This window comes from Actinorugispora endophytica, assembly GCF_004363075.1.
In the GTDB taxonomy this organism is placed as follows: domain Bacteria; phylum Actinomycetota; class Actinomycetes; order Streptosporangiales; family Streptosporangiaceae; genus Actinorugispora; species Actinorugispora endophytica.
Map to the genome: position 1 here is coordinate 1 of NZ_SNYN01000011.1, position 57,671 is coordinate 57,671.

Annotated in this window: 46 protein-coding genes and 1 pseudogene (1 of these 47 running past the window's edge); 13 read left to right on the forward strand and 34 right to left on the reverse strand. The window is 73.3% G+C overall.

Annotated features, from left to right (window positions below; translation table 11 throughout):
• Positions 1-559: 559 nt before the first annotated feature.
• Positions 560-2,857 carry a DNA helicase PcrA gene (gene pcrA, locus EV190_RS14375; RefSeq protein WP_133742072.1) on the reverse strand — a complete coding sequence of 766 codons (2,298 nt, stop codon included), beginning with the start codon at positions 2,855-2,857 and terminating at the stop codon, positions 560-562.
• A 113-nt stretch (positions 2,858-2,970) separates the two neighbouring features.
• Here pcrA and EV190_RS14380 point away from each other — a divergent pair, with 113 nt between their 5' ends.
• Positions 2,971-3,900: a nucleoside hydrolase gene (locus EV190_RS14380; protein WP_133742073.1), complete on the forward strand. Its 930-nt coding sequence runs from the start codon at positions 2,971-2,973 to the stop codon at positions 3,898-3,900.
• Positions 3,901-3,951: 51 nt separating this feature from the next.
• Here the strand turns inward: EV190_RS14380 and EV190_RS14385 are convergent, their stop codons facing one another.
• Both EV190_RS14385 and EV190_RS14390 read right to left on the reverse strand, forming a co-directional pair.
• Positions 3,952-4,617: a response regulator gene (locus EV190_RS14385; protein WP_133742074.1), complete on the reverse strand. Its 666-nt coding sequence runs from the start codon at positions 4,615-4,617 to the stop codon at positions 3,952-3,954.
• A gap of 69 nt (positions 4,618-4,686) precedes the next feature.
• Positions 4,687-5,886 (reverse strand): ATP-binding protein, encoded by a 1,200-nt coding sequence (locus tag EV190_RS14390; protein ID WP_133742175.1) that lies wholly within the window; start codon positions 5,884-5,886, stop codon positions 4,687-4,689.
• A gap of 202 nt (positions 5,887-6,088) precedes the next feature.
• On the opposite strand from EV190_RS14390, the gene EV190_RS14395 reads away from it, so the two are divergent.
• The 3 genes from EV190_RS14395 (at position 6,089) to EV190_RS14405 (ending at position 8,891) form a co-directional block, all read left to right on the forward strand.
• A complete protein-coding gene (locus EV190_RS14395) occupies positions 6,089-7,534 on the forward strand; it encodes a PspC domain-containing protein (RefSeq protein ID WP_133742075.1) in 1,446 nt (481 codons plus the stop codon).
• Entirely contained in the window at positions 7,521-7,724 is a 204-nt protein-coding gene (locus EV190_RS14400) for a hypothetical protein (RefSeq protein WP_133742076.1), read from the forward strand. Before EV190_RS14395 ends, EV190_RS14400 begins: the two co-directional genes overlap by 14 nt.
• 222 nt (positions 7,725-7,946) lie before the next feature.
• Positions 7,947-8,891, forward strand: coding sequence for a hypothetical protein (locus EV190_RS14405; RefSeq protein ID WP_133742077.1), 945 nt, complete (start codon positions 7,947-7,949; stop codon positions 8,889-8,891).
• Between the two features lie 73 nt (positions 8,892-8,964).
• On the opposite strand, the gene guaA is transcribed toward EV190_RS14405, so the two are convergent.
• From guaA to EV190_RS14425, 4 genes are all read right to left on the reverse strand, one after another.
• Positions 8,965-10,551 (reverse strand): glutamine-hydrolyzing GMP synthase, encoded by a 1,587-nt coding sequence (guaA, locus tag EV190_RS14410; RefSeq protein ID WP_133742078.1) that lies wholly within the window; start codon positions 10,549-10,551, stop codon positions 8,965-8,967.
• 536 nt (positions 10,552-11,087) lie between these two features.
• On the reverse strand, positions 11,088-12,215 hold the full coding sequence (locus EV190_RS14415) for a PP2C family protein-serine/threonine phosphatase (RefSeq protein WP_133742079.1): 1,128 nt from the start codon (positions 12,213-12,215) through the stop codon (positions 11,088-11,090).
• On the reverse strand, positions 12,209-12,799 hold the full coding sequence (locus EV190_RS14420) for a methanogen output domain 1-containing protein (protein ID WP_208113176.1): 591 nt from the start codon (positions 12,797-12,799) through the stop codon (positions 12,209-12,211). Before EV190_RS14420 ends, EV190_RS14415 begins: the two co-directional genes overlap by 7 nt.
• 198 nt (positions 12,800-12,997) lie before the next feature.
• On the reverse strand, positions 12,998-14,575 hold the full coding sequence (locus tag EV190_RS14425; RefSeq protein ID WP_133742080.1) for a succinic semialdehyde dehydrogenase: 1,578 nt from the start codon (positions 14,573-14,575) through the stop codon (positions 12,998-13,000).
• 144 nt (positions 14,576-14,719) lie between these two features.
• Between EV190_RS14425 and EV190_RS14430 the strand changes: the two genes are divergently transcribed.
• A complete protein-coding gene (locus tag EV190_RS14430) occupies positions 14,720-15,961 on the forward strand; it encodes an FAD-dependent oxidoreductase (protein ID WP_133742081.1) in 1,242 nt (413 codons plus the stop codon).
• Positions 15,962-16,063: 102 nt separating this feature from the next.
• On the opposite strand, the gene galE is transcribed toward EV190_RS14430, so the two are convergent.
• The 4 genes from galE to EV190_RS14450 all read right to left on the reverse strand — a co-directional run bounded on the left by galE (position 16,064) and on the right by EV190_RS14450 (position 22,261).
• Entirely contained in the window at positions 16,064-17,083 is a 1,020-nt protein-coding gene (gene galE, locus EV190_RS14435; protein ID WP_133742082.1) for a UDP-glucose 4-epimerase GalE, read from the reverse strand.
• A gap of 121 nt (positions 17,084-17,204) precedes the next feature.
• Entirely contained in the window at positions 17,205-18,149 is a 945-nt protein-coding gene (locus EV190_RS14440; protein ID WP_133742083.1) for a DUF4097 family beta strand repeat-containing protein, read from the reverse strand.
• A 150-nt stretch (positions 18,150-18,299) separates the two neighbouring features.
• A complete protein-coding gene (locus EV190_RS14445) occupies positions 18,300-20,879 on the reverse strand; it encodes a polynucleotide kinase-phosphatase (RefSeq protein WP_133742084.1) in 2,580 nt (859 codons plus the stop codon).
• Entirely contained in the window at positions 20,876-22,261 is a 1,386-nt protein-coding gene (locus EV190_RS14450; protein WP_133742085.1) for a 3' terminal RNA ribose 2'-O-methyltransferase Hen1, read from the reverse strand. Before EV190_RS14450 ends, EV190_RS14445 begins: the two co-directional genes overlap by 4 nt.
• 320 nt (positions 22,262-22,581) lie before the next feature.
• Here EV190_RS14450 and EV190_RS14455 point away from each other — a divergent pair, with 320 nt between their 5' ends.
• Positions 22,582-24,342: a stealth family protein gene (locus EV190_RS14455; protein WP_133742086.1), complete on the forward strand. Its 1,761-nt coding sequence runs from the start codon at positions 22,582-22,584 to the stop codon at positions 24,340-24,342.
• 13 nt (positions 24,343-24,355) lie between these two features.
• On the opposite strand, the gene EV190_RS14460 is transcribed toward EV190_RS14455, so the two are convergent.
• The 7 genes from EV190_RS14460 to groES form a co-directional block, all read right to left on the reverse strand.
• Positions 24,356-26,080: a glycerol-3-phosphate dehydrogenase/oxidase gene (locus EV190_RS14460; RefSeq protein WP_133742087.1), complete on the reverse strand. Its 1,725-nt coding sequence runs from the start codon at positions 26,078-26,080 to the stop codon at positions 24,356-24,358.
• Positions 26,081-26,212: 132 nt separating this feature from the next.
• Positions 26,213-27,085 (reverse strand): lytic transglycosylase domain-containing protein, encoded by an 873-nt coding sequence (locus tag EV190_RS14465; protein ID WP_243742581.1) that lies wholly within the window; start codon positions 27,083-27,085, stop codon positions 26,213-26,215.
• Between the two features lie 187 nt (positions 27,086-27,272).
• The gene (locus EV190_RS14470; RefSeq protein WP_133742088.1) at positions 27,273-28,385 is read right to left on the reverse strand and encodes a GuaB3 family IMP dehydrogenase-related protein; all 1,113 of its coding nucleotides are present in this window, start codon (positions 28,383-28,385) and stop codon (positions 27,273-27,275) included.
• 232 nt (positions 28,386-28,617) lie between these two features.
• Complete coding sequence (gene guaB, locus EV190_RS14475) at positions 28,618-30,120, reverse strand: IMP dehydrogenase (protein WP_133742089.1); 1,503 nt, start codon at positions 30,118-30,120, stop codon at positions 28,618-28,620.
• Positions 30,121-30,338: 218 nt separating this feature from the next.
• Positions 30,339-30,962 (reverse strand): sigma-70 family RNA polymerase sigma factor, encoded by a 624-nt coding sequence (locus EV190_RS14480; protein WP_133742090.1) that lies wholly within the window; start codon positions 30,960-30,962, stop codon positions 30,339-30,341.
• Between the two features lie 167 nt (positions 30,963-31,129).
• On the reverse strand, positions 31,130-32,749 hold the full coding sequence (gene groL, locus EV190_RS14485) for a chaperonin GroEL (RefSeq protein WP_133742091.1): 1,620 nt from the start codon (positions 32,747-32,749) through the stop codon (positions 31,130-31,132).
• A 205-nt stretch (positions 32,750-32,954) separates the two neighbouring features.
• Positions 32,955-33,266, reverse strand: coding sequence for a co-chaperone GroES (gene groES, locus EV190_RS14490; RefSeq protein WP_133742092.1), 312 nt, complete (start codon positions 33,264-33,266; stop codon positions 32,955-32,957).
• A 193-nt stretch (positions 33,267-33,459) separates the two neighbouring features.
• Between groES and EV190_RS14495 the strand changes: the two genes are divergently transcribed.
• Positions 33,460-34,746, forward strand: coding sequence for a class I SAM-dependent methyltransferase (locus EV190_RS14495; protein ID WP_133742093.1), 1,287 nt, complete (start codon positions 33,460-33,462; stop codon positions 34,744-34,746).
• A gap of 400 nt (positions 34,747-35,146) precedes the next feature.
• Positions 35,147-37,429: an apolipoprotein A1/A4/E domain-containing protein gene (locus tag EV190_RS14500; RefSeq protein ID WP_133742094.1), complete on the forward strand. Its 2,283-nt coding sequence runs from the start codon at positions 35,147-35,149 to the stop codon at positions 37,427-37,429.
• Positions 37,430-37,535: 106 nt separating this feature from the next.
• Here EV190_RS14500 and EV190_RS14505 read toward each other — a convergent pair whose 3' ends face one another.
• The 12 genes from EV190_RS14505 to EV190_RS14560 all read right to left on the reverse strand — a co-directional run bounded on the left by EV190_RS14505 (position 37,536) and on the right by EV190_RS14560 (position 48,031).
• Positions 37,536-37,877 carry a hypothetical protein gene (locus tag EV190_RS14505; protein ID WP_133742095.1) on the reverse strand — a complete coding sequence of 114 codons (342 nt, stop codon included), beginning with the start codon at positions 37,875-37,877 and terminating at the stop codon, positions 37,536-37,538.
• Between the two features lie 2 nt (positions 37,878-37,879).
• Positions 37,880-38,152 (reverse strand): BrnT family toxin, encoded by a 273-nt coding sequence (locus EV190_RS14510; RefSeq protein ID WP_133742096.1) that lies wholly within the window; start codon positions 38,150-38,152, stop codon positions 37,880-37,882.
• A gap of 54 nt (positions 38,153-38,206) precedes the next feature.
• A complete protein-coding gene (tsaD, locus tag EV190_RS14515) occupies positions 38,207-39,247 on the reverse strand; it encodes a tRNA (adenosine(37)-N6)-threonylcarbamoyltransferase complex transferase subunit TsaD (RefSeq protein ID WP_133742097.1) in 1,041 nt (346 codons plus the stop codon).
• Positions 39,248-39,256: 9 nt separating this feature from the next.
• On the reverse strand, positions 39,257-39,721 hold the full coding sequence (gene rimI / locus EV190_RS14520; RefSeq protein ID WP_133742098.1) for a ribosomal protein S18-alanine N-acetyltransferase: 465 nt from the start codon (positions 39,719-39,721) through the stop codon (positions 39,257-39,259).
• Positions 39,721-40,416 carry a tRNA (adenosine(37)-N6)-threonylcarbamoyltransferase complex dimerization subunit type 1 TsaB gene (gene tsaB / locus EV190_RS14525; protein ID WP_133742099.1) on the reverse strand — a complete coding sequence of 232 codons (696 nt, stop codon included), beginning with the start codon at positions 40,414-40,416 and terminating at the stop codon, positions 39,721-39,723. Before tsaB ends, rimI begins: the two co-directional genes overlap by 1 nt.
• Positions 40,417-40,427: 11 nt before the next feature.
• Positions 40,428-40,922, reverse strand: coding sequence for a tRNA (adenosine(37)-N6)-threonylcarbamoyltransferase complex ATPase subunit type 1 TsaE (tsaE, locus tag EV190_RS14530; protein WP_133742100.1), 495 nt, complete (start codon positions 40,920-40,922; stop codon positions 40,428-40,430).
• Positions 40,923-40,962: 40 nt separating this feature from the next.
• Complete coding sequence (locus EV190_RS14535) at positions 40,963-42,051, reverse strand: alpha/beta fold hydrolase (protein WP_243742582.1); 1,089 nt, start codon at positions 42,049-42,051, stop codon at positions 40,963-40,965.
• The gene (gene alr / locus EV190_RS14540) at positions 42,048-43,172 is read right to left on the reverse strand and encodes an alanine racemase (protein WP_133742101.1); all 1,125 of its coding nucleotides are present in this window, start codon (positions 43,170-43,172) and stop codon (positions 42,048-42,050) included. The genes EV190_RS14535 and alr overlap by 4 nt, the downstream gene beginning before the upstream one ends.
• Before the next feature lie 89 nt (positions 43,173-43,261).
• Complete coding sequence (locus tag EV190_RS14545; RefSeq protein WP_133742102.1) at positions 43,262-45,421, reverse strand: PrsW family glutamic-type intramembrane protease; 2,160 nt, start codon at positions 45,419-45,421, stop codon at positions 43,262-43,264.
• Between the two features lie 286 nt (positions 45,422-45,707).
• On the reverse strand, positions 45,708-46,718 hold the full coding sequence (locus tag EV190_RS14550; protein ID WP_133742103.1) for an endonuclease/exonuclease/phosphatase family protein: 1,011 nt from the start codon (positions 46,716-46,718) through the stop codon (positions 45,708-45,710).
• 128 nt (positions 46,719-46,846) lie between these two features.
• Positions 46,847-47,341: an NUDIX hydrolase gene (locus EV190_RS14555; RefSeq protein ID WP_208113177.1), complete on the reverse strand. Its 495-nt coding sequence runs from the start codon at positions 47,339-47,341 to the stop codon at positions 46,847-46,849.
• A 39-nt stretch (positions 47,342-47,380) separates the two neighbouring features.
• Positions 47,381-48,031 (reverse strand): TetR/AcrR family transcriptional regulator, encoded by a 651-nt coding sequence (locus EV190_RS14560; protein ID WP_133742104.1) that lies wholly within the window; start codon positions 48,029-48,031, stop codon positions 47,381-47,383.
• A 117-nt stretch (positions 48,032-48,148) separates the two neighbouring features.
• Here EV190_RS14560 and EV190_RS14565 point away from each other — a divergent pair, with 117 nt between their 5' ends.
• Entirely contained in the window at positions 48,149-49,144 is a 996-nt protein-coding gene (locus EV190_RS14565) for a hypothetical protein (protein ID WP_243742583.1), read from the forward strand.
• Positions 49,141-50,631, forward strand: coding sequence for a methyltransferase (locus EV190_RS14570; protein WP_243742584.1), 1,491 nt, complete (start codon positions 49,141-49,143; stop codon positions 50,629-50,631). The genes EV190_RS14565 and EV190_RS14570 overlap by 4 nt, the downstream gene beginning before the upstream one ends.
• A gap of 1,199 nt (positions 50,632-51,830) precedes the next feature.
• Here EV190_RS14570 and EV190_RS24110 read toward each other — a convergent pair.
• From EV190_RS24110 to EV190_RS14585, 3 genes and pseudogenes are all read right to left on the reverse strand, one after another.
• Positions 51,831-52,640 (reverse strand): annotated as a pseudogene (locus EV190_RS24110) (serine/threonine-protein kinase); the annotation flags it as partial.
• Between the two features lie 137 nt (positions 52,641-52,777).
• Positions 52,778-54,247 (reverse strand): NAD(P)H-hydrate dehydratase, encoded by a 1,470-nt coding sequence (locus tag EV190_RS14580; protein WP_133742106.1) that lies wholly within the window; start codon positions 54,245-54,247, stop codon positions 52,778-52,780.
• 60 nt (positions 54,248-54,307) lie between these two features.
• A complete protein-coding gene (locus tag EV190_RS14585) occupies positions 54,308-54,679 on the reverse strand; it encodes a VOC family protein (RefSeq protein WP_133742107.1) in 372 nt (123 codons plus the stop codon).
• A 203-nt stretch (positions 54,680-54,882) separates the two neighbouring features.
• Here EV190_RS14585 and EV190_RS14590 point away from each other — a divergent pair, with 203 nt between their 5' ends.
• Positions 54,883-55,380, forward strand: coding sequence for a DUF4913 domain-containing protein (locus EV190_RS14590; protein ID WP_133742108.1), 498 nt, complete (start codon positions 54,883-54,885; stop codon positions 55,378-55,380).
• Between the two features lie 90 nt (positions 55,381-55,470).
• Here EV190_RS14590 and coaA read toward each other — a convergent pair whose 3' ends face one another.
• Positions 55,471-56,376: a type I pantothenate kinase gene (coaA, locus tag EV190_RS14595; RefSeq protein WP_243742587.1), complete on the reverse strand. Its 906-nt coding sequence runs from the start codon at positions 56,374-56,376 to the stop codon at positions 55,471-55,473.
• 265 nt (positions 56,377-56,641) lie between these two features.
• Between coaA and EV190_RS14600 the strand changes: the two genes are divergently transcribed.
• Both EV190_RS14600 and glmS read left to right on the forward strand, forming a co-directional pair.
• Positions 56,642-57,199, forward strand: coding sequence for a hypothetical protein (locus EV190_RS14600; protein WP_133742110.1), 558 nt, complete (start codon positions 56,642-56,644; stop codon positions 57,197-57,199).
• 204 nt (positions 57,200-57,403) lie between these two features.
• Positions 57,404-57,671: the 5' portion of a glutamine--fructose-6-phosphate transaminase (isomerizing) gene (glmS, locus tag EV190_RS14605; protein ID WP_133742111.1), read on the forward strand. 1,586 nt of this gene lie beyond the right edge of the window; only the first 268 of its 1,854 coding nucleotides appear in the window; the start codon lies at positions 57,404-57,406; its stop codon lies beyond the right edge, outside the window.

Here is a 57,671-nt window from a genome sequence, read left to right on the forward strand (position 1 = left end):
AACAAACACGCGCTGTTGAGTTCTCAAGAAACAACCGCTGCTCCGTCCACAAGCCCCGGATGGGGCTCTTCGACCGGTGCGGCATTCTCCGCTTTTCTTCGGAGTTTTCCCTCCGAGACTCTATCAGAAGAATCTCTTTCAGGCCAACTCTTCAAGCTTACTCAGAAACCGTTTCCTGTCAATTACCAGGTCGTCTTCCGGAGTGTTCCCACCCTAGCGCCTGTCCGAGAGTGATCGGACCGGAGTTTCGGAGTGGAGGTGAACCGGCCCGCCCGCGACCTGATCGGTCGTGTTCGTCTCGCTCGGCTCTTGGTCCAGAGTACCCGTCCTCAGCAGTGCTTCGCACGTTCCTCCGAACCTCGTCCCCGTCGCGCCGGACCTGGCCTTTCGGGCCGTGTCCCGCGTTCCTGGCGACGTCGTTGACTCTAGCGGAGGTTTGGCGCGTTGACGAACCGGAGAGAATCAGAAGCCGGGACGGACCAGTGCGTCCGTCCCGGCGGTTCCGCGTCGCGGCAGGTCGGAGGCCCTGGAGCTTCCACCACGACCGACGTGCTTCTCGTCAGAGCTTCTCGATCGGCGCGAACTTGACCATGAAGTCCTTCTCGCCGATGTCCGCGCCGAAGTCGATGCGCGCCTTGGTGCGGTCCCCGGCCCCCTCGACGATCACGACCGTGCCCATGCCGAACGCGTCGTGGGTCACCTTGTCCCCCGGACTGAGCGTCGGCACCTCGCGGCCCGGCGCCCCGCGGGCCGGCCTCCGCGACGGCGAGGAGACCCGTTGCGCGGACGGCGGCCGCAGCGAACCGATCGAGGACTCGGCCCGGCGCCAGGTCAGCAGTTCGGACGGGACCTCGTCCAGGAACCGCGACGCCGGGTTGTAGGAGGGCGTCCCCCACGCGCTGCGCACCGCGGAACGGCTCAGGTAGAGCCGCTCCTGCGCCCGGGTGATCCCCACGTAGGCCAGCCGCCGTTCCTCCTCCAGGGCCGCCTTGTCTCCGAGTGTGCGCGTGTGCGGGAAGACGCCGTCCTCCAGGCCGGTCAGGAAGACGACGGGGAACTCCAGCCCCTTGGCCGCGTGCAGTGTCATGAGCGTGACCACCCCGCCGTGCTCGTCCGCGTCGGGGATCTGGTCGGCGTCGGCGACGAGGGAGACCTGCTCCAGGAAGTCCACGAGCGTGGCCTCCACGGGAGCGACGGCGCCCTCTCCCTCCCCCGCATCGACGGCCTCCTCGCCGTCCGGGGGCGGGCCGGTGAAGGCTCCCTCGAACTCGCGGGCGACCTCGACGAACTCCTCAAGGTTCTCCAGCCGGCTCTCGTCCTGGAGGTCCTTGGAGTTGGCGAGCTCGCTCAGGTACCCGGTGCGCTGCAGCACGGCCTCGACGATCTCGGTGGGGGTGCTCGTGGGGACCAGCCCTTCGAGCTCCTCCAGGAGCGCGACGAAATCCCTGATCGCCTTGAGCGAGCGGGTCGCGATGCCGGGCGCCTCGTCCGCGCGGCGCAGCGCCCGGGAGAAGGAGATCCGCTCGCGGGCGGCGAACAGCTCGACGACCGCCTCGGCCCGGTCCCCGATGCCCCTCTTGGGCACGTTCAGGATCCGGCGCAGGCTCACCGTGTCCTCGGGATTGGCGAGGACCCGCAGGTAGGCGAGGATGTCCCGGATCTCTTTGCGCTCGTAGAAGCGCACCCCGCCGACGATCTTGTACGGCAGCCCCGTCCGGATGAACACGTCCTCGAACACCCGGGACTGGGCGTTGGTCCGGTAGAACACCGCGACCTCGCCGGGCGCGCAGACACCGTCGTCGGTGAGGGTGTCGATCTCCCCGACGACGAACGCCGCCTCGTCGTGCTCGTTGTCGGCGACGTAGCCGATGATGGGCGGCCCGTCGCCCCGGGCGGACCAGAGGTTCTTGGGGCGCCGTTCGGAGTTGCGCGCGATGACGGAGTTGGCCGCGGTCAGGATGTTCTGGCTGGACCGGTAGTTCTGCTCGAGCAGGATGGTCGTGGCCTCGGGATAGTCGCGCTCGAACTCCAGGATGTTGCGGATGGTCGCGCCGCGGAAGGCGTAGATGGACTGGTCCGCGTCGCCCACCACGCACAGCTCCGCGGGCGGCACCGCGGCGTCCGGGGCCGCGGTGCCCACGAGCGCGCGCACCAGCTCGTACTGGGCCCGGTTGGTGTCCTGGTACTCGTCCACGAGCAGGTGCCGGAACCGGCGCCGGTAGTGCTCGGCGACGTCCGGGAAGATCTGGAGCAGGTTGACGGTGACCATGATCAGGTCGTCGAAGTCCATCGCGCCGGCCTCGTGCAGGCGCTGCTGGTAGAGCCGGTACGCCTCGGCGAGCTTCTTCTCCTGCTCGCTCTGCGCCTGGTCGGCGAACGTGTCGTAGTCCACCAGCTCGTTCTTCAGGTTCGACACCTGCGCGGAGAACGACCGGGGCGGGAAGCGCTTGGGATCCAGGTCGAGTTCGCGGCAGACCAGTTGCATGAGGCGCTGGGAGTCCGCGGAGTCGTAGATGGTGAAGCTGCTCGGGTACCCCAGCCGCCCGGCCTCGCGCCGCAGGACGCGCACGCACGCGGAGTGGAAGGTCATCACCCACATCGTGTTGGCCGCGCGCGAGCCCAGGAGCCTCTCGATGCGCTCCTTCATCTCGGCCGCGGCCTTGTTCGTGAAGGTGATCGCGAGCACCTCGCCCGGGCGCACACCGCGCTCGGCCAGCAGGTGGGCGATGCGGTGCGTGAGGACACGGGTCTTGCCCGAGCCCGCGCCCGCGACGATCAGCAGCGGGCTGCCGGAGTGCGTGACGGCGGCGCGCTGGTGCTCGTTCAGACCTTCGAGAAGCTGCTCTTGGGAGGACACCCCATCAGGGTAAGGGTGGTCGGGGACGGGCGCGGGCCTGTCCCGGAGGTCCTCCGCCGGGACACGCCCTACCCTTGAGAGGTTGTGTCGGGAAGGATGTCTGGAGGGTTCAATTGCGGGTCTTCGTTGACTGCGACCCCGGGATCGACGACGCGCTGGCGCTGGCCTACCTGGCGGCCCGCGCGGACGTCGAGCTCGTCGGCGTCGGCACGGTGTACGGGAACAACTCCGTTGACGCCACCACGGAGAACGCGCTGCGGCTGATGGAGCTGTACGGGCGTCCCGGGGTCCCGGTCGCGGCCGGGGCGGCGCGGCCGCTCGTGCAGCCGCCGCAGCTGGCCGAGAGCGTGCACGGCGACAACGGACTGGGCGGCGTCGATGTTCCCGAGTCCAAGGCGCGCGCGGTCGCCGAGTCGGCCGCCGAGCTGCTGGTGCGCCTGGCCCGTTCGGCCCCCGGGGAGATCGACGTCCTCGCCGTCGGCCCGCTGACCAACCTGGCCCTGGCCCTGGCGCTGGAGCCGCGGCTGCCCGAACTGGTGGGCCGCGTCGTGGTCATGGGCGGCGCGGTGCGGGTCCCGGGCAACGTCACCCCGTGGGCCGAGGCCAACGTCCACAACGACCCCGAGGCCGCCGACGTGGTGCTCGGCGCCGGGTTCGACCTGACACTGGTGGCGCTGGACGTCACCATGCGGACCCTGGCGAGGGGACCGTGGCTGGACGAGCTGGCGGCGGTGGCGGGCGAGCGCGCGGCGTACGCGCACAGGTTCCTCGACTTCTACGTGGGCTGGTACACGCCGGTGCTCGGAGAGCGGGCGTGCGCGATGCACGACCCCCTGGCGGCGGCGGTCCTGCTCGACCCCGCCCTCATGACGGAGTCCGCGCGCGTCCCGGTCCGGGTGGAGCTGCGGGGCGAGCACACGCGCGGCCTGACCATCGCGGACCTGCGCTCGAACGCGGCCGAGGACGAGCGGCCCCCGGTGACCCTGGCCACCGGGGTCGACGTGGACGGGTTCCTCGGGCGGATGCTGGACGCGCTGCGCTGACGCGCGGAAGCCGCCGCCCGCGCGTCGCGGGCCGCGGCTTCCGAGGCGGGCTCAGACGAGTTTGCGCGCGGTCGCCCAGCGGCTGAGTTCGTGGCGGTTGGACAGCTGGAGCTTGCGCAGCACCGAGGACACGTGGGTCTCGACGGTCTTGACCGAGATGAACAGCTCCTTGGCGACTTCCTTGTAGGCGTAGCCCCGGGCGATCAGGCGCAGCACCTCGCGTTCGCGCTGGGTGAGGCGGTCCAGTTCGGGATCGACCGGCGGCGCGTCGGTCGCGGCGAAGGCGTCCAGGACGAAGCCCGCCAGGCGCGGGGAGAACACCGCGTCGCCGTCGGCGACGCGCACGATCGCGTTGGCGAGCTCCTTGCCCGAGATGGTCTTGGTGACGTAGCCGCGGGCCCCGCCGCGCACCACGCCGATGACGTCCTCGGCCGCGTCCGAGACCGACAGCGCGAGAAAGCGGATCTCGGGGCGCCTGGCCAGGACCCTCCGCAGCACCTCCACGCCGCCCCCGCCGGGCAGATGGACGTCGAGAAGCACCAGGTCGGGCTGCTGCTCGCTGATCACGTGCACCGCGCTGTCGACGTCACCGGCCTCGCCGACGACCTCGACGGCGTCGCCGATCTCACCGCGCACACCGCTGCGGAACAGCCGGTGGTCGTCCACGATGACGACGCGCGGAACGCGACCGCCTGCAAAAGTGATTTCGTCTCCCACGCCGTGGACTTTACCCCCCGTGCGCGTCTCCCGGGAGTGGGGCGCCGCACCCGGCCGGTTTTCGCGGCGTCACCTGGTCTCGGGGCCGCGGGGCATGGTCAGCTGCACCTCGGTGCCCTCACCCGGGGCGGTGCGGATACGGGCGCCGCCGCCGTGGCGCTCCATCCGGCCGATGATGGAGCCGCGCACGCCCATCCGGTCCGCGGGAACGGCGTCCAGGTCGAAGCCCGCTCCGCGGTCGCGGACGAAGACGAGCACCTCGTCGGGTTCGACCTCGCCGAACACCGAGACCGCGTCCACTCCGGCGTACTTCGAGGCGTTCACCATGGCCTCGCGGGCGGCCTGGAGGGTGGCCCGGATCCCGTCATCGATGGGGCAGTCGCCGACGCAGACCACTTCGATGGGCACGCCGTGCGCCTCCTCCACCTCGGCGGCGACACGTTCGAGAGCGGGTGAGACGGTGGTCTCCGCGTCGGCGGGGCGCTGGTAGAGCCAGCTGCGCAGCGCCCGTTCCTGCACGCGCGCCAGCCGCTGGACCTCTCGGGGGTCCTCCGCTCGGCGCTGGATGAGGGTGAGCGTGTGCAGCACCGAGTCGTGGATGTGCGCGGCGAGTTCGGCGCGCTCCTGGTTGCGGATGCGCTCGCGGCGCTCCTTGTCGCGTTCGCGCACGAGGCCGATGATCCACGGCGCCGCGATCAGCGCGATGCCGGACAGCAGCGCGATCGCGAAGGTGAGGCCGGCCCTGGCCTCGTGCAGCTGCTGCTGGAAGGCGAGGAAGCCGATGACGCCGATGATGACGAGCAGGACCCCCGCGCCGGTGCGCACCCAGCCCTTGCGGCCGCGGAAGACCGGTGCGGTGACCCACTCGTCCCGCTGCGCGACGTTGGCCTGCTGCCACAGGATGGTGCCGCCGAGCGCGCCGAAGACGAGGAACCACAGCAGCGGGTCGAAGACCCCGCCGAAGAGCAGGAACAGCACTCCCAGCCCCGCGGCCAGCGCGACGTAGGCGAGCAGCTGGCTGAGGTCGCGCCCCTTCCTGCGGGCGCGCGTCCTACCGTCGGCGGCCTGGTCGCCGGCTGCCGCGGCCTCGTCGCGGGCCTCCGGTTCGACCGGGACGACGAGCGCCAGGGTGAGGTAGACGGCGATGCCGATCCCGCCGATGGAGAGCGCGAGCAGCGCCAGGCGCGCCACGACCGGATCGATTCCGAGATGGCGGGCCAGCCCGGAGCCGACTCCGGCGAACAGCCGGTCGTCCCGGCCGCGGTACATCCGCGGGGTCTCGCTTCGCGTTGCCGTCACCCGTCTCCTCGCATTCTGGGCATTCTGCCGGTCCGCTACCCCAAAGCATGCCGCCGTCCGCGGGGTGGACGCATCAGGGGGCCACCCTCTCCTTCCCCGAAACCGGGTTCAGGGTGAGGTCAGGGTGGTCCCCGATGGGCAGTGGGACACCGGACGGACGACCATTGGGAGCATGGTGGAGAGTGAGCCGGTGAACGGCGCGAGCGGGTCGAGCCCTCTTGGGCCTCCTGCGCCGGGGGCGGGTCCACCGGTCGGCTCCGACGAGGAGCGCGCGCTGTGCAGGGACGACGTCGACAGCGTGATCACCGGCGTGGCCGCGGGGCTGGGCCGGTACACCGGTGTCGACCCGGTGGTGTGGCGTGCCGCGTTCGCGGTGACCGCCCTCGCGGGCGGCACCGGGCTGTGGCTGTACGTCGCCGCGTGGCTGCTGACACGCGACCCGCGGGGCGGCCCCGCGATGCTCGAGCAGCTGCTGAACCGCCGCCTGACCGGTTCGGCCGTGCCGGCGCTGCTCGGCGTGGGCCTGGCGACCGGGGTCGCGTTGAGCCTGGTCGGCGGCTTCGGATGGGGGACCCTGGTCCTGGCGGTCCCGCTGATCCTGGGCGGACTGGTCGCGCACAACCGGGGGGTGGACCTGGCCCAGGTGGCGCGGGACCTGCCCGGCTGGCTGAAGACCGGGGAGCCGCCGCCGACGGGGCCACACCCCGAACCGGTCCCCGCCTACTACAACCCGGCGCAGCCCTGGGCGGCGGCGCCGCACGGCCCGATCGACCTGGCGATCGTGGGACGGCAGGCCGCCGGAGGGTCCGCGTCCGAGCCCTACGGGGACGACGAGAAGCCTCCTCCTCCCGCCCCTCCCGGCGGTGAAGGCCTGTGCGGCGTCCCGAAACGGCGCGGCCGGGCCGACGGCGGCACCGGGGGCCGCGCCGCCAGCCCGGCGCGCCGACAGCGCGGGGTGCGCCTGTTCACCTTCGTGTTCTGGGCGGTGGCCGCGCTCACCGGCGCGACGCTCGCTCTGACCGAGGAGGGTCCGTTGGCGACGCTGGTGGGCCCCGAGACGGGACCGCTGTACCTGGGCGGGGTCGTCTCCCTGTTCGGCGCGGCGCTCGTCATCGGCACGTGGGTCGGCAGCACGCGCGGCCTGTCCGTGTTCGCGACGCTGGCGACGCTGCTGGCCGTGGCCGCGGTGACGGTGAACCTGACGGCGCTGCGGTTCGGCGACGTGACGTGGCGCCCGGCGACGGCCGCCGAGGCGGGGGAGCCGTTCGACCTGACGGCCGGGCACGCCTCGCTGGACCTGACCGCGTTGGACCTGGAGCCGGGCCAGGAGGTGAACGTGGACGCGCGGGTCGGTTTCGGCGGTATGGACGTGCGGGTGCCCGACACGGCCCGGGTCGTCGTGCACGGCACGGCCGTGGCCGGCGGGATCCGGCTGGACGACGTCCTCCACCGGACGGGGACGCGTCTGGACCTGCGGGAGGTCCTTGAACCGGTGCCCGCGGCCGCGGTCGGGGCCGACCGGCAGGAGGCCCCGGAGGACGCCGCGGCACCTCCGGTGCTCACCGTCAACCTGTCCACCCACTCGGGGGCTTTGGAGGTGCGTCGTGTCGCGTCCTAGAGCGGACTGGGCCTCGTTTGTCGCGGGCCTGCTGTTCGTACTGCTGGGGTTGGCCTTCGTCGTGTACGGGGCCACCGACTGGCGGTTCAACATGCTGTGGGCCCTGCCGATCCTCGCCATCGGCCTGGGAACGGTCGGCGTGGTCCGGTCCCTGGCCCGTTCCCGTGACCACCGGGACGGGCGGCCCTGACCGCCGTCCCGCCGTCCCGCCGTCCCGTCCCGCCCCGCCGTGCCCGTCCGGCGGGGCGCCGACGTCCCGGCCGCCGGAAGGCCCCCGTACCCCGGCTTTCCGGGCCCGGACCCGGGCAGCGGTTCCACCGGACTTCTTCCGGGGAACAGGAATCCTCGAGAGCGACGCCGTTTTCGCGACCGACGTGAGATCCGTCCCCCGTCTGGATCTTGGAGCCGCCGAGTGGACCCGCAGCAGAACCCCCCGTACGGGACCGGACCCTGGTACGGTCCGCCTCCCGGTCAGTACCAGCCTCCGAGCGGCCCCTATCCGAGCGGCCCCCGACCACTCCCGCCGCAGTACCAGGCCCCGGGGCCGTGGCCGCCCCCTCCCCCGCCCTACGCGTCCAGGCGCCGCACGGGGCTGGTTGTCGGGTTCGCCGCGGGCGGCGCCGCGCTCGCCCTCCTGACCGCGGTGGTGCTGGTCGTGGCGCTGGGCTCGCGTCCGGCCGGGGTCAGCGACCTCGCCGCGCTGCACGAGCCGATCGTCTCGGAGTTCGACGAGGACCCGTACATGGGGATCGCCGACTTCGACGGAGAGCACACCGTCTACGTCAACCTGTACCTCTACGAGGTCTACGGCTCCGAGGAGCTCCGCGACGGCGCCCGGCGCACGTTCCGGATCGTCTGGGCCAACCTGCCCGGATCGTTCGACCAGGTGTCCGTCTCACTCGTGGGCTCCGACGGCTCCCCGACCGTGGAGCTGATGACCTCGGCGGAGCTGGAGGACGCGTTCGGTCCCCGGCCCGACGGCCTGGCCTCGGCCCCGGTGGAGACGGACGGCCGGGCCCCCGCCCTGAACCGGCCGGGCGAGTGCTCCTGGGAGCACGGGTACTGCGACGAGCTGTCGGAGACCCTGGCGTCGGAGCAGACCAGGATCCTGATCCGGCGCGGCTGCCCCGAGGTCGACCTGCGCGAGTTCCCCGAGCGCCCCGCGTCGATCCACATCCACGAGGAGTACGACTTCCACTCGTCGATGACCTTTCTGCTCAACAGCCCGACCAGCGGCGACTACCTCACGGTCTCGGTCTCGGACGACTCCGCGGAGTTCGCGCAGGTGTCCTGCAGCGTCGGCGGGGAGTGGTTCGACCAGGTGTACAGCCGAGCCGAGTACGACCAGGCGGTGTGACCGGCCGCCCCGGCCCCCGGCGGGCCGGGACACGTGAAGGGGGCCGCCCCTGCGGCCCCCTTCACGTGTACGGCTACTCCCACTCGATGGTGCCCGGTGGCTTGCTGGTCACGTCGAGGGTGACGCGGTTGATCTCACGGACCTCGTTGGTGATCCGGTTGGAGATCGTCGCGAGCACGTCGTAGGGGACCCGGGACCAGTCGGCGGTCATGGCGTCCTCGCTGCTGACCGGGCGCAGGACGACCGGGTGCCCGTAGGTGCGTCCGTCACCCTGCACGCCCACCGAGCGCACGTCCGCCAGCAGCACCACCGGGCACTGCCAGATGTCGCGGTCGAGCCCGGCGCGGGACAGCTCCTCCCGGGCGATGGCGTCGGCCTCGCGCAGGACGGCCAGGCGTTCGGCGGTGACCTCGCCGATGATGCGGATGCCCAGGCCGGGGCCGGGGAACGGCTGGCGCCACACCATCTCGGCGGGCAGGCCCAGCTCCTCGCCGACGCGGCGGACCTCGTCCTTGAACAGCTCGCGCAGCGGCTCCACCAGGGTGAACTGGAGGTCGTCGGGCAGGCCGCCGACGTTGTGGTGCGACTTGATGTTGGCGGTTCCGGTGCCACCGCCGGACTCCACCACGTCCGGGTACAGGGTGCCCTGCACCAGGAACTCGACCTCCTCGTCGTCCGCTCCCGCCTCGGCGACGATCTCGCGGGCCGCCTGCTCGAAGACGCGGATGAACTCGCGGCCGATGATCTTGCGCTTCTCCTCGGGGTCGGTGACCCCGGAGAGCGCGGTGAGGAAGCGCTCCTGGGCGTCCACGACCTTGAGGGTGGTGCCGGTGGCGGCGACGTAGTCCTTCTCGACCTGCTCGGCCTCGCCCTTGCGCAGCAGCCCGTGGTCGACGAACACGCAGGTCAGCTGGTCCCCGACGGCTCGCTGGACGAGGGCTCCGGCCACGGCGGAGTCGACGCCGCCGCTCAGGCCGCAGATGACCCGCTTGGTGCCGACCTCGGCGCGGATGCGCTCGACCTGCTCCTCGACGATGTTGACCATGGTCCAGGTGGGACGGCAGCCCGCGCCCTCGTACAGGAAGTGCCGCAGGACGTCCTGGCCGTGCTCGCTGTGCAGGACCTCGGGATGGAACTGGACGCCGAAGAGGCCGCGGCCGGTGTCCTCCATCGCGGCCACGGGGGCTCCCCCGGTGCTGCCGACGACCCGGAAGCCCTCCGGGGCCTCGGACACGGCGTCGCCGTGCGACATCCACACCGACTGGCTGGTGGGCAGCGTGTGGAACAGGACGCTGTCGGCGGCGGTCTCGATCCCGGTGCGGCCGAACTCCGACCGGCCGGTCCTGGCGACGGTGCCGCCGAGCGAGCGCGCCATGACCTGGAAGCCGTAGCAGATTCCGAAGGTGGGCACACCGGTCTCGAACAGCCCCTCGGGCGCCTGCGGGGCGCCGTCGGCGTAGACCGAGGAGGGGCCACCGGACAGGATGATGGCCTTGGGGTTCTTGGCGAGCATCTCCCCGACCGGCATGGTCGAGGGAACGATCTCGCTGTAGACATGGCATTCGCGCACCCGTCGCGCGATCAGCTGCGCGTACTGCGCACCGAAGTCCACGACGAGAACGGTGTCGAACGTGCTGTCGGGAGCACCGGCAACGGACACGTAACGGCCTTCCAGCAGGTGGATATGACTTTGGGATCACTGCCAGTCTAGTGCGGCCCCGGAGGGGTTCGCCGATGCGGGCGCGGCGTCCGCCCTTCTCACCGATCGTGGCCTTCTCGGGGGCTCAACCGTCTCCGAGACCCCGAGAAGGCCACGATCAGCGAGGAGGCCACCGCCGCCTCGTCGTCACGCCGGGTACTAGGGAGGCTCCGGCGCGAGGGTGTTTGGCGTGCTGGTGCTCCGGGTGGGTCTTTCGGCCTCACGCCACGCGGATCGCGGGGTCACGGCGGGCGGGGGCCGGGGCCGCGCTCATGATGTCCGTTTCGCATGGTTTCCGTTGGTGATCTTGCTGTTTCCCCCCGAGAACCTTGGTTTCGGGGGGAAACAGCAAGATCACCGGACATTCGAGGGCCGGTCCCGCCCCCATCCGGAATGATCATGGGCTTTCCGCCCTTCCAGACCCCGAAACGGGCAGAAAGCCCACGACCGTCAACGGAACCACCGGTGCCCGAATCCACCCCCGCGCCGGAGGTTCCCTAGAACCGCGCCGCCAGGACCGCTCGGTCGTCGGGGTGGTCGCCCGGCGGGGGGACCGCCATGACGGCCGCGCACACCGACTCGGGGGTCGGATCGACCTGGTCGGCGACGAGCCGGCCCAACCGGTCGATGCCGATGTCGATGGCCTCGTCCCGGCGCTCCACCACGCCGTCCGTGTAGAGCACCAGCAGGTCGCCTGGCCCCACGGGGACCTCGCGGCGGTGGTGGGCCTCCCCCAGCGCGCAGCCCAGCGGCGGATCGGGCGGGGCGTCCAGCACCTCGACACCACCGCCGCGCCTCAGCAGGATCGGCGGCACGTGGCCGGCGTTGCTGTAGGCGATGGTCCGCCGCGTCGGGTCGTGCACGACGTAGCACATGGTGGCCATGCTGGTCGGCAGGTAGGTGCCGATGTAGCCGTCCAGGCGGGCGGCCGCTCGGTCCGGGCGGACGTCCCCGTCCAGCGCGGTGGCGCGCAGGACGCTGCGCAGCTGCGACATGACGGCCGCCTCGGGCAGTCCGTGCCCGGCCACGTCCCCGATGACCAGGGCGGTGCGGTCGGTCCCGGCGGGGCCGGGCACGGGGAAGACGTCGTACCAGTCGCCGCCGACCTCCGCCCCGCGCGTGGTGGGCACGTAGCCCACGGCGACCCGCAGCGGGGTGCCGTCCACGCGTTCGGGCAGCAGGCTGCGTTGGAGTCCGACCGCGATCTCGTGCTCGCGGTCGATCCGGCCGCGCAGCCGGAACTCGCTCTCCCTGGCCTCGGTCAACCGCCTGAAGTGGTCGCGCCGGGCCGACGGGACCAGCCTGACCTGCACCGCGGGCTCGTCGTCCTCGACCCAGGCCGCGCGTCCGCCGAAGCAGTGGCAGCGCGTCGCGGCGCCGTCGGCCGCCCGGAGCACGAGCGAACCGGCCACCGGGGCCGCCGAGCGGGCCCATCCGCGCAGGGCGCCGGCGATCCGGGCCGGCTCGTCCAGCACGAGGTCGTACAGGTTCGCCCCGATCCCGGCGTCGGGGCAGAGGCGGTGCATGGCGGTGTTCCGCCCGAGGAGCCTCCCCGAGAGCGACAGCAGCAGCATCGGCTCGCCGACGGCCCGGGTGATCTCGGCGAAGAGTGTGCCGATCAGCACGTCGGTCCGGGGACCGGGACCGCGTCGGGCGGGGAGCCGTCGGCCGACGGCGCGTTCCCGGCCGGGGACGCGGCCTCGCCGAAGTACTCGTCGCCCCTGGCCTGCTCGGCGGTGCTGTCGCGGCGCAGGTGGATGACGACCCGGCAGGCCGGATGCCGGCGGGCGATCGTCTCGACCAGTTCGACCTTGGCGTACCCCAGGTGGCGGGCCGTGATGTTGCCCAGCAGGCTGGAGGTCATCGTGCACAGCGACTCGACTCCGCGGACCCCGTCCCCGAACGGGCAGCACCGGTTGCCCAGGACGATGCGCTCCTCGTCCTCGGAGACCAGGTGGAAGTCGCCCTGAATCCGTCGTTCGAAGTCGATCAGGACGTCGACGACCTGGCCGCGGTCCAGGCGCTCCAGACCGGTCTCCTCCAGGTAGCGGTCGCTGACGTCGTCTCCGATCCGCTGCCCGACCAGGCCGATGTACCCGGCTGCCTCCTCCAATCCGACGACCTCTTCCAGCGCGGCGGCGAGCTCCCGCAGGAGGCGTCGCCTGAAGGCGTCACCCTCGAACGGGACCGCCGCGTCCGCAACTCGCATAGTCCCTCCCAAGACCGCGCGGGAGCCGTCGGCCTCTGAGGGGTTCGGGGAGTGTGACGCGGCGACGGCTCCGTGGGGAGTACGGTACGCCGCCGGTTCGCGCCTCGCAGGCGTTTTCCGGTTTTTCCCCAGATCGGAAGCGGCGGTCGGTTTTTCGGGGCGCGGTCGGTTTCCATCCGCCCCGCCGCCCCCGCCGGGTCAGCGCAGGCGCAGGCGCTTCATCAGGCGGGCGCTCTCGGTCAGCACCCTGGACAGGGTCTCGGCACCCATGCCGGGGGGACCGCCCAGGCCGACGAAGTGCTGGCTGGCGACGGTCTGCGGCTCGGTGTAGCACAGCAGGCCCTCCGCTCCGTGCCGTCGCCCCAGGCCGGAGCGCTTCATCCCGCCCTGGGGCGCCCCCTGGCTGGCGAACGCGGCGGCGTAGCCCTCGTTGATGTTGACGGTTCCGGCCCGGACCCGCTCGGCGATGCGGCGCCCCCGCGCCACGTCGCGGGTCCACACGCTGGCGTTGAGGCCGTAGTCGGTGTCGTTGGCCCGCTCGACCGCCTCGTCCTCGCGGCTGAACCGGTAGACGGAGACGACCGGGCCGAAGGTCTCGTCCGCGTACAGCGACATGGACGGGTCCACGTCGGCGAGCACGGTCGGCTCGTAGAACAACGGTCCGAGGTCGGGGCGGGGGCGCCCCCCGGCCAGCACGGTCGCCCCCTTCGCGCGGGCCTCCTCCACGTGCTCGACGACCCGGTCCAGCTGGCGCCGGTGGGTGAGAGACCCCATGTCCGCGGAGTAGTCCATGTCCGCTCCGATCCGCATCGCGCGGACCGCGGCGGTGAACTCCCCGACGAAGGCGTCGTACACGGAGTCGTGCGCGTAGACGCGCTCCGTACCGACGCACAGCTGCCCGCTGCTGCCGAAGCAGGCGCGCACCGCGCCCTCGACGGTCCGGGCCAGGTCCGCGTCCTCACACACGATCATCGGGTTCTTGCCGCCGAGTTCGGCGGAGCAGCCGACGAGCCGGGACGCGGCGCGCCGGGCGATCCGGGCCCCGGTCGCCGAGGAGCCGGTGAAGGCCACGTGGTCTGCCTCGTCCACCAGCGGGTCGCCGATCTCGGCGGGGTCGCCCAGGACCGGGACCCACAACCCCTCGGGCAGTCCGGCCTCGACCATGAGGTCGATGGCCCACAGGGCGCTGAGCGCGGTCTGGGTGTCGGGCTTGGCGACGACGGCGTTGCCCGCGAGCAGTGCGGGCACGGCGTCGCCGACGGCGAGCGCCAGCGGGTAGTTCCAGGGTGTGATGACGCTTACGACGCCCTTGGCCTGGTAGTTCACGAAGGTTCGGGTGATGACCGGGGCCGCTCCGGCGGTGCGTCTGCGGCGCAGCAGGCGCGGGGCGCGGCGGCCGTGGTGGAGGGCGAGCGAGGCGGCGTAGTAGACCTCCTCGAAAGCGTGCCGCCGGGCCTTCCCGGTCTCCAGTTGGAGGATGTCCAGGATCTCGGTCTGGCGGTCCAGGAGCAGGTCGTGGAAGCGCAGGAAGGGTTCGGCGCGCTCGCGCGGCGGCGTGGCGGCCCAGGCGCGCTGGGCGGCACGGGCCCGCGTGAAGGCCGCGGCGACGTCCTCCGCGGCACACCGGGGGAGTTCGGCCAGCGGTTCTCCGGTGAAGGGTGTCGCGGTGACGGCGGTGCGCCCGGACGCGCTCACCACGTGCCGTGCCAGCCGGTCGACCAGCCCGTCGACCGGCACTGCGGAGCCCACGACAGTGTTGTTCGTCACATCTCCCATGCCCGAAGCCTAGGCCATGGCCCCCGACTTGGCTACCGGCGAGTAATGCGAAGCGCGTCGGCTCTCGGGCTGGACACCGAGCGGGTGGCGGAGGTCTAATTTCACTACGTGATGAATTAATTTCCGTTCCACCAGGAGCTCGCAATGACGCGAATCCAGACCTCCACCACGTGCGCGATCGCCGGCGGCGGACCCGCCGGAATCATGCTCGGACTGCTGCTCGCCCGCGCGGGCGTCGACGTCACCGTGCTGGAGAAGCACGCCGACTTCCTGCGCGACTTCCGCGGCGACACCGTCCACCCCTCCACCCTGCAACTCCTCCGGGAACTCGACCTGCTGGACGACCTCGACGCCCTGCCGCACCGCGACGTGCGGCAGATCGGGATCGGCACGGCCGACCGGCGGTTCCTGCGCGTCTCACTGGCCGACATCCCCGGTCCGCACAAGCGGATCGCGCTGATCCCCCAGTGGGACTTCCTGACCATGCTCACCGGGAGCGCCGCGCGCTACCCGGGTTTCCGGTTGCTGATGAGCTCGGAGGTCCACGGCCTCGTCGAGGAGGACGGCTCGGTGCGCGGCGTGCGCTACCGCGACGCCGACGGCGAGCACGAACTGCGGGCCGTGCTCACGGTGGCCGCCGACGGCCGCCGTTCGACCCTGCGCGAGGCCGCCGGACTGGCGCCCCTCGACCTGGGCGCGCCGATGGACGTGCTGTGGCTGCGGATGCCCCGCGTCGCGACCGACCCCGAGGGCCTCGCCGGCCGGGTCGGCGGCGGCGGGTTCACCGCCGCCATCGACCGCGGCGACTACTGGCAGATCGCCTACCTCGTCCCCAAGGGCTCCTACAGGGAGATCCGCGAACGCGGGATCGAACGTCTCCAGGCGTCCATCACCGGCCTCCTGCCGTTCCTGGCCGACCGGATCACCGCCCTGGACGGCTGGGACAAGGTGGCCTTCCTCGAGGTCGGCATGGACCGGCTCCCCCGCTGGTCGGTCCCCGGGATGCTGTGCGTCGGCGACGCCGCGCACACCATGAGCCCGGTCGGCGGGGTGGGGATCAACCTGGCGGTCCAGGACGCGGTGGCCGCCGCCAACCTGCTGGCCGACCCGCTGTACCGGGCCCAGTCCGACCCCGACCGCTTCACCCGGACGCTCAACCCCGCGCTGGTGGACCGGGTGCAGCGCCGCCGGGAGCTGCCCACCAGGGGGGTCCAGCTCATCCAGCGCGTCATCCAGAGGCAGGTGATCGCGCGGGCCCTCGGCGGCGACCCCGCACCGCCCAGGGCGGTCACCGCGCTGACCTCCAGCCGCGCGTGGGGCGCCACGCTGGGGCGCGTCCTGATGTACGGCATCACGCCGGAACACGTCCGCACCCCGGCCCGATGACCGGTCCGCGGCGCTTCTCCCGCTGATCTTGACCTTTCCGGGCTCTCCACCGCTTCTGAGACCCCGGAAAGGTCAAGATCAGCGGGGAGAGGGGGGACGGCCTCAGGCTCGGTCCGTGAAGCCGTCCGGGTTCGCGGACTGCCAACGCCAGGTGTCGGCGCACGCGTCGTCCAGCGTGAACGTGGTCTTCCAGCCCAGTTCCCGGTTGGCGGCGGCGGGGTCGGCGTAGCAGACCGCGATGTCGCCGGGGCGGCGGGCCACCACCTGGCGCGGGATCTCCTTGCCGCAGGCCCGCTCGAAGGCCGCTATGGCCTCCAGCACCGAGGTGCCCTGGCCGCCGCCCAGGTTGTAGGCGCGCGCGCCGTAGGCGTCGGCGAGGTGCTCGATGGCGGCCAGGTGCCCCCGTGCGAGGTCGACCACGTGCAGGTAGTCGCGCACACCGGTGCCGTCGGGGGTGTCGTAGTCGTCGCCGTAGACGAGGACCTTCTCCCGGCGCCCGGCCGCGACCTGCGCGATGTACGGGAAGAGGTTGTTGGGCACGCCGTTGGGGCTCTCCCCGATGAGGCCGCTGGGGTGCGCGCCGATCGGGTTGAAGTAGCGCAGCGAGATGATCCGCCAGTCGGGCGACGCCGCGGCCAGGTCCGCGAGGACGCGCTCACCGAACAGCTTGGTGGCGCCGTACGGGTTGGTGGCGCTGAGCGGCGCGTCCTCGGTGATCGGGACCCGGCCGGGGTCCCCGTAGACGGTCGCCGACGAGCTGAACACCAGGGAGCGGACCCCGTGGGCGTCCATGGCCTCGCACAGGGTCATCAGGAGGTCGAGGTTGTTCCGGTAGTACAGCAGCGGCCGCTCCGTGGACTCCCCGACCGCCTTGAGCCCGGCGCAGTGCACGACGGCGTCGATCCGGTGCTCGGTGAAGATCTCGTCCAGCAGCTCCGGGTCCGTGCCGTCCCCCACATAGCAGGGAAGGTCGCGGCCGGTGATGCGCTTGACCCGGTTGACGGCCTCGACATCGCTGTTGTGCAGGTTGTCGAGGGCGACCACGTCGTGGCCGTTCTCAAGGAGCTCGACGGCGACGTGGCTTCCGATGTACCCGGCTCCGCCGGTGAGCAACACGTTCATTGATCGCACCTGGAATCCAAGTAGGGGCCGCACTGGCGAAGCGACCTGCCCCTCAGCATAGGGCGTCCGCGGACGCCCGCCCCGTCCGGCGCGCGCCGGACGGGTTCCGCCCCCGGGCCGCTCAGAGGACGTCGATCGATCCGTCACGGGTGGTGAGGGTGATCGCGGACTCGGCTTCGTCGCTCTCGGGGACGTCGACGGTGACCCTGCCGTCGCCGGTGGAGGTCTCGACCGCGTAGGGGCCGCTGTCGGCCGGGGTGCGCACCTCGACGGGCCCGTCGTTGGTGGACGCGTCGATGCTGTCGAAGGCCGCGGTCGCGGTGACGGCCAGCGCGCCGTCGTTGGACCTGGCCGTGAGCGTGTCGAAGACCGCGCCGGTCACCTCGATCCCGCCGTCGCTGGTCTCGGCGGCGATCGAACCGGCCTCGGCCCCGCTGAGGTCGACCCGGCCGTCGCGGGTCGTGACGGAGAGCGTGTCGGCCACCGTGTCGGTGACCTCGACCCCGCCATCGCTGGTCTCGGCGGTGACCGCTCCGGCCTCGACGCCCGAGAGGGTCACCGACCCGTCCGCGGTGTACGCGTCGACCCGCCCCGCGGCGCCCCTGATGACGACCTCGCCGTCCCTGGTCCGGGCGTCCAGGGACGCGCCGGTGCCGTCGACGGTGACGGAGCCGTCCGCGCTGTCCACCGAGACGGCCGTGCCGACCGGCACGGTGACGGTGTAGTCGATGTCGCACCACACGAGGCCCAGCCCGCCCCCGTCGCCGCATCCCTCCGCGACGACGCCGAGGGTGCCGCCGTCCTCCGTGACGGTCTCCCCGGGGGGCGTGTCCCCCGTGTACCGCAGGACCCGCTCCACCGTCACCTCGGAGACGTCGCCGCCGGTGATGGTGACGGCGCCGTCCCTGCTGCTCAGTTCGAGGGCGTCCACACCCGTGTAGGTGTCGGTGGCGCCCTCCTCGGTCACTCCCGCCGACACGTCCACCGCGAGTCCGCACCCGGTGAGGGCCGCGACCCCGCCCACGGCGAACCCGCCCACCAGGATGCTCCGTACCGTCCGCCTCATCGCCGTTCCCGCCTCCGCCGCCCGTGTCCCGGTCTTCCCTGTTCCCTTCGATTCTGTCGATCGGGGGCGCGCCGATCGATGGCTCCAGCACGCTCATGGCGGGTGGGACCAGCACCACCGGCGGCGGGGAACCGCGTTCCCCGCCGCCGCTCACAGTCGCGGGTCGACCGGTTCGGACTCCAACGCGAGGACGCCGAACACCGGCTGGTGGACCCGCCACAGCGGTTCGCCGCGCGCGTGCCTGGCCAGGGCCTCCAGACCCAGCGCGTGCTCGCGCAGGGCCAGGTCGCTCTTGCGGCCCAGGCGGCGCCCGCGCAGGGTCGCCATGCGCGCGGGGTCGTCGTAGTCGGGGCCGTAGACGACGCGCAGGTACTCGGGGCCGCGGACCTTCAGTCCCGGCTGGGCCAGTCCCCGGTCCCCCGTTGCCAGGGGCCCCTCCAGCGGTTTGACGACCATGCCCGCCCCGCCCGCGGCGACCAGCCCGCGCCACCACTCGGCCGCCGCCTCCGAGGCCGCCGGGTCGGCGACGTCCACGGCCAGGTAGCGGGTGGTGAGGACGAGGGGCGCGGAGCGGGCCAACTTCTCGGCGACACCCATGTGCCACAGGTGGTCGCGGTCCGCGAAGGACCGGCCTTCCGCGGCCAGCAGCGCGAACGGCGCGTACCGCAGCCCCGCGCGGCCGTCGGTGGGCCAGGCGTGGCGCCGGTACACCCGGCTGAACGCCTCGACCGCGGCGGCGCGGCGGTCGACGCGCTCCGCCAGGTCCGCCACGTCCGCACCGCGCGCCGCGGCATCGGACAGTGCCCTGGCCGCGGCCGGGAGCACGGCCCGGGCCGCGGCGCCGACGGAGGCGTACCGGTCCCGGACCAGCCCCTCGCCCCTGGCCGACCAGGGGAGGAGTTCGCCGTCCAGTGCCAGCCAGTCGGTGTCGAACTCCTCCCACATCCCGGCGGCGGCGGCCCCGTCGCGGAGGCCGGCCAGCACCGCGGACTCCGCCTCGGGGTCGGTGAAGAAGGGCCTCCCGGTACGGGTGTACACCGCGCCGAGCGCGCCGGGCGCGAACCGCCGCCCGGCCGCGCCCTCGTCGCGGCAGACCACGGCGACCGCGCGCGACCCCGCGTGCTTCTCCTGGCAGACCACCCGCTCCACTCCCTCGGCGAGGTAGTGCGCGAACGCCTCCTCGGGGCGCTCCAGGAGCGCGGGGTCCGCGGAGGTGGGCGCGGGCGCCATGGCGGGCGGGAGGTAGAGCAGCCAGCGCGGGTCCACCGAGAAGCGGCTCATCACCTCCAGCGCGGCGAGCGCCTGGTCCCGGGGCACGGGCACCCGTCCGTGCGCGGTCTCGACGGCGCCGCCGGACTCCCCGGGCCCGCCGACCGGAACGTCCTTGATGTCGACGACGCCGCCGGCGCGGCCCGTCCCGGCGGCCGCGGACCGGTCTCCGCCGGCCGGGAACGGCCGTGTCGGCTCGTACCAGACGCGTTCCGCGGGGACGTCCACGACCTCGCGCTCGGGATAGCGCAGCGCGGTGAGCCGCCCGCCGAACACGCAGCCGGTGTCCAGGCAGATGGTGTTGTTGACCCACTCGGTCTCCGGGGTGGGCACGTGCCCGTAGACGACCACGGCCCGGCCCCGGTAGTCGTTCGCCCACGGCAGGCGCACCGGCAGGCCGTACTCGTCGGTCTCCCCCGTCGTCTCGCCGTACAGCGCGAAGGAGCGCACCCGGCCCGAGGTCCGGCCGTGGTAGGCCTCCTTGAGACCGGCGTGCGCGACCACGAGGGCGCCGCCGTCCAGGACGTAGTGGCTGACCAGTCCGTCGCAGAAGGCCAGGACCCTCCGGCGGAAGTCCTCGGTCTGCGCGTCGAGCTGCTCCAGGGTCTCGGCGAGCCCGCCCCCGGTGCCGGCCCCGGCTCCCCTGAGCGCGCGCACGAGCTTGCTCTCGTGGTTGCCGGACACGCACAGCGCCTCCCCGGCCTCGACCATGCCCATGACCAGGCGGAGCACGCCCGGCGAGTCGGGGCCGCGGTCCACCAGGTCGCCGACGAAGACCGCGGTGCGACCGGGGTGGCCGGCGCCCACGGGCCGGCCCAGGCCGTCGCGGCGGATCCGGTAGCCCAGTCCGGTGAGCAGCGCCTCCAGTTCGGCGCGGCAGCCGTGCACGTCGCCGATGACGTCGAACGGGCCGGTGAGCTCGGTCCGGTCGTTCCGGGGCCGCTCGAGCTCCAGGACCGCGGAGTCGATCTCCTCGGGGCCGTTCAGGACGTGGACCCGCTGGAAGCCCTCCTGGTCCAGGCGCTTGGCACCGGCGCGCAGGTCGCGTTGCTGACGGGGGATGACGTGGTCGCCGGGGCCGCGGCCGGCGCGGCCCCGGTTGCGCTCCCGCGCCAGGCCCTCGGGCACGTCCAGGACGACGGCGGCGCACAGCGCGTCGTTGTCCTTGGCCGCGCGCACCAACCGCGCGCGGTCCCGCCGCCGCACGTTGGCGGCGTCCACGACGGTGAGCAGGCCCCGTTCGAGCCGCTTGGCGACGATGTGGTTCAGCAGATCGAAGGCGTCCTCGGTGGCGGACGGGTCGTTCTCGTCGTCGCTGACCAGGCCCCGGCAGAAGTCGGAGCCGACGACCTGGGCGGGCGCGAAGTGCCGGGCGGCGAACGTGGACTTGCCCGCGCCCGAGACGCCGACCAGCACCACCAGTCCCGTCGCGGGGACGCGGAGCACGCGTGGTCCGGTCATCTGGTGAGGACTCCCATCTGGGTGGTCGGTCCGAGGACCGGGTCTTCCGGTCCCACGGGCAGGTACCGCACCCGGTAGCCGTAGGTCTCGGCGACGGCGTCGGCCCAGGCGCGGAACTCGGCCCGGGTCCACTCGAAGCGACGGTCGGCGCGCCTCGGGCCGCCGGGCCTCCGCTCCTCGCAGCGGACGCCGTACTCGGCGTTGGGGGTGGTGACCACGACCAGCCGGGGCGCGGCGTCGCCGAACACCACGCGTTCCATGGCGGGTAGCCGGGCCGGGTCGATGTGCTCGACGACCTCCGCGAGCACGGCCGCGTCGTAACCGGCGAACCGCGCGTCGCGGTAGAGGACCGACCCCTCGAACAGGTCGAGTCGGCGGCGCCGGGACCCGGGCGTCCCGTCCGCGCGCAGGCGGCGCCGGGCCCGCCCGACGGCGTCCGCGCTCACGTCCACCCCCGTGACACGGTCGAGGGCGGTCTCGTCCAGGAGCCGCTCCAGCAGTCCGCCGCTGCCGCACCCCAGGTCGATGACGTCGCGCACGCCCTCGGCCCTGAGCACCGACAGCACCGCCCCGGTCCGCTGCTCCGCGAGGGCGGGGCCGCGCCCGGCGTCCTCCTCGGCGAGGCCGCCGGCCCCCTCCCCCGCTCCCTCGACCTCGGCGAGCCGCTCGACGGCGGTGCGCGCGGGCCCCCTCCCCCAGGACAGGTAGCGGCTGGTGACGAGGTCGCGCAGGGGGTGCGCGGCGAGCCGGCTCCCGCCCGCGCGCAGCAGCTCGTCGGCTTCGCCGGACTCCAGCCGGTAGTGGCCCGCGTCGTCCAGGACGGGCAGCAGGAGGCACAGGTCGCCGAGGGCGTCGGCGAGGCGCAGCTCCCCGCTGAGGGTGAGCGCGACGTACCGCGAATCGCCCCAGCCCGGCAGGCCCGGATCCAGCGGAACGGGTTCGGCCCGGACCGCCCAACCGAGCGGCTCGAACAGCCGCCGCGCCAGGTCGGGGCCGCCTCGGCACGGCACCGCGGGCAGGCCCAGAACGAGCGGCAGCGGGGTGTCGGCCAGCTCGGGCCGGGCCTCGCACCGGCCCCGCAGGGCGGCCCGGAACACGTCTCCGAGCGCCACCGCGAACAGCGAGGACGCCGCGTAGGGCCGGTCGTTGACGTACTGCGCGAGCGCGAAGTCGGGGGTCCGCCCGTTGCGCGCGCGGCGCAGCGCGTGCGGGTCGACCTCCAGCAGCAGCGCCGCCGTGCACCGCTCAGGCCCCGCCTCGGGGTAGAACACGTGCGCGGCCCCGTAGGGCTGCTCGAACCTCCGCACCCGGTCGGGGCGGCTGTGCAGCAGGAAGCCGAGGTCGTCGGCGGGCCGGTGCGTGGTGGATATCGTCAGGAGCACGCCCCCAGTCTCGCCCAGCCGCCCCGCCCCATCGAGTGGTTTTCCACCGCCGCGCGGCCGGGAACGCTCCGGCCGCCCCACCCCCGTTCCGGGGACGCCCTCCCTCCCGGACGGCCGGCGGGACGCGTCCGGGTCTCCGGCAGGGGTCGGTAAGGTTGAACTCTCCCTTTTGCCGGGAAAGCACTCCGACGGTCCCCTGCCGGGACCGTTCTCCCGCCGTGCCCGGACAGGAGCGGCGGACATCCCCCTCCCCCTTCGCGCGTCGGCCGTGGGCCCCGCCCTCCGCCGCCCCGCCGCCGCGCCGCCGGAAAGGACCAGACATGGGTGTGTCGAGACGTGCGCGCAGAGCGCTCGAGAGGCTTCTCCCCCCGGCCAGGCGCGCCGCCCTGGCGGAGGAGCGCCGGCTCGCGGCCGAGGCCGCGGCCGAGCGGAAGCGGCTGGAGCGCGTCGCCGCACGCCGCCGGGAGCTGCTGGACTCGGACCCGGCCACGCGCCGGATCGAGCACCGGGGCGAGGAGGCCGTCGGGCGCGTCGTCGAGCGGTTCACCGCGAGCGGGGCCGCCGAGCACAACCTCTCCCTGGTCGTGCGGGCGCTGGAGCACGCCGGAGTGGACCACTTCCTCGTCCCCGTGCGGACCCCCGTCCGCTACGCGCTCGGGGTCCACCGCGACGACCGCAAACGGCTGCTGGACGCGATGCGGGAGCTGTACGGGGGCACCGCCCTCTACGCGGCCAGGAGCCGGGCCGAGGGGGTGCCGGTGACCGGCTCGCTCTACGCCGACGGCGCGCTGCCGAAGGAGGTCAGGACCTCCGGGGTGATCAGGTTCGGCGAACTCCTGCTCGGCCCGGCCGGACAGCTCCTGGGGGGCCTGGAGTTCGGATGCGACGTGGAGTTCTGGCAGGACGGGGCGAAGGTCCTGGAGAGCCCGTCCGCCCCGACCCGGCTGGCCAGGCTGCGCGTGCAGGTCCCGCCCGACATCATCGCCGACTCCCTGGTCGCGCCGCGGCGCAACCCCGTCGCGGACGTGCTCCCCGCCGGCGCGCGCAAGCCCGTCACCCGCCGGGTGGCGGGGATGAGCCTGCCGGCCTTCGAGGTGTTCGAGCGGCCCCGCATCGACGACGTGGACTTCCCGATCGACGTCGTCTACACGTGGGTGGACGGCACCGACCCGGAACTGGCCCGCAAGCGCGAGTCGTACCGCCCGGGCGCGGCCCGCATCTCGGCCAGGGAGACCGGCGCCTCCCGCTACACCAGCCACGACGAGCTGAAGTACTCGCTGCGCTCGCTCCAGACGTACGCGGAGTTCGTGCGGCACGTCTACGTCGTCACCGACGGCCAGGCCCCCTCGTGGCTCGACCCCGACGCCCCCGGGCTGACGGTCGTCGACCACACCGACCTGTTCACCGACCCCGGCGCGCTGCCCGTGTTCAACTCGCACGCGATCGGGACCCAGCTGCACCACATCGACGGCCTCTCCGAGCGGTACCTGTACTTCAACGACGACGTCTTCGTCGGACGGCCGATCCAGCCGCAGGCGTTCTTCCACGGCAACGGCATCGCCCGCATCCCGTTCTCCCCGTACCAGTACGGCGTGGGCGAGCCCCACCCGGAGGAGGCCGCGCCCAACTCGGCGGGGAAGAACGTCCGCGAACTGCTGCTGGACTCGCACGGCCGGTTCATCACCCACAAGTTCAAGCACACCCCGCACCCGCAGCTGCGCTCGGTGATGCGCGAACTGGAGGAGCGCTTCGCCGAGGACGTCGAGCGCACCAGCCGCTCCCGGTTCCGCGCCACGACCGACATCGCCATGGCGGCCTCACTGCACCACCACTACGCGTTCCTCACCGGCCGGGCGGTGGCGGGCGAGTTCAGTTTCTGCTACGTCGACACCGGCCTCGACACGGCCGAGGAGCGGCTCGCGAAGCTCGAGGCCGAGCGCGGCTTCGACCTCTTCTGCCTCAACGACGTGAGTATGGACGAGTCGGCCCGGGAACGGACCGCCGAACGGCTGCACCGCTTCCTGGAGGCCTACTTCCCCTACCCCAGCTCCTTCGAGCGGCGCTCCCCCGACGCGCGGTGACGCGGCCCCGGGGTCATGAGGCCCCTGCCGTCCTGGCGTCGGGGACGATGTCGGGCGCGCCGTGCTGGACGGCGTCGGCCTCGTGGTCGTTGTCCTGCTCCTGGGCGGCGCGCTCGGCCTCGATGCGCTTGCTGTAGTACTCGACCTCGCGGGCCACCTGCCCGTCGCTCCAGCCGAGAGGGCCCGCCATCAGCCGGGCGGCCTCCTCCGCGGCGGCCAGGCCCCGGTCCCAGGTCTCTATGGAGACGTGGGTCCGGCGCGACAGCACGTCGTCGAGGTGGCGGGCGCCCTCGTACCGGACCGCGTAGACGACCTCGGCGCGCAGGTAGTCGTCGGCGCCGGCCAGCGGCTCCCTCAGGTCCGGCTGCCCGGCGATCAGGTCCAGCACCTCGTGGATCAGCGAGCCGTAGCGGCGCAGCATGTGCTGGATCCGGGACACGTGCACCCCCGACTCACGGGCCAGGGTCCGCCGCTGGTTCCACAGGGCGGCGTACCCGTCGGCGCCGACCAGCGGCACCCTGTCGGTCACCGACTCGGGCACTCCCCCGCCGAGGCCGTGCGCGACGGCGTCCACCGCGTCCTTGGCCATGACCCGGTAGGTGGTGTACTTGCCGCCCGCGATGAGCACCAGGCCGGGCACCGGGTGCGCCACCACGTGCTCGCGGGACAGCTTGGAGGTCTCGTCGGACTCGCCCGACAGCAGCGGACGCAGGCCCGCGTACACGCCTTCGACGTCGTCCCTGCTCAACGGCACCCGGAGGACCGCGTTGACGTGGTCGAGCACGTAGTCGATGTCCGTGCGGCTGGCCGCGGGGTGCGCCTTGTCCAGGTCCCACTCGGTGTCGGTGGTCCCGACGATCCAGTGCCTCCCCCACGGGATGACGAACAGCACGCTCTTCTCGGTGCGCAGGATCAGCCCCGAGGACGCCTGGATCCGGTCCCTCGGCACCACCAGGTGGACGCCCTTTGAGGCGCGCACGTGGATCTGGCCGCGGCCGCCCACCATCTCCTGGATGTCGTCGGTCCACACCCCGGCGGCGTTGACCACCTGCTTGGCGCGTACCCGGAGTTCGCGGCCGGTCTCCAGGTCCACCACGTCCGCGCCGGTGACGTGCTCGCCCTCGCGCAGGAAGCCCACGGCCTGCACCCGCGAGACGATCCGCGCGCCGTAGGTGGCGGCCGTGCGCAGCACCGCGAGCACGTAGCGGGCGTCGTCGACCTGGGCGTCCCAGTACTTCACGGCCCCGACCAGCGCGTCCCGCCTCAGCGCGGGGAACATCCGCAGCGCCCCGCCCCGGGTGAGGTGCCGGTGCCCGGGCAGGCCGCGGTTGTGCGAGAAGGTCATGGCGAGCGTGTCGTACAGGGTGACGCCGGCGCCGATGTAGGGCCGCTCCCAGTGCTTGGTGAAGGGGAACAGGAACGGGACCGGGCGCACCAGGTGCGGGGCGAGCCGGCCGAGCAGCAGTCCGCGCTCGGTGAGCGCCTCGCGCACCAGTTCGAAGTCCAGCTGCTCCAGGTAGCGCAGGCCGCCGTGGATCAGCTTGCTGGACCGGCTGGAGGTTCCCGAGGCGAAGTCGCGGGCCTCGACCAGCCCCACGGACAACCCCCGTGACACCGCGTCCAGCGCCACGCCCGCGCCGACGATGCCGCCGCCGACGACCAGTACGTCCAATTCGTTTCCGGCCATGTGGTCGAGTGCGGTCTCCCGCTCCTGCGGCCCTATCCGTGCTGCCGTCATCTCACGCCTCTCCAAAACGGGTGACTGCCAGACACTTCTGTGGTTCCGTACCCGATTCATCAGGCTATAACGGCGGATTCGGCATGGACCGCCGCACACGCCCCGATACTCCCGGCCTGTCGGCGAAACGGGTCAGTCCAGGGCCCCGACGTAGTCGCCGGCGACGTCCAGGACGTCGTTCCCGTACTCCTCCGACCGGTTGTAGGAGAGGATTCCCGCCCACCATCCGTCGGAGGTGGTCAGTACGCGGCCGTCCGCGCACAGGTAGCGGGCGGCGGTGAGCGCGGCGTCGTCGATGTCGTGGGGGTCCGCGTCCCCGCCGTCGGCGGCCGTCCCCCAGATCGCCCAGGTCTCGGGGATGAACTGCATGGGGCCGACCGCCCGGTCCCACTCGGTGTCGCCGTCGAGGCGGCCGCCGTCGCTGTCGGGGATGGCGGCGGTTCCGCGGGTCCCGTCGAGCGGGATGCCGAGCACCCTGACCGTGGTGGTCCCGTCGTCGGCGATCTCGCCGCCCGCGTGGGTGCCGTGACTGGACTCGACCTCGCCGATCGCGGCGAGCGTCGGCCAGGAGACCCGGCAGCCGGGCTGCTCCTCCATGAGCCGCAGCTGCGCCCCCGCGTACCCCTGGAGGGCGCGGCGCGGTATCCCGGTGTCGTCCGAGACGCGGTCCAGCCACTCGGGGCTGACGGTCTCCCCGCCGGCCGTCGAGCGCGCGGAGGGGGACCGGTGGACGTCGGCGAGCGGGGAACGCCCGTCGGCGCCGGCCGCGGTGCCGGGCACCGTGTCGACGGCCCCGCCCCGCTCTCCCGGCCCCGGCGGCAGCCCGGGCGGTGTCGCCGCCTCCGTGGCGACCCGCACCGCGCCGAGAATTCCGCCGGTCGCGCCCAGTACGGCCACCAGCGCGGCCCCCGCCAGGAGCAGCGGCCTCCTCGGAGACGCGGTCCGCGCCCGGTGCTCGTCGGGGATATTCCGATCCGTTCCGTCACCAGGGCGCACTCCGGTCACCGCCACCTCATTCGCCGGTCTCGATGTGGATGAGGCCATCAGAAGAAAACTACTCGACCGTCGCGGTCCTGAACAGGCTCGGAACCCCGGTGTGGCACGCGCTCCGCGGCACCCACCCGGAAACGGCGGCGCCCGCCCGCCGCCCCTGGGGGCGGACGGGCGGGCGCCGAGCGTCCGGGCGGCCGGGTCAGTGCGGAGCCACCACGACCTCGACCCGCTGGAACTCCTTGAGCTCGGTGTAGCCGGAGGTCGCCATGGTGCGGCGCAACGCGCCCATCAGGTTCATCGACCCGTCGCTGCTGGAGGACGGCCCCTGCAGGATCGCCTGCAGGGTGCCGATGGTCCCGACGTTGACGCGCTCGCCCCGCGGCAGCTCGTTGTGGTGCGCCTCGCTGCCCCAGTGGTAGCCGCCCCCGGGCGCCTCGGCGGCGCGGGCCAGGGGGGAGCCGACCATGACGGCGTCCGCGCCGCAGGCCAGGGCCTTGGCGATGTCGCCGCTGTGCGTCATGCCGCCGTCCGCGATGACGTGGACGTACCGGCCTCCGGACTCGTCCAGGTAGTCGCGGCGGGCCGCCGCGACGTCGCCGACCGCGCTGGCCATCGGCACCGCGACGCCCAGCACGCTGCGGGTGGTGTGGCCGGATCCGCCGCCGAAGCCGACGAGCACGCCCGCCGCGCCGGTGCGCATCAGGTGCAGGGCCGCCGTGTAGGTGGCGCAGCCGCCCACGACGACCGGGACGTCGAGGTCGTAGATGAACTGCTTGAGGTTGAGCGGTTCGGCCCGGCCCGAGACGTGCTCGGCCGAGACCGTCGTGCCGCGGATGACGAAGATGTCGACGCCCGCGTCGATGACGGCCTTGTGGTACTGCGCGGTGCGCTGCGGGGAGAGCCGCGCGGCCGTGGTGACACCCGCCCGGCGGATCTCCTCGATGCGCAGCCCGATCAGCTCCTCCTTGATCGGCGCGGCGTAGATGTCCTGGAGGCGCTTGGTGGCCGCGGCGTCGTCGAGTTCGCGGATCTCGGCCAGCAGCGGCTCGGGGTCCTCGTACCGGGTCCAGAGCCCCTCCAGGTCGAGGACGCCCAGACCACCGAGCTCACCGACCGCGACGGCGGTCTTCGGCGAGACCACGCTGTCCATGGGACTCACCATCAACGGCGTCTCGAACCGGTAGGCGTCGATCTGCCACGCGATGGAGACCTCTTCGGGGTCGCGGGTGCGCCGGGCGGGCACGATCCCGATCTCGTCGAGCTCGTAAGCCCGCCGCCCGGCCTTGCCCAGCCCGATCTCAACCTGAGCCAACGCTCTGATCCCCTCTTCGATCCGTAACACCGATGCGTCCCACCGGCGACAACCACCGCCGCGAGCTTACCGCCGAGCAGCGGAAACGGGCGGCCCCGCCCCGTCACCACGGCCACCGCCGGACGCCCGCCCTCCGCGCCGCACCGGTCGCGGTTTCCCCGTTGATCTCGGCCTTCCGGGGTCTCAACCGTTTCCGAGACCCCGGAAAGGTCAAGATCAGCGAGAAAAGAGGCTAGCGGCGCGCCTGGTAGTTCGGCGCCTCGACCGTCATCTGGATGTCGTGCGGGTGGCTCTCCTTGAGGCCCGCGGAGGTGATCTGCATCAGCTGGCCCCGTTCGCGCAGCTCCTCCACGGTACGCGCGCCCGAGTACCACATGGACTGGCGCAGCCCTCCGACGAGCTGGTGCGACACCGCCGAGAGCGGACCGCGGTACGGGACCTGGCCCTCGATGCCCTCGGGGATGAGCTTCTCCTCGGTGGCCACGTCGGCCTGGGAGTAGCGGTCCTTGGAGTAGGAGCGGCCGCGCATCGCGCCCAGCGAGCCCATGCCCCGGTAGGACTTGAACTGCTTGCCGTTGATGAAGATCAGCTCGCCGGGGCTCTCCTCGACACCGGCCAGCAGGCTGCCGAGCATCACCGTGCTCGCGCCCGCGACGATCGCCTTGGCGATGTCCCCGGAGTACTGCAGGCCGCCGTCCGCGATGACCGGGATGCCCGCGGGTCCGGCCGCCTTGGAGGCCTCCAGCACCGCCGTGACCTGGGGGGCTCCCACACCCGCGACCACCCGGGTGGTGCAGATGGACCCCGGCCCCACGCCCACCTTGACCGCGTCGGCCCCGGCGTCGACGAGGGCCTGGGCCGCCGCGCGGGTGGCGATGTTGCCCGCGATGATGTCGGCCCCGGTGTTGGCCTTGAGCTTGGCGACCATCTCCAGGACGCCGGTGGAGTGCCCGTGCGCGGTGTCCACCACGATGAAGTCCGCGCCGGACTCGACCAGGGCGTGGGCGCGCCGCTCGGAGTCGGGGCCGACGCCGACCGCGGCGCCCACGACGAGGCGCCCCTTGGCGTCCTTGGTGGCGTCGGGGAACTGCTCGCTCTTGGTGAAGTCCTTGACCGTGATCAGGCCGCGCAGCCGTCCCTGCCCGTCGACCAGCGGCAGTTTCTCGATCTTGTTGTCACGCAGCAGCTGGAACGCGTCGTCGCGGGAGACCCCCACGGGCGCGGTGACCAGCGGCATCGGTGTCATGACGTCGCGGACGAGGCGGCTGCGGTCGTCCTCGAAACGCATGTCCCGGTTGGTGACGATGCCGACGAGGCGGCCGTCCGCGTCGGTCACCGGCGCGCCGGAGATCCGGTAGTGGGCGCTGAGCTCCTCGACGTCGGCGAGGGTGTCGTCGGGGCCGCACGTCACGGGGTTGGTGATCATCCCCGCCTCGGAGCGCTTGACCAGGTCCACCTGGGCGGCCTGGTCCTCGATCGAGAGGTTGCGGTGCAGGACGCCGACACCGCCCTGGCGTGCCATGGCCACGGCCATCCTGGACTCGGTCACGGTGTCCATCGCCGCGGAGATCAGCGGGATGCGCAGCGTGATGTTGCGCGAGAGGCGGGTACCGGTGTTCGCCTCACCGGGCTGCAGGTCGGAGTAGGCGGGCACCAGCAGAACGTCGTCGTAGGTCAGCCCGGGTGCGAGCACCTTCTCGAAGTCCCCTTGGCTCCCTGATGGTGTGAGTGACATGACAACCTTCCAACCGCGCGGCAGCTTGCCCTGTTCATCCTAGGGCGCGCCCTCCACCGCGCGCGGACGAAACCCGGGGTCGGGAGGCTCACAACCCCGGGCGCGGGAACAGCGCGCAGCGGCGGTCCGCGGCCCGGCGGGGCGGTCCGCAGCGCAGCGGGGAGGGTTCGCGGGACGGGCAGCGGGGCCCCGGGGCGACCGGGAGCGGGCAGCCCCGGTCAGAAGAGGCGGTTCGCCACGGCCACCTGCCGAAGCCGAGCCAGAGCTCGGTGCTGGGCGACCCGAACCGCTCCGGGCGACATCCCCAGGACATGTCCCGTCTCATCGGCAGTAAGACCCGCAATCACACGCATCGCGAGCAGCCTCCGCTGCTGCTCTGGAAGTTCGCCCAGCAGGGCCCTGGCCCGCTCGGCCTCGACGGTGCGCACCGCGGACTCCTCGGGGCCGGGCGCCTCGTCCGGCCGGTCGGGCACCGAGTCGGTGGGCACGTCCGCGCGGGTGGAGCCGCGCAGGGCGTCGGCGACCTTGTGCGCCGCGATCCCGAACACGAAGGAGGCGAACGGCCTGCCCCTGTCCTGGTAGCGCGGGAGCGCGGTGAGCAGGGCGATGCAGACCTCCTGGGCGACGTCGTCGGAGTAGTGGACGTAGCCGGAGACCCGGGCCAGCCTGGCCCGGCAGTAGCGGACCACCATGGGACGGACCTCGCGGATCAGCGAGTCCATCGCGCCGTCGTCCCCCTGGGCCGCCAGCAGGGTCAGGTGGTCGAGTTCGGTGTCGTCCGCCCTCGTCCGGGCGGCAGGTCTCTGCGCGAGCGTGCCCCCCGCGACGCGTAGATCCGTCACGTATCGAATGATGCCCACTGGCGCAGACTCACACGTCACGATTCCGGGCAACAGAATGGTCACATTCGGGATTATTCTCGCCCGGAGCCACGCGTGTCCCGGGTGTTCGCCCGGGACACGCGTGGTAGTGATCTCGACTCACCCCCGTAGGCGGGTCGACGCCGTTCTCAGTGGCCGTGGCCGTGGCCGCCGTGGCCGCCGGCCTCGTCCGACTCCTCGGGCTTGTCCACGACCAGCACCTCGGTGGTCAGCAGCATGCCGGCGATGGACGCGGCGTTCTGCACGGCCGAGCGGGTGACCTTGACCGGGTCGATGATGCCCTGGGCGGCCAGGTCGCCGTACTCGCCGGTCGCCGCGTTGTAGCCCTGGCCGGGCTCCATCTCGGCGATCTTGGAGGTGATGACGTAGCCCTCGGCCCCGGCGTTGACCGCGATCCAGCGGGCCGGCTCGACCAGGGCGCGGCGCACGATGCCCACACCGGTGGCCTCGTCGCCGGTCAGGTCGAGGTCGCCCTCCAGGGACTTGGCGGCGTGCACGAGGGAGGCGCCGCCACCGGCGATGATCCCCTCCTCCACGGCCGCGCGGGTCGCCGAGATGGCGTCCTCGAGGCGGTGCTTCTTCTCCTTGAGCTCGACCTCGGTGGCCGCGCCGACCCGCAGCACGCTGACGCCGCCGGCCAGCTTGGCCAGGCGCTCCTGGAGCTTCTCGCGGTCCCAGTCGGAGTCGCTGGCCTCGATCTCCTTGCGGATCTGGCTGACGCGCTCCTGGACCTCGGCCTGCTCGCCGGCGCCGTCCACGATGGTCGTGGCGTCCTTGGTGACGGTGACGCGGCGGGCGGTGCCCAGCACGTCCAGCTCGGCGTTGTCCAGGGTCAGGCCGACCTCCTCGGCGATGACCTGGCCGCCGGTGAGGACCGCGATGTCCTGGAGCATGGCCTTGCGGCGCTCGCCGAAACCGGGGGCCTTGACCGCGGCGACGTTGAGCGCGCCGCGGATCTTGTTGAGCACGAGCGCGCCCAGCGCGTCGCCCTCGATGTCCTCGGCGATGATGAGCAGCGGCTTCTTGGTCTGGACGACCTTCTCCAGCAGCGGCAGCAGCTCGTTGAGGCTGGAGATCTTGCCCTGGTTGATCAGGATCAGGGCGTCCTCCAGCACCGCCTCCTGGCGGTCGCCGTCGGTGACGAAGTAGGGCGAGACATAGCCCTTGTCGAACTGCAGGCCCTCGGTGAACTCCAGGTCCATCCCGAAGGTCTGGGACTCCTCGACGGTGATGACACCGTCCTTGCCGACCTTGTCGAAGGCCTCGGCGATCAGGTCGCCGATCTGCTGGTCCTGCGCGGAGTTGGTCGCCACGTAGGCGATGTCCGCGCGCTCGCCGACCTCGCGGGCCTGGGCGACCAGGGTCTCGGAGACGGCGCGCGCGGCGGCGTCGATGCCCTTCTTCAGGGAGATCGGGGAGGCGCCCGCGGCGACGCTGCGCAGCCCCTCGCGGACCAGCGCCTGGGCGAGCACGGTGGCGGTGGTGGTGCCGTCGCCGGCGGCGTCGTTGGTCTTGGTGGCGACCTCCTTGACGAGCTGGGCGCCCAGGTTCTCGTAGGGGTCGTCCAGCTCGACCTCACGCGCGACGGTCACACCGTCGTTGGTGATGGTCGGAGCGCCGAACTTCTTGTCGATGACCACGTTGCGGCCGCGCGGGCCCAGCGTGACCTTGACCGCGTTGGCGAGGCGGTCGACACCGCGCTCGAGCGAGCGCCGCGCGTCGTCCTCGAATTCCAGGATCTTCGGCATAGGTTCCTCGGTTCCTCAAGATCAGGTGCGGCGGGCGTGTCGCGCCCGCCGGAGCGTTTCCCCGTGACACGGAAAACGCGCGGGCGGGTGAACCCGCCCGCGCGCAGTCAAGCCTTGCTCGGAAGGACGTCCCGAGGCTCGGAGCCGACGCGGACAGGGACTGTCCGGCTCGCGGCCCGAGCCGCGGCCCTACCCGCGCGGGGTCCTACTTCTGGACGATCGCGAGCAGGTCGCGGGCGGAGAGGACGAGGTACTCCTCGCCGTTGTACTTGACCTCGGTGCCGCCGTACTTGCTGTAGAGGACGACGTCGCCCTCCTTGACGTCCAGCGGGATGCGCTTGTCACCCTCGTCGTCCCAGCGACCCGGGCCCACGGCCAGGACCTTGCCCTCCTGGGGCTTCTCCTTGGCGGTGTCCGGGATGACCAGGCCGGACGCGGTGGTCTGCTCGGCCTCGAGCGGCTGAACGACGACACGGTCCTCAAGCGGCTTGAGCACAGTCTTGGTGGCGGTCGACACGGTGTGACCTCCCCCTTCAGAATCGCTGGTGGTAAAACGGCATGCTTGCAAAAGGGGCGACCACGGCGGCCTGTCGTCGCGGGTGCCAGACCGGCCTCGTCGCGGTTAGCACTCTACCCTTGAGAGTGCCAATACGGAACAGTAGTCGCGTGCATCCAGGTCGTCAAACAACAGGTCACGGGGGAACGCAAGGGTGACGAACAGGCGAATCACGGGGTTTCAGGAGTTGCTCACACCGGTGGGACGCCGCCTGCTCGAAGGGCTGGACGCCGCCGAGGCCGACGCGGACCCGCTGAAGGCCGCCACCCGGCTGCGCCGCGACCCCGCCCTGGCGGGACTCCCCGCGGAGACCGCCGCCGACCTGGTCAACGCGGCTCTGACCCAGGCCCGGCTGCGCCGCAGGGCCCGGGAGAAGTTCGGCCCGCTCGCCGACCGCCTCTTCTTCACCCCCGACGGCCTGGAGCAGGCGACCCGCTCACCGGTCGCGACGCACCGGGCGCGGCGCCTCGCCGAGCGCGTGGCCCCCGACTCCGCCGCGCCGGTCGGCGACCTGTGCTGCGGGATCGGCGCGGACCTGATCGCGCTGGCCGGCGCGGGGCTGGCCGTCGAGGGCGTGGACCTGGACCCGCTCACCGTCGCGGTGGCCGGGGCGAACATCGAGGCGGCGGGCCTGTCCGCCCTGGCGCGGGTACGCGAGGGAGACGTCGCCTCGACCCGGCCGGGCGACTACTCAGCGGTGTTCTGCGACCCGGCGCGGCGCGGCCGACGCGGCCGGATCTTCGACCCGCGCGCCTACTCCCCCTCATGGGACACGGTCCTGGGGCTGGCCCGGAGCGCCCCGGCCGCGTGCGTCAAGGCCGCGCCCGGCATCCCCCACGAGCTGATCCCCGACGACGCGAGCACCGAGTGGATCTCGGTGGACTGGGAGGTCAAGGAGGCGGCGCTGTGGTTCGGCGCGCTCTCCGACGAGTCCGCCGCCCCGGGGCCGGCGCGGCGGGCCACCCTCATCCGGACCCGGACCGGCGCCCCCGGGCCCGAGGTCACGACGCTGGCCGGACGGGGGCTGGGCGCGCCACCGGTGTCGGCGCCGCTGCGCTACCTGTACGAACCCGACGGCGCGGTGATCCGCTCGCACCTGGTGGCCGAGGCCGCGGACGCCGTCGACGGCGCGCTGATCGACCCGGCGATCGCCTACATCACCTCCGACTCCCTGGTGCGGACCCCGCTGTGCCGGGCGTACGAGGTGACGGAGGTGATGCCCTTCTCGCTGAAGCGGCTCAGGGCTGCCCTGCGGGAGCGCCGGGCGGGAAGGGTAACGATTAAGAAACGCGGTTCCGCGGTGGACGTGGACAAGCTGCGCCGGGACCTGCGGCCGAGCGGCCCCGAAGCGGTCGTGGTCGTCCTCACCCGCATCGGGGACCGCCCCTTCTGCCTGCTGTGTGACGAGGTCAGCGCCGCGGACGGGCCTTCAGGCGGGTGACCCGCGCGCTCCGGGAGCCACCGGCGCCCCGAAGGCTCCCGGGGCGCCGGGAGGGAGCAACCACGCGTCACGGCGGATAACGGAAACACGGATCTTTCCCCGTCCCCTGGGGACGGATGCCGTCGTGTCGTTAGACTGGCCGAGCTGAGCCTTTATCCCCCTGATCTCCCTGAACCCGTGGGTTTCGTCCGGTATCCCGCACCTCCGGCCAACGGAACGACGGCTGTCCAGGGCTTCGGGCATGATCTCCGCGCATACGTACGGTAGGCATAGGATCTCCGATCGTGATGTTCGAGGACTTTCTCCCTCTTCTCACCGACCACGGGCCTTGCCAGACTCTGACGAGAACCCCCATCCGAGATCGCCGGATCGGGGGGCGCCACACCAAAGGAGCACCTCGGTGGAACAGACCAACCACAACTTCCTCAACGGGGGAGGTCAGGCCGGGATCTCTGACCGGATGCGGGATCTGCTCTCGCGAGCGGCCCAGGACCACGTCTCGGAGCAGAAATCCCAGGGCGCGATCACCGAGGAGATGCGCCAGCGCCTCGAAGGCATGGAGTGGCTGCTGCGCGAGTTCCGCGAGCGTGAGCTGTCCGCCCTGGCCGAGGCCATCGTCGCGGTCCAGGCCCGGGTCGACGAGCTCTCCGCCCGCCCCCCTGAGTGGGCCGAGACGCTCGCCGAGCACATCGAGCAGGTCGGGGCGCGGGTCAAGCCGCTGGCCGAGATGTCCGCGCTGCGCTCGGACGTCACCGGGGTCTCGGGGAACCTGGAGACCGCGCTGAACCGGCTCACGGGCCTCGGCGACACCGCCGCGCGCGCCGCGAGCCAGGTGGACGCCCTCGGCGAGCGGTTGGAGACCCTGGCGGGCAGCGTCGAGTCGCGCTTCCACCGGATCGACGAGGCCCTCGAGTCGCTGAGCACCCGGGCCGCGACGATGGAGAACGCCGTCGAGTCCGTCGGCGAGCGCCTGGAGCGGCGGCACGACACCGACCGCGAACTGGCCGCGGCCGAGCACGAGGCCCTGGTCACCAAGGTCGACGAGGGGCACGACTCGCTGTCGAACCGCGTGGACGAGCTGGCGGGCCGCCTGGAGGAGCGCCACGAAGCCCTCTCGGCCTCGCTCGCCGAGCGCCACGAGAGCCTCTCCTCCTCACTCGCCGAGCGCCACGAGAGCCTCTCCTCCTCGCTCACCGAGGGCCGCCAGGAGCTGGAGCGGGTCGTCGCCGAGGGCGGCGAGACCCTCGGCCGGGCGGTCGCCGAGCAGCGCGAGTCGCTGGAGCGGCGGCTCGACGAGCAGCACGCGGCGGCGCTGGGCCGGGCCGACGAGCACCGGGCCGCGCTCGCCCGCGCGGTCGAGGAGCAGCGCGGCGCCGTCGACGCCAAGCTGGACGAGCAGCACACCGCCCTGAGCGGCAAGATCGCCCAGAGCGTGGAGTTCCTGACCACGCAGGCCGACGAGAACCACGCCGAGGCCACGGCCGCGGTGGCCGACGCCAACAGCGCGGTCGTCAAGCTGGCCGCCGCCACCGAGGAGCGGCTCGGCGAGATGCGCGAGCAGCTGCGCAAGCACCGCTCGGAGCTGTCCGAGCAGCTGGACACCCAGCACGCGGAGCTGCGCGAGCGCGACGAGGAGCAGCACGAGACCCTGGTCTCCGCCCTGGCCGAGACCGCCGAGGGCCTGCGCGCCGCGGCCGCCGAGAACCACACCGCGGCCACCACCGCCATCACCGAACTCTCCACCACCCTCACCGAGACCGCCGAGGGCCTGCGCGCCGCGGCCGCCGAGAACCACACCGCGGCCACCACCGCCATCACCGAGGTCTCCACCTCCCTCACCGAGACCCGGCTGGAGGTCTCGGCGCTGGAGGAGAGGTCCGAGGCCCGGCTCGGCGAGCTGCGCGCCGCCGTCGACGAGAGCGTCCAGGCGCTCGGCGTCCGCGTCGGCGAGCGGCACGACGCCCTGGCCGAGCAGCTCTCCGAGCACCGCGAGGCCGTCCAGGACCGCCTCGACCAGCAGGAGCGCGAGCTGGCGAGCCGGTTCGAGGGGCACCTGACCGCCGTCACCGGCAGGCTGGAGGCTCAGCACGACTCGCTGACCGGCAGGTTCGAGCACGGCCTGGGCCGCCTCAGCGACCGCTTCGACACCTTCGAGGGCCACTTCGAGGGCAGCTTCGACGGGGTCGAGGGCAGGCTCGACGGGCTGAACGGCCGCCTGGACGGCATCGACGGCCGGGTCACCGGCGTCGAGGGCAAGTTCGAGGGCGTGCACGGCCAGTTCGACGGCGTGGACGGCCGCCTGGAGGCGATCGACGACCGGTTGGAGGCCGTCAACCAGCGCCTCGGCCAGCTGCCCGTCTCCCTGGAGGTCGGCGAGGTGCACCGCCGCCTCTCCGAGCTGGTGGAGCGTCCGGTCATCGACCACGGCGACCGCTTCGACGCGCTCGACCGCAAGCTCGGCGACGCCCTCGACCCGCTGCTGGGCGAGCTCCGCGCCCGCCCGGACCGGCACGAGTTCGAGGAGACCGTCAGCGAGGCCGTGGAGACGTCGCACGACGACATCACCAAGCGCCTGGCCGCGCTGGAGGAGACCATGCTCGCCCTGGCCGAGGCCCTGCTCCGCCCGGGCAGCGACGGCAAGAAGAAGCGCCGCGCCTTCGCCGACGACGAGGACGACGACTAGCCGCCGCGCCCCGTCCGGACACGGGAAGGGGGCCGCTCCGCGTCAGCGGGGCGGCCCCCTTCGCCGTTGTCAGGGACCTTCTCCGGACCAGAACTCCAGAGAACCGTCAGGAAACGCGGAGTCCGGCCTCTCGCAGCTCTTCCCGAACCGCCTCGTGCACGACCTTGGACCACGCGGCCATTACCGGAGCCGTCGGTGTCAGGGCCTCTCCGGAGGCCAACCGGTCCTCAATCCAGGTACGCATCAACGCAGTAGGCTTCACACCCAGTTCAGCGGCCACTTCGCGCACTCGGTCCATTGTCGGCTTAGCCAGCCGAATGGAGGAGACGATCATGACCTCGTCCGCGGGAACCGGGTCATGCCGCTCCAGTTCCGCGTTCTCGATTTCTTCGCTGATGTCGTGGGTGTCGTAATATTCGGCGATCTCGTCCAATTTCTTCGAGTCCATGATCACTCCACCTTTCGGTTGAAGGTCCGCCTCTCCGAGGGAGTCATGTCGCGGGCTGTCGCGACGTAGTAAGCATCGGGTTCCACTACGGAATCTGCCATGATCACCGTCAGGTAACGGCCAGCATGGGTACGTCCGAGCAGAACCACCGTCTCACCACGGCCCGGGGTCGTCCAGTAAGGGGATTCGACAGCCTCCTCAACCTCATTCGGGTCGACGCCATGGCGAGCGATGTGCGCCACACTTCTATCGCTCCAATAGATCACAAAGCCCACACATGTGAACGTATTACAAAGTAATACTTTCGTCGGGTGGGGGCGGCCCCGATGTCAGCCCGCCATCACGCTGCCCACCGGCAGGGAGGTGTCGGTGGCCAGGTCGAGGGGGGACGGGGGCAGGCCCGCGGCCACGACCTCGGCGCCCAGGGCCGCGATCATCGCGCCGTTGTCGGTGCACAGGCGGGGCCGGGGGACGCGCACCTCGACTCCCGCGGCGGCGCAGCGCTGCTCGGCGAGGCGTCGCAGGCGCGAGTTGGCCGCCACGCCGCCGCTGATCACCAGGTGCCGCACGCCGTGCTCGCGGCAGGCGTCCACGGCCTTCCTGGTCAGCACGTCCGCGACGGCCTCCTGGAAGGCCGCCGCCACGTCGGGGACCGGGACGGCCCGGCCCGCGTGCTCGGCGTCCTCGACCCAGCGGGCGACCGCGGTCTTGAGGCCCGAGAAGGAGAAGTCGTAGCTGCCGTCGCCCCACTTGCCGCGCGGGAAGCGGATCGCCCGGGGATCGCCGTCGCGCGCCGCGCGGTCGATCGGCGGGCCGCCCGGGTAGGGCAGCGAGAGCAGCCGCGCGACCTTGTCGTACGCCTCGCCCGCCGCGTCGTCCACCGTCTCGCCGAGCAGCCGGACGTCGGTCGCCAGGTCCCGGACCAGCAGCAGCGACGTGTGCCCGCCGGACACCAGCAGGGCCACCACCGGCTTGGGCAGAGGGCCGTGCTCCAGCTGGTCCACGGCCACGTGCCCGACCAGGTGGTTGACGCCGTACAGCGGCTTGTCCAAGGCCAGGGCGTACGCCTTGGCGGCGGAGACGCCCACGAGCAGCGCGCCCGCCAGGCCGGGGCCCGCGGTGACGGCGATCGCGTCGACGTCCGACAGCCGCACCCCGGCGCGCTCGGCGGCCCGGCGCACGGTGGGCGTCATCGCCTCCAGGTGCGCGCGGCTGGCGACCTCGGGAACCACCCCGCCGAACCGGGCGTGCTCGTCGACGCTGGAGGCCACCTCGTCGGCCAGGAGTTCGCAGCCGCGCACGAACGCGACCCCGGTCTCGTCGCAGGAGCTCTCGATCCCCATGATCAGGGGCAGTGCACTGTTGCTCATCAGTCTTCCTCAGCTGCCGGTTCGCCCGGCCTCGGGTGCGAGGCGGCGCATGACGATGGCGTCGGCGCCCGCGTAGTAGCCGCGGCGCACGCCGATCTCCTCGAACCCGAACCGGCGGTACAGGTCCTGGGCGCGCGGGTTGTCCGAGCGCACCTCCAGGAACACATCGGTGACCGCGCGCCTGCCCGCCTCGGCCAGGAGCCCGGCGAGCAGCGCCCGGCCGATCCCCCGTCCCCAGCGGTCGGGGGCCACCGCCATGGTCTGCACGTCACCCTCGGGGGGCACCGCGCGCAGCCCCGCGTACCCGGCGACCCCGGGGGCGCCGGTCTCGGCGACGAGGTAGTACCGGTCGGGCTGGGCGAGCTCGTCGCGCAGCATCCCCTCGCTCCAGGCGTCCCCGGGGAACAGCTCGCGTTCGAGCGCCATGACCGCGGGGACGTCCTCCGCGGCCATCGGGCGCAGCACGGGTTCCATCAGGCCGCCCCGGTCCCGCCGGGCGCGAGCGGCCGGCGCACCCTCTTGGGGGCGCCGGGCACCTGCGCGTCGGGGCGACGCAGGTAGAGGGGGCGCGGTTCGGGCAGTTCGGAGCCGTTCACCAGCGCGCGCACCGCCACCTCGCCGAGCGCGGCGGCCGAGGGGTGGAGCGGCTCGGCCGCGTCGGGGTCCTGGCCGAAGACGTCGGCGTACATCCGCGCGCCGTGCCCGATGACCGGCAGCCCCCGGGTGTCGACGTCGGCGGGACGGTCCACCGCGATGTCGCCGACACGGGTGGCGGCGTCGTCGTAGCGTGCCCAGAAGACCTCCTTGCGGCGGGCGTCGGTGGCGGCGACGAACGGGGTCGCGCGCCCCGAGGCCAGCGCGACGGCGTCGAGGGTGGCCACGCCCACGCAGGGGACGCCGAGCGCCTCCGCGAGGGCGTGCCCGGTGGCCAGGCCGACCCGCAGCCCCGTGTAGGGGCCGGGGCCGATGCCGACGGCGATGTGGGTGATGTCGGCGAGGGCGGCGCCCGCCTCCGCGACAACGGTCCGGATGCCGGGGGCCAGGAGTTCGCCGTGTCGGCGGGCGTCGATGGAGGAGAGGGCGGCGCGCACGCGCACGCCGTCGTGGACGGGTTCGCAGACCGCGGCCGTGACGGCGGGGGTGGCGGTGTCGAAAGCCAAGAGCAGCACGGTCGACCAGCCTATTCGAGTTCGTCGGCGCCCAGTGCGCCCGGCGCTCCGGCCCAGCGGGCGCCGACGCGCCGCAGGCGTACGGTGCGGGTGTCGTCGGCGAGCCGGTCGATGGCGATCTCCAGGCGGTCCTCGCTGAGCCCCTCGGCCAGGCCCTCACCCCATTCGACGACGACCACCGACTCGGCCAGGTCCAGGTCGAGGTCGAGGTCCTCGAGCTCGTCGGGGCCGCCGAGCCGGTAGGCGTCCGCGTGCACCAGGGCGGGGCCGCCGTCGAGGCCGGGGTGGGTGCGGGCGATCGCGAAGGTGGGCGAGGTGACGGGCCCGCGCACGTTCAGCCCCTGGGCCAGCCCCTGGGTGAGGGTGGTCTTTCCCGCGCCCAGCGGTCCGGACAGGATGAGCAGGTCGCCCGCGCGCAGCTCGGCTGCGATCCCGCGGCCCAGCGCGCGCATGGCGGTGTCGGTGGCGACGGTGACGGTGGTCGTGGTCTCGGCGGTCTCGGTCATCGGTCCAGTCGGCTCGCAGCGTCGGGGTGGGGTGACGGCGTCAGACCGCGTCCTCGACGGCCGGGGCGGAGGCGCGTCCGAACAGGGTCCTCAGCGCGTCGTTGACGGCGTCGGGACACTCCATCATCACCAGGTGGCCCGCCCCGGGCACGCGCACGAAGTCGGCTTCGGGCAGCGCCTCGCTGATGGCCTCGCTGTGGTCGATGGGCGTGATGCGGTCTCGGTCGCCGCACACCACCAGGGTAGGCACATTCGCGAGCGCGTTGAGCGCCTCCAGCCGGTCGTGCTCGGCGATGGTCGGCCAGAACTCGGTGATGACGTCCACCGGGGTCTGGCGCAGCATCGTGTCGAGGTGGTCGACCACGGCGGCGCTGACCTCCCCGGTGCCGAAGCCGAACAGCCTGGAGGACAGGAAGGACAGCTCGCGGGCGACCCGGCGGCCGTGGTCGACGAGGCCGGGCCGCCAGGCGAGGGTCCGCATGAAGGGCGCGGTGGAGGCGCCGATGGCGCGGCCCAGCACCGAGGGGAGGCCGAGCGTGACCTGGGAGAGCCTGCCGGTGCTGGCGATGAGGGCGACACCGGCGACGCGGTCGGTGAACAGCTCGGGGTGCCGCTCGGCCAGCGCCAGGATGGTCATCCCGCCCATGGAGTGGCCGACGAGCACGATGTCGTCGCCGTCGGGGACGGTGGCCTCGATGACCCGGTACAGGTCGCGGCCGAGCTGGTCGATGGTGCTGTGCTCGGGGCGGCCCCGGCGCGAGCGGCCGTGCGCGCGCTGGTCCCAGAAGACGCGCCGCCCCCCGCCGGTGAGGTCGCGGCGCTGGTAGTGCCAGCAGTCCTGGCTGAGGGCGTAGCCGTGGCAGTAGACGAACGTGGTGCCCGTGCCGCCGTGGCCGTCGACCTCGGCGTGCAGGGGGACGCCGTCGTCGGCGACGACGGTGCGCGGCTCGCCCCGCAGCCGGCCGAACCGCTCGCCCGCTTCGGGGTCGGCCCGGTCGAGGATGCGGGAGACGACCCGCTTCTCCGCCACGACGGCTCCGGTGACGCCCGCGGCGATGAGGCTCAGCCCGCCCGCGACGACGCCGGCGGCGACCCGGGCCGCGCGGTTGGGGTTCGTGGACGCGCTCACCGGGCGGCCCCGGTGTAGGCGCGCGGCACGCGCCGGCCGACGCGGGTGACGATCTCGTAGGAGATGGTGCCCAGGGCGTCGGCCCAGTCCTGTGCGGTGGGCTCGCCGCCGTCCCCCGGGCCGAACAGGACGGCGCGGTCGCCGGGTTCGACCGTGTCGTCACCGATGTCCACGACGAACTGGTCCATGCACACGGTCCCGGCGATGGTGCGGCGCCTGCCGCCCACGAGTACGGGGCCGGTGTTGGTGGCCGCGCGCGGGACGCCGTCGCCGTATCCGAGCGGGACGAGCGCCAGGGTGGTCTCGCGGTCGGTGGTGTAGCGGTACCCGTAGGAGACGCCGCTGCCCGCGGGGACCCGCTTGCACCCGGCGACCCTGGCGGACAGCGTCATGGCGGGGCGCAGCCCCGGGACGTCCAGGCCGGGGACCGGCGACAGCCCGTAGGCGGCGATGCCGGGGCGGACCAGGTCGAAGCGCGCCTCGGGCAGGGTGAGCGCGGCCGCGGAGTTGGCGATGTGCCGGACCTCGGGGCGCAGCCCGGCCTTCTCGGCGAACTCCAGCGCCTCGTGGAACACCGCCAGCTGCGCGGCGACGGAGGGGTGGCCGGGTTCGTCGGCGCACGCGAAGTGCGAGAACAGGCCGGTGACCGTGACCAGGCCGTCGGCCTCGGCGCGCGCGACGGCCTCGATGACGCGCGGCCAGTCGGCCTCGCCGATCCCGCCCCGGTTCAGCCCGGTGTCGGCCTTGACCTGCACGCGGGCGGTGCGCCCGGTCCGCCGCGCGGCGGCGACGACCTCGTCGGCGGTCCACGTGGAGCCGACCCCGATGTCGATCCCGGCCTCGACCGCCTCGGCGATCGGCTCACCCGGCGGCACGATCCACGCCAGGAGAGGGGCGTCGATCCCGGCCGCCCGCAGCCCGAGCGCCTCGTCGATGAACGCGGTCCCCAGCCAGGTGGCGCCTCCGGCGAGCGCGGCCCGCGCGGCGGGCACCATCCCGTGCCCGTAGCCGTCGGCCTTGACCACGCCCATGACCAGCGCCCCGGCCGCCCGTTCCACGAGCACGGCCACGTTTGCGCTGATGGCGTCCAGATCGACTCTGGCTTCGGCGAAAGAAGGCATACCAGCAAGTCTGACATGCGGAGGGCAGTGGCAGGGCTGTGAGCTGCGGAACTCCCCTCGGGGCGCGGCGGCGTCGCTCCGGGAGCGGGTCACCGCAGGAGCCGGTCGGTGGTCCCGGGCAGGAGCAGGCCGAGCAGGCCCGCGACCGCGTAGGGGACCTGGCCGGGGGCCAGCGCGCCCAGGAAGCCGCCGGCGTTGGCCCGGGGGGCGCGGAGGAAGTCGCGCAGGCTCGGGTGGGCGCGGGGAACGGTCCAGCCGCTCATCAGCAGGGAGACCAGGGCAAGGCCGCCCGCCAGGGCCCAGCGCCCGTCGGCGGCGGTCAGGGCGCCGAACCAGTCGGCGAGGGCGCGGGTGGTCATGACCGCGTAGGCGGCGGCCGGGTCGGCGGCGGCCGCGCCCGCGGGCGCGGCCGCCAGGAGGACCCCGGCGGCCGCGAGTGCCGCGGGCAGGCCGAGCCCGAGGCTCAGCCTCCGCTCGGCCGCCGCCAGGTCCTCGCGGGTCGGGACGCGCCGCCAGGGCCTGCCCGCGGCGCGCGCCGACCCCATGGCGTGCTCGCGGCGGCGCAGCAGGAACCGCCAGGCCGCGCACAGCGCCACCGGCCCCCTGCTCGCGGCCGTGAGGACCACCGCGAACTCGTGCAGGATCGACGAGGCCGCCTCCACCAGCGTCACCGGGAGCCGCGCCCCGGCCAGGGCCATCCGGCGGAAGGCGGGGGCGATGTCGCCGGCCAGGTGGGAGCGGCGCCAGACCGCGCGGCCGTGCGCCCTGGCGGTGAGCGAGCGGAGCGGGGCGGCGCCCGGCAGGGGCGGTGTGGTCTCGGCCGCGAAGCGGGCCAGCCGGTAGTCCAGCACCACCGCGAACAGCAGCATGAGCAGCAGCAGCCACCGGGTCGCCGCACCGTTGCCGTACAGCCCGAAGACCACCGAGGTGACCGCGGTGGTGTCCAGCCCGGCGAGCACCGCGTTGTAGTTCAGGTGCTCCAGCGCGGCCGCGCCGAGGGCGAGCGGGGGGAGCAGCAGCAGCCAGGCCCCGTAAAGGCGGCGGCCCACGACCGCCAGGCCGAAGGCCGCGCCGACCAGCCCGGTGGTGACCGCGTGACCGGAGAAGCGGATGCCCGCGCCGGGGAGGTCCACCCAGCCGGGCAGCAGGGTGAACAGGCCGCCCTGCGGCAGGAGCAGGTCGGGGACGCCTCCGGCGAGGAGGGTGCGCGCGACGGTCTCGGCGAGTTGGAAGCCCGCCCCCGCGGCCGCCGCCACCAGCAGGTAGTCCACCGCCGCGAAGCGTTTGAAGCGGCGCCGCGCCACCAGCCAGAACAGCAGAACGGGCGCGAACTTGGCGGCCTCCTCGACGGGGACCGCGAGGTAGGCGTAGGCGTACCGGTTCGCCGGGTCGAGCCCGGCCGTCGCGGCCACGGCCAGCTCCAGGAGGGCGACGGGCCAGGTCATGAGCGCGCCGATGGCGGCCAGCCGCAGCAGCGCCGCGAAGCTCACGGTGCGGGACCGGGCCAGCCAGGCGAGCTGGACGAGCAGCCACACCGTGACGAGGGCCGCGGGGAGCACACCGGACGCCCCCGGCACGAACAGCAGCGCGAGGGCGAGCACGGCCACCGCCGCCCACCCCCACGCGCCGCGCAGGGCACGCAGCAGCGCGGCCGTCCCCGGCCTCCCCTCTCGGACCGACTCGATCCGGGCGGTGACGCGCTCGGCCAGGTCGGGGCCCGGGCCCCGGCCGCCGCGCGCGTGTCGGCCCCCCTGCTCCAGGCAGCCGTACCGGCCGGCGGCGCGCAGCAGGTCGGGGTCGCGCTGGAGGCGCGCGGTCTCGGCGAAGTCGGCGCGCCCCTGCCCGATGTCGGGGCCGACCAGCGCGCGCACGTAGTCGGCCGGGCCGGCCGCCACGGTGAGGTCCCCCGAGGTGACCAGGACCGCCGCGGAGAAGTCCTCCAGGCAGACCAGGAAGTCCGTGGGCTCGTTGCCCCAGCCGCGGATGACCCCGACCAGCGACGGGACCGCGGCCCGGACCTGGGTGACCGGCTCGTAGGCGTACTCGGAGCGGGTCCGGCAGATCAGCAGGTGCTCGACGCCCATGGCCCGGGCCGCGGCCGCGATCCGTTCGATCAGGGAGGTGTCGCGCGACGCGGTGAACGGCGCGACGACCTTGCGGTCGATCCGCGTCCACCCCTGGTCGAGTTCGGTGGCGGTGGCGCAGATCCGCAGTACGAGATCGCGCGTGAGCATGGCCTGCTCGTCCATGTCCCTCGTTCTCTCGTTTCCGGTTCCGGTGTTCCCGCACGGCGTATTCCACCGGGTGGGCCCGCCGGCCATTGCCGGGGCCGCAGCGGCGGGGCTGCCACCTGCGGTGACGTGGCCGGAAAGGCTCGGCGGCCTTTCGCGGCACGCGCGGTCGGCGTCCCGTCCGCGCGGCCCCTACGTTATCGCGGGGAAACGGAGGATTTTCAAGGCCTCCGCGTTTTCACTTCCTTTCAGCAGGAGGAGCGGCGTGGACTTTTTCCGGAATTACGTGAACTCCGCGGAAAGGTCAGGCGGCGGGAAGGACGACCTCGGCCAGGAGCGCGCGGTGGTCGGTTCCCGGGACCAGGTGGGTGCTGGTCCGCACGGCGCGGGCGCGCTCGTCCGCCAGGACGTGGTCGATGACCACGCCCGGCACCGTCCCGCCGACCGGCCAGGTGGCGTCGAAGCCGTTCCCGGCCGCGGCCGCCGCGTCGGTGTAGCCGGTGGCGAGCAGTTCGCGCAGGACCGCGTGGTCGGTGGTCGCGTTGAGGTCCCCCGCGAGGACCCGGACCGCTCCGTCGGGGTCGGCATGCGGGAGGTCGGCCATGTACCGGGTCCAGTCCCGGGTCATCCCCGGCCCCAGGGGCGGGAACGGGTGCGCGGAGACCGCCTCGACGGGAACCGCGCCGGGGACCGCGACCTCCGCCCACGGCATCTCGGGCTCGTGGTCGGTGGGGCCGGCGATCCGGGTGAGCGGGTGGCGGGAGTACAGGCCGCCCCCGGAGGCCCCGAGGCGCGCCTCGACCACCGCGTGCGGCAGCGTCCCGCCGATCCCTGCCGTCTCGAGCGCGTCCGCCGCGTCGGGGGTGAGCTCCTGGAGGCTGAGCAGGTCCACGTCGTTCCGGCGGACCAGGTCGACGACCGTCTCGGCGTCCGCCGAGCCGAGGTACATGTTCAGGGTGAGCACCCGCAGGGCGGGGCCGGTCGGAGCGGGGTCGGGCGGCGCGTCGGCGAGGGCGCGCGGCAGGAGGAGGCCGACGAGGACCGCGGCGACCAGGGCCGCGGCGAGCGCCGGCAGCCACCTGCGGGCCAGCAGCGCGAACAGCAGCGGCAGCACGGCGGTGGCCGCCGCGTACGGGGTGAAGGTCACGCCCGCGGTCAGCGGGTACCCCGACTCCAGGCCGAACCCCCGCACCAGCGCCCACAGCGCCCACGGCAGCAGGAGCAGGGCCGCGACGACGGTCGGCCAGGGTCGCCTCGAACGTCGCGCGGGCGCGGCGGCCCCGGCGGCCGGGCCGGTCCGGACGGTCTGTTCCACGGGCTCCCCTGTGCTTCGGCGTTCGGTCCGCGGAACGACGCGGCTCCTGCGGGCTCTGATGCTCCGAGGCCTCCCGTGGTTCTCCCCGCAGCGGCTCCGCGGTGGTCCCGACGCCGGCGTCGGGACCGTCAACGGGGTTCGCGGGCGCGTTCGAGACCGAGGGCGACGATGTCCGCGACGAAGGTGTGCTCGGGGTCGTCGCGGTCGGCGAGCACGTCCAGGCCGGTCTCGTCGACCCAGGCGTACTCGGTGTGCTTGTCCCGTTCGAGGGCGGGCGCGTCGAGGTCGCCCTCGACGCGGACCAGGTAGTCCACCTCGAAGCGTTCGACCCCGTCCCCCGGCGTCCAGGTCAGACTGCCCAGATCGGCGACGACCTCGGTGAGCCGCCAGCCGGTCTCCTCCCGGATCTCCCTGGCCAGCGCCTCGACGACGCTCTCCCCGGGTTCGACGTGCCCGCCGACGATGTCCCAGGAGTCCGGGAAGATCGCGCGGTGCGGAGCGCGGCGCTGGGCGAAGGCCCGCCCGTCCGCGTCGACGATCACCGCGCCGACCACCCAGCGGCGTCCGTCGTCCGCCACCTCCGGAACGTCGACGCCGTCCGCGATCGCGACCCGTTCCACCATCCCCGCCCACTCCCCTGTCGTCTGCCGCCGCCTGCGACCCTACTGCTCCCCGGAGCCGCCGTTCCTCCGCCCGGGCAGCCGCACGGCCAGCAGCCCGGCACGCGGGGCGAGCCTCGCGGCCATCCCGAACACGGCGTCGGTGCGGCTGCGGTCCTCGTCCATGACGGTGAACAGGTTCGCGCCGAGGTAGTAGGTGATCGCGCCGTAGGCGACCTCGCGGGCCGGGAGCAGCCGTCCCAGCGCCGACCCGCCGACCACCCGCTCCCAGGTCTGCTCGACGAACTCCAGCCACGGTTCGGCCCGCCGGTTGACCTCCGCGCGCAGTTCGGGCTTTGTCACGGCCGCCGCCACGAGTTCGGCGAACAGCGTCAGGTGGCCGCCCTCCAGGTCGGTGCGGTAGATCTCGGCCGCCGCCTCGACGAGCTCCTCCAGGTTCCGCGCCCGGGCGGCGGTGGCGCGGTGCGCGGCCATCCGCTGCGCCGACGACCGGTCCAGCGCGGCGAGGAGCAGCTGGTCGACCCCGCCGAAGTGGTAGAAGACCAGCGCCGAGTTGACCTCGGCCCTCTTGGCGATGACGCGCGCGGAGGCCTTCGCGTAGCCCTCCTCCCGCAGGGTCAGCGCCGCCGCCTCGACGAGCCGCTCGCGGGTCTGCTCGCTCGACCGGCGCCCCTGCGCCGCGCTCCTGTCCACTTCCACTCCCCTTCCGCACCGCCGGTCCGGCGGTTCCCTCTTTTCCCCGCCCCCGCTTCATCGTACGGTTTAATCACTTGGTTAAATCAGTTGCTCAACCCGAGTCGAGGAGGAAGCGTGCGGAAAGAGGAAGACCCGGGCTCCCCGCCCTCCGAGCCCGATCCGACCGGCGGGGCCCCCACCGGGCACGGCATGGAGGCCGACCCCGGGCAGGCGGCGCGCGCCCGGACGCTCCTGGCCGGGGTGCTGCTCGCGCTGTTCGCGGCGATGCTCGGCCACAAGGTGCTGAACGCGGGCGGACTGGAGCAGACCGCGCTGTTCTACGTCGGCCTGCCCGCGCTCATCGCGCTGACCGTGGTGTTCACCGCGCGTCCGCGCAGCGCCGTCGGAGTGGCGATGGCGGTCACGACCGTCGGCCTGGCCCTGGCCGGTCCGCTGCTGGACGAGGGCGTGGTGTGCCTGGTGATGGCGGCCCCGCTGTTCTACCTGGTCGCCGCGGCCGTGGGCGCCGTGCTCGGACACGCCCGCGGACGGCACGCGCTGGTCGCGGCGCCCGTCCTGGTCCTGCTCTGCCTGGAGGGCGTGGCCGGGACCAGCTACCTGCCACGCGCCTCGGAGGGCCGCGCGGTCCGGTTCGTCGAGGACACCCCCGCCGAGATCGCCGCCGCGCTGGCCGCCGAACCCGTGTACCCGGCCCAGGACTCCTGGTTCCTCGGCCTGCTCCCGCAGCCGACCGGAGCCGAGGGCACCGGCCTGGACGTCGGCGACCGCCGCGAGGTCCGCTTCCCCGCGCGCCGGTCCCTGGGCCTCGGCGCCGAGCCCACCCCGCGCTCGCTGGTCCTGGAGGTCGCGCGCGGCAGGGCGGACGACAGCGGCGGCCTGGTCGTGTTCACCGTGGTGTCGGACACCACGCTGGCCCGCTGGCTGGACCTGCGCGAGGCCGAGGTCGCCTGGGAGGCCGTCGACGGCGGGACCCGGATCGAGTGGACCCTGCGCTACCACCGCACGTTCGACCCCTCCTGGTACTGGGGCCCGCTCCAGGGCCACGCCGTCGACCAGGCCGCCGGGTACCTGGTCGACACCTTCACCCGCGTCCCCCAGGAGTCCGCGTGAACATCCCGGTTCCCGACCCCGCCCTGGTCAGAGGGGTCGGACTGTTCCTCCCGCTGGCCGCCGCCGCGATCGCCGCCGCGGCGCGCCCGCCCGGACCGCGGGAGGTCGGCGCGGCCGTCGTCGCCACCGCCTGGAGCTGCGCCGCGCTGTACCCGCTCAACCTGGCGGCGGTCCGGACCGGCTGGTGGGAGTTCCACGCCGAGGGCGCGGTGCTGCACGGCGTCCCGGTGGACCTGCTGATCGGCTGGGCGGTGCTGTGGGGCGCGCTGCCCGCGCTCCTCGACCGGACGGCCGTCCCGCTACCGCTGGTGGTCCTGGCCTGCGGCTGGCTGGACCTGGTCCTGATGCCGCTGGCCGGACCGGTGGTCGTCCTCGGACCGGACTGGCTGGTCGGCGAGGCCGCCGGGCTGCTCCTGTGCCTGCTCCCGGCGGCCCTGCTGGCCCGCTGGACCCGGCTCGGCGTCCTGCTCCCCGCGCGGATGTGGGCCCAGGCGCTCCTGGCCGCCGCGCTCATGCTCCTGCTCCCGCTGCACCTCCTCGGCGCCGGACCCGCCTGGCCGCCCCCGTGGGACGCGGCGGGCACGCAGGTCCTGCTGCTCCTGCTGCTGCCCGGCCTGGCCGCGGCCCGGGAGTTCGCCTCGGCGGGCGGCGGAACCCCACTGCCCTACGACCCGCCGGTCCGCCTGGTCTCCAGCGGTCCCTACTCGTACGTGCGCAACCCCATGCAGACCGCGGTCGTGTCGGCCTACGCGGGCTGCGCGGCGCTCACCGGCGAGCCGCTGATGCTCGCCGCGGCCGCCGCCGCGTTCGCCTACGGCGCGGGGTTCGCCTCCTGGCACGAGGGCGGGCAGCTGGAGCGGGCCTTCGGACCGGACTGGCGGCGCTACGCCGACGGCGTGCGCCCCTGGCTGCCCGCCTGGCGCCCCTGGACGGGGCGGCCGCCCGCCCGCCTGTACGTCGCGCGCACCTGCGGCCTGTGCTCGGGGGTCGCGGGCTGGCTCACCGCCCGCGACCCGGTGGCGCTGCGGCTGCTCCCGGCCGAGACCCACCCGGGGGCCCCGCGCCGCCTCACCTACGAGACCGCGGACGGCCGCGCGGTCTCGGGCACGGCCGCGTTCGCGAAGGCGCTGGAGCACCTGAACCTGGGCTGGGCGCTGCTGGGCTGGGCGATCGCGCTGCCCGGAGTGGCGCAGCTCGTCCAGCTGGCCGCCGACGCCTTCGGCGCGGGCCCGCGGACACCGGTGCCCGGGCCCGGCGAACCCGGTGCGGGCGTCCCCGGCCGCCGCCGTCACCCCGTCTTGAGGAAGTCGATCCTCGGCGGCACCGGCTCGTCGGACTCCAGTTCCGTGCAGCCGCCGATCGAATCGCCGGGAAGCGCCAGTTCGATCGCCCCCGCGGTCGTCCAGCCGCACGTCCACCCGTCCACGGTGGCGAACCCGCCGCTGCCGCCGCCACCGGGGGCCACCTCGCCGCGCCCGTCGAAGTAGCCGCCGACGATACCCATCGCCTCCTCGCAGGTGACACCGTAGGCGCCGGAACTCACCTCGACCACCGTGCCGCCGTCGGCCGTGGACAACGGACCGCACACCCCCGCGATCAGCTTCTCCTGGTCGGGCCCGTCGATGGAGACGGGCTCGCCGAAGGACTCGAACACCAGCTCGCGCTCCAGGCTCTCGGTCGTGTAGTCCAGCCGGACCGGATACCCGTCCGCGCCGATCCACAGGTCGAACAGCGCCTCCGAGGTCGTGGCCCCGCCGTCGGCGTTCCGGTACTCCACCGCCTCGAACGTGCCGGAGTAGTGCGTGGCGGCGACACCGTCGACCGTGTCGGAGCCGTTGCCGACGAGGTCGTCGGACTCGGCGATGGAGCGCAGCGGCTGAAGCAGCGCGTCGACCGTGTGCCGGTCGCGGTCCACGTCCGGCGGATTGCGCCGCCATGAGTCGTCCACGACGCTGTAGAGGTAGAGGTCCCCGCCCGTGTCCAGGTATGTCCGGCCGCCGCCCTCGTTGGCCCGGGTCTCCTCGAGAACGGGGTCGGGCTCACTGGTGTAGCGGTACTCGCCGGTCTGGCCGCTGACCGCGATCAGGTACTCGATCCGCTCCTCTTCGCTTCCGGTGAAGGAGTCGGGCTGCCGGCGCGCCTCCTCCTCCGTGATCCGCTGGTCGTACGCGACGACGAAGCTGTCGGCCCCGGCCGCCAGGTCCGCCGCCATCGCCACGAACTCCTGGGGCGTGCTCGGGGAGGGGGCCGGGGTCGGTGAGGACGCCGCCTCCTGCGGTCCGGTGAGCGCGTCTGCGGCGAAGTAGCCGCCGGTTCCCACGGCGGCGGTGCCGATCACGGCGGCCGCCACCACCGCGACGACCTTGCCCGTCCCGGCGCCCGCTCCCACGGCGGCCGCCGCCCCGGCCCCCGCCCCGGCACCGCCCGTCCCCGCGCCCGTGGCGGCCGCGGCCCCCGCTCCGGCGACCCCCGCCCCGGTGGCGGTGCTGGCGGTGGCCGCCATTCCGGTGGCCGTGGCGGCGGCGACCCACAGCGCCGGGCGGTGCCACCCCGCGTCGATGCCCCGCCAGCGCTCGCCCAGGCGCACCCGCAACCGCTCGGTGCGCGCGGGCAGCCCCTCGAGACGGATCCCCTCGGCCTCCTCGACCCCATCCATAAGCGCCATGACCTCGCCGAACACCGCGTCGGCGGTGGGACGCCCGGCCGGGTCCTTGGCCAGCGACCGTTCCACCAACGGCAGCAACTCCTCGGGGACGCCCTCGGTGTCGGCGGGCTCCTGCCTGGCCCGGCGGGCGAGCTCGGCGGTGTCGGCCCTGCCGAAGGGGTTGCGGCCGGTCGCGGCGAACGCCACCATCGCCCCCCACGCGAACACGTCCGCCGCCGGGGTCGGCGCGGTCCCGTCGTACCGCTCCGGACTCATCCAGCCGGGCGAACCGAACACCGCGCCGCCCGAGCGCTCACCGCCGGCCGCGTGCCGGGCGATGCCGAAGTCCAGCACCTTGGGCCCCTCGGGCGCGAGGATGACGTTGCCGGGCTTGAGGTCGCAGTGCACCACCCCCGCGGCGTGGATCGCGGCCAGCGACTCGGCCACACCGGCGGCGAACGCCACCAGCATGTCCCCCTCCAACGGCCCGTTCTCGCGCACGTGCGCGCGCAGCGTCCGCCCCGGCACGAAGTCGGTGGCCACCCACGGCCGGGCCGCGTCGGCGTCGGCCGCGTGCACCTCGGCCGTGCACAACCCGCCCACCAGACGCATCAGGTCGATCTCGGCGGCGAACCGGGCCCGGAACTCCGCGTCCGCCGCGAACCTCGCGTGCACCACCTTCACCGCCACACACGCGTCGCGCCCGTCCAGCGCGCCGAACACGGTCCCCATCCCGCCCTGCCCGAGCCGTCCCACCACCCGGTACGGCCCGATCCGCGCCGGATCCCCCGGCCGCACCGGCTCCAGTTCGGGGGGCAGCACGGAGGCGTTCGGCGGAATGGGGGAAGTCATCGATCTCCTCGGGTGCGGTCGTTCGATCGCCCTCGGAACGTCCCGAGAGGGCGGGAGAATCCGATTCTCCCGTGTCGTCCGGGTTTCACACCGACGGAAACACCGGATGTGACCGGATACGGCCCATTACGAAGACGTCACGGCGCGAGCACCGAGAGGAGCGCCCCGGGGAGGGCGTCGAACAGGTCGGAGGCGCTGACGGCCGCGCCGTCGCGGGCGCGGCGGGCGGCCAGGCCGTGCAGGTAGGCGGCGCACGTGGCGGCCTCCCACGGGGACAGCCCCGACGCGAGCAGCGCCCCGGCCACGCCCGCCAGGACGTCCCCGCTGCCAGCGGTGGCCAGCAGCGGGGTGCCGGTCGGGTTGGAGACCACCGGCTCCCCCGGTTCGGCGACGAGTGTGGTGGAGCCCTTCAGCAGAACGGTGCAGCCGTACTCCCCGGCGGCACGGGTGACGTGGTCCAGCCGGCGCGCCTCGACGTCGGCGCGTTCGGTGCCGGGTAGCAGCCGGGCGAGCTCCCCCGCGTGCGGGGTGAGCAGGGTGGGCGCGCGCCGCCCGCTCACCAGGTGCGGGCGCTTGGCCAGCAGGGTGACGGCGTCCGCGTCCACGAGCACCGGCAGGTCGGTGGCCAGGACCGCCTCCAGCTCCATGACGGCCGTCGGGTGCAGTCCCCGCCCGGGGCCGATCACCCACGCCGATACCCGGCTCGGCAGATGGCCGACGGGGTCCGTGGGGTCCAGTGCCGACACGACGGCCTCGGGCCACCTGCGCACCACCTCGGTGGCGGCCTCCGGCTGGCCGACGTAGCGCAGCATCCCCACTCCGGTGCGCAGCGCTCCCCCGGCCGCGAGCACCGCCGCCCCCCGGTAGCGGTCGCTGCCCGCGGCCAGGCCGAGCACACCCCGACGGTACTTGTCGCTCTCGGGCGTCGGACGCGGCAGCAGCGCGGCGATGTCGGCGGCCTGCGGGGACACCACCCGGGGCGCGGGCAGCTCCGGGGTCAGGCCGATGTCCGCGAACTCGACCACTCCCGCCCGCGCCGCCCCCGGATCGACGAACAGACCGGGCTTGTGGGTGCCGAAGGTGACGGTGACGTCGGCCCGCACGCAGACCCCCTCGACCGCGCCGGTGTCCGCGTCGACGCCGCTGGGCAGGTCCACCGCGACCACCGGAGCGCTCACGGCCTCGGCCAGCGCGGCCAGCCGGGCGTACGGCTCGCGCAGGGCTCCCCGCACGCCGATGCCGACCAGCCCGTCCACGACGATGTCGGCCCTGGCCAGCTCCGCGTCGGCCTCCGCCGGGTCGAGGAGCCGGCCCCCGGCCGCGCGCAGCGCGGTGAGCCCGCCCCGGTGCGCGGACCGCCCCGCCGGGACCGCCGCCACCGCGGCGCCCCGCCGGGCCAGGACGGCCCCGGCGAAGAGCGCGTCACCGCCGTTGTCACCGCTCCCGACCAGGAGCACCACCCTGGCGCCGTACACCCGGGGAAGCATCCGGGCGCAGACCGCGGCCAGCCCGGCGGCCGCCCTGCGCATGAGCGCGCCCTTCGGCAGCCGCGCCATGAGCGCCTCCTCCGCCTTGCGGACGACGTCCACGGTGTGTGCTCTGCGCATGGCTGCCCCTGTACGGTCGGTTTCCTCGGCCTTGGGCAGCATGCCCGCCCCGGGGCGCGGTCACTCTGCGGGGCGCGGGCAGACGCAGAAGGGGTGGCCCTCCGGGTCGAGCAGCACCCTCCAGCGCTCACCGCCCGGCTGGTGGACGGGCCGGGTCGCGCCCAGCCGGACGAACCGGGCCTCGGCCTCTGCGAGGTCGGTCACATGGGTGTCGAGGTGGAAGCGCTTGGCTCCGGACTCGTCCGGCCAGGTGGGCGGCTGGTGGCCCGGGACCCGGCCGAAACCGATCGGCGTCCCCTCGCCCGCGATCATCGCGTACTCGTCCTCGCTGTGCCGGACCTCCCAGCCGAGCACCGCGGCGTAGAAGGCCGAGAGCCGGGCGGGGTCCGCGCAGTCGATGGTGACCATGGCGAGGGTCGCCGTGGAGGTCATGGGGCCTGCTCTCTGGTGGTTCCGGACCGATCGCCTGACATCCTGGACCGGGAGCCTGACAGCCGCCGTCAGGTGCACGGGGGCTTTCGCGTACGGTCGGAGGTGGCCTCGCCGGGACGCGCGGTCGGACCGGACTCCTGGTTTACTCTTTTCCACTTCGAAGATCAGCCGTCAGCCCCCGAAAACCAGCATGGAACCCTCCCATGACCCACACCGACAACCGCGTCGCGGCCGACTCCGGCCTCACCGACCGCGTCTCGCTCCTGCAGAACGCCATGCACAAACTCGGTGCGGACGTCATCCGGCTGCAGACGCAACTCACCGAGATCGCGACCGCCGCGCCCCCCGCGGCGCAGGAGCGGCCGCCCACTGCCCAGTTCATCTTCAACCTGTCCCGCGAGGACTACCGCGGTGAACTGGCGGCCCTGGTGTCCTGGGTGAACGACTTCCTGATACCGGTGTACGCGGGGCCCTCCCCCGACTGGTGCCCGACGTGGTGGGAGCACCACGAGGCGGTGGGCCGTCTGCACGCGCTGCGCCTGTCCTACCTGGAGCTCACCGACACCGCCGTGGCCGGGCCGTCGGGACCGGGGCAGTGGCACCGGGACCACCTGGACCCCGTCCTGGAACGGCTGCGCGCGGCCAACGGCCCCTTCACCCGCTGCCTGGGCCCCACCGGACACCGCGCCCGGGGCGCCTAGGACGTCGACGGGAGACCGTCTCCCGGCGTGGCGCCCCGGGTCGGCCGGACGGTCCGGCGCTCCCGGGCGGGCGCGGGGTTCCCGTCGGCCTCAGGTCTTGCGCAGGCGGACGCGGCGGACCCGGTGGTCCTCGCCCTTGTACAGGACCAGGGTGGCTCGCGGCCGGGTGGGGATGATGTTCTCCACGAGGTTGACCTCGTTGATGGAGCGCCAGGTGCTCAGCGCGAACTCGCGGGCCTCCTGCTCGGACACGGACGTGGCCATGGAGTGGAAGTACGAGCGCGGGTCCTCGAACGCGGTGCGGCGCAGCGCGAGGAAGCGGTCCAGGTACCAGGCCCGGATGTTCTCGGCCTTCGCGTCCACGTAGATGGAGAAGTCGAAGAAGTCGGACAGCGCCAGCCGCCCCATGGGCGGTGGCTGGAGCACGTTGATGCCCTCGACGACGAGGATGTCGGGGCGGTGCACGGTCTGCGTCTCGCCGGGCTGGATGTCGTACGCCAGGTGCGAGTAGACCGGGATGACCCGCTGCGCGGCGCCGGCCTTCACCTCCGAGACGAACCGGACCAGCGCGCGCCGGTCGTAGCTCTCGGGGAAGCCCTTCCGGTTCATGATGCCGCGCTCCTGCAGCACCGCGTTGGGATACAGGAAGTTGTCGGTGCTGACCAGCTCGACGTTGGGGTGGTCCGGCCACTGGGCCAGCAGCGCGCGCAGCAGCCTGGCGGTGGTGGACTTGCCGACGGCGACGCTGCCCGCGACCCCGATGACGAAGGGCATCGGGCGGTCGGTCTCGCCGAGGAACCCGCGCACCGCCGAGTGCCGCTGCCGGGTCGCCTTGACGTACAGGTTGAGCAGCCGGGAGAGCGGAAGGTAGATGTCGCGGACCTCGTCCAGCGACGTGGGGTCGGCGGTCCCCCTCAGGATCTCCAGTTCCGCCTCCGTCAACGACAGCGGCGTCGCGGCACGGAGCGCCGCCCACGCGGGGCGGTCGAGCTCCACGTAGGGCGTTGAGACGCTGTTCTTCGTCGCATGGGACACGTTTGCCCACCCTAGACGAGGACCGTCCGGGGGCGGAGGGCACCCTCCGCCCACAGCGGTCATCCGCTCTTCGCCATCGGGAAACCACGCGTTTCCGTTCCCTCCATGCCGTGCGCAAAGATGCCGTTCGTACGGCGCAAAAAGAGGCCAGAATCGGATGTTTCAGTGGACCTCACCAGTTGTGCCTCAATGAAACACCCGGATCCTCCAGCCGTTAGGAGAGGGCGTGGCCGTCATGTCCACCACCCGCACGCACCCCGGGCCGACCTCCCCCGCGGCCGCACCCGCCCCGCCCGCCCACAGCCCCGCGGCCGGACGCATCTGGGCCCTGACCCGCGTCAGCCTGGGGCTGGGCTACCTGTGGACGTTCCTGGACCTGACCTTCGGGCTGGGCATGGGCACACCGGCCGAACGCGCCTGGCTCACCGGCAACAGCCCGATCCGGTGGTCGCTGATCAACCTGGACGGCCCCGTCGCCGAGCTCGTGCACCCGACGTCCGGGCAGCCCGCTGTCGACCTGGCCCTGATGGTCTTCCTCTTCGCCACCGGCGTGGCGCTGCTCCTGGGCGTCGCCCTGTGGCCGGCCGCGGCCCTCAACGCGGTGGTGATGGGCCTCACGGCGGCGGTGCGCTGGCCCGAACCCTCGGACACGTTCATCGACGCGCACCTGATCTTCCTGCTCCTGGGGGTCGGCCTGGCCGCGGCCCGCGCGGGGGACGTGTGGGGACTGGGGCCCGTCTGGCGCCGGAGTCCGCTCGTACGGCGCCTCCCCTGGTTGCGCTGACGGACGATTTTGACCACATTCGGAAGTTTTTCTGAGGCCGCCGACACGCGGTCCCGCGCGGGCGCGGGTCGGTCGCCCCGCGCCCGACCTGCGCCAAGTACTCGGCCTTGACCAACTGGTCTATACCGCTACCTGCGAAAATCCTTATTGGACTAGTCCTCAGGTGGTCTCCCTGGGCCCGTTTCATTGGTTACGCTGGCGCTCATGTGTGGAATTGTTGGCTACGTCGGGCCGCAACCGGCGTTGGAAGTCGTCGTCGATGGCCTTGCCCGGCTTGAGTACCGAGGGTACGACTCCGCGGGCGTCGCCGTCCTGAACGGCGGCAGGCTCGAAACCGAGAAGCGGGCCGGCAAGCTGGCCAACCTGCGGAAGGCGCTGGAGGGGACTCCGCGCTCGGCGGACGGCATCGGCATCGGCCACACCCGCTGGGCCACGCACGGCGCGCCCAACGACGTCAACGCCCACCCGCACG

Coding starts and splice junctions, on each gene's coding strand:
- EV190_RS14585 (WP_133742107.1), bottom strand. CDS start 54,679: ATGACCTCCACGGCGACCCTCGCCATGGTCACCATCGACTGCGCGGAC.
- EV190_RS14390 (WP_133742175.1), bottom strand. CDS start 5,886: ATGTACCGCGGCCGGGACGACCGGCTGTTCGCCGGAGTCGGCTCCGGG.
- EV190_RS14580 (WP_133742106.1), bottom strand. CDS start 54,247: ATGCGCAGAGCACACACCGTGGACGTCGTCCGCAAGGCGGAGGAGGCG.
- EV190_RS14460 (WP_133742087.1), bottom strand. CDS start 26,080: ATGACGGCAGCACGGATAGGGCCGCAGGAGCGGGAGACCGCACTCGAC.
- EV190_RS14555 (WP_208113177.1), bottom strand. CDS start 47,341: ATGGTGGAACGGGTCGCGATCGCGGACGGCGTCGACGTTCCGGAGGTG.
- EV190_RS14455 (WP_133742086.1), top strand. CDS start 22,582: ATGGGTGTGTCGAGACGTGCGCGCAGAGCGCTCGAGAGGCTTCTCCCC.
- tsaE (WP_133742100.1), bottom strand. CDS start 40,922: ATGACCGAGACCGCCGAGACCACGACCACCGTCACCGTCGCCACCGAC.
- EV190_RS14420 (WP_208113176.1), bottom strand. CDS start 12,799: ATGCGAGTTGCGGACGCGGCGGTCCCGTTCGAGGGTGACGCCTTCAGG.
- EV190_RS14425 (WP_133742080.1), bottom strand. CDS start 14,575: ATGGGAGATGTGACGAACAACACTGTCGTGGGCTCCGCAGTGCCGGTC.
- galE (WP_133742082.1), bottom strand. CDS start 17,083: ATGAACGTGTTGCTCACCGGCGGAGCCGGGTACATCGGAAGCCACGTC.
- EV190_RS14545 (WP_133742102.1), bottom strand. CDS start 45,421: ATGGACGAGCAGGCCATGCTCACGCGCGATCTCGTACTGCGGATCTGC.
- EV190_RS14395 (WP_133742075.1), top strand. CDS start 6,089: ATGGTGGAGAGTGAGCCGGTGAACGGCGCGAGCGGGTCGAGCCCTCTT.
- EV190_RS14590 (WP_133742108.1), top strand. CDS start 54,883: ATGACCCACACCGACAACCGCGTCGCGGCCGACTCCGGCCTCACCGAC.
- EV190_RS14505 (WP_133742095.1), bottom strand. CDS start 37,877: ATGGACTCGAAGAAATTGGACGAGATCGCCGAATATTACGACACCCAC.
- EV190_RS14440 (WP_133742083.1), bottom strand. CDS start 18,149: ATGAGGCGGACGGTACGGAGCATCCTGGTGGGCGGGTTCGCCGTGGGC.
- EV190_RS14430 (WP_133742081.1), top strand. CDS start 14,720: ATGACGCGAATCCAGACCTCCACCACGTGCGCGATCGCCGGCGGCGGA.
- groL (WP_133742091.1), bottom strand. CDS start 32,749: ATGCCGAAGATCCTGGAATTCGAGGACGACGCGCGGCGCTCGCTCGAG.
- EV190_RS14445 (WP_133742084.1), bottom strand. CDS start 20,879: ATGACCGGACCACGCGTGCTCCGCGTCCCCGCGACGGGACTGGTGGTG.
- rimI (WP_133742098.1), bottom strand. CDS start 39,721: ATGGAACCCGTGCTGCGCCCGATGGCCGCGGAGGACGTCCCCGCGGTC.
- tsaD (WP_133742097.1), bottom strand. CDS start 39,247: ATGAGCAACAGTGCACTGCCCCTGATCATGGGGATCGAGAGCTCCTGC.
- alr (WP_133742101.1), bottom strand. CDS start 43,172: ATGCCTTCTTTCGCCGAAGCCAGAGTCGATCTGGACGCCATCAGCGCA.
- guaB (WP_133742089.1), bottom strand. CDS start 30,120: ATGTCACTCACACCATCAGGGAGCCAAGGGGACTTCGAGAAGGTGCTC.